The following is a 56,287-nucleotide window of genomic DNA, read 5'->3' on the forward strand; positions in this document are numbered from 1 at the left end:
AGGGCGTCGTTGTTCCCTCCTTCCCCGCCCCCCCCCTCTCCCCCCCCCCCTCCCCCCCCCCCCCCCCCCCCCCCCCCCCCCCCCCCCCCCCCCCCACCCCCTGTACCGACGAGAAGCAGCCAGGCGATGCGTCCCGAGTTTTCCTCGTGATGACGGCCACCAGGACCCAGCGGCAGGGATCACCCGACGGCGCCGAATTCAAGCGGGAGCCGCGGGCGAAGCGAACCTACCTGTCGCGAAGCCGCGTCACCTGTGACTGCGGCCGACGCGAAAGCCACTCTCGGGACATTTATGTCTCGAGAGTGGTTTTCGCGATCGTATCCGGTGATGCTCATGTCGAGGCAAGGGACACGACGCCGAGGAGGTCTCCAGGCACACCTGCGGTCGGGGATCAGGACCGCAGGTTCCGCTGCGCTTCCTGTGCGCGTCCGGTGACGTCGTCGGTGGCCGCGTGGGCTTCGTCGGTCACCGTGGACGCGGCGTCGGAGGCTTCGGACTTGACCGACTCGGCAGCTTGCTTCACCGGCTCGGCCAAGTTGTCCTTCAGCTCTTCGGCGACCTGGTGGGCCACCGGCTGGAGGTGCTCCTGGGCCAGGCCGGTCGCCTGGTCCGCCAGCCGTCGTTCCGGGTCGCTGGCGGGCAGCAAAGAAGAGACCAGCCAGCCCGCTCCGAAGGCGATCAGTCCTGCGGCCAAGGGGTTGCCTCGTGTGCCACGACTGATGGCTTGAGGGGCCTCACCGATCGATTCGGCGACCGAGCTCACGTGGTCAGCCGTGCTCTCGCGTGCCGTAGATGCCACGGAACCGGCCTTGTCGCCGACCTTCGCGGCGTATTCGGTAGTACTGCCCATCACTGTGTCCTTCGCTCGGTGTGCCGCGTCCCGGATCCGGCCGACCCGGCGTTCCATGATCCGGCCGGGAGTGACCTTTTCCGTCAAGGCGTTCACGTCGGTGCCCAAGGAGCGTTGTGTCTTCTCGATCTCCCGGCGGATCCTGTCCTGCTCGGTCATGACCGTCCGCCTTTCACCGCGTCGGGAACTTGCTGGAGGGTGTCGATGGTCTGCTCCGGTTTCGGGGAGACACGGCGGATCGCGCCGCGGCCGGTGGTGTAGAGCACGGCTCCGAGGACGGCCCACACGCCGGCCACGATGAGCGCCGCCCAGCCCTGGTCCATGACGTTGGCGAGGCCCCACCACAGCGCCAGTGACAGGAACAGCAGAACCATGTAGCCGGCGAATCCGGCGCCGCCGAGCAACCCGGCACCCTTGGCCGCTTTACCCGCTTCCGCCTTCAGTTCGGCTTTCGCGAGTTCGACCTCCTGACGGACCAGGGTGGAGAGGTCCTTCATGACGTTGGTCATGAGTTCGCCGACCGAGGAGTCCGAGACGTCGGGATGCTGTTCCGCGGGCGGTGTGGTGCCCGGGGCCGGAGTCATCGCGGCACCTGACCCGTCGCGGACGGCCGGGTGCCGAGGGGCTCGGCGGGCGGTTGTGGTGCCGAGAAACCGCCTGGTCCGGCCAACTCGTTTTGCGGCGCCGGGGTGGGCAGCGGGGGAGCGGCCGGTGCCGCCGTCGTGCCGGTCGGCTCCTGGTGGTCGTCAGCCGGCTTGCCCGCGACGGCGGCGCGGGTCAACCGGCCCGCCAGGGCACCGGCGATCGCGGCGCCGAGGAGGAACGTACCCGGGCGACGGCGGGCGAATCCCCGTACTTCTTCGAGCAGCTGACCCGGCTCGCGTTGGTCGAGCCAATCGGCCACCGCGTGCACGCGTTCGGAAGCCTGCCGGGTGAGATCCTTGGCCATACCAGGGGAATCTGTCCCTTCCGCCATGCGGTCGAGCTGGCCCGCCAGGTCGTGCAGGCCGCGGGCGGCCTGCCGTTGGCCGTTGCGTGCCTGGTCCTCCAGCTGGCCGCGTCCTTCGCGGAGAAGGTCACGAGCTTCCCGCTTGCTGTGCTCGGCGACGTGTTTCGCTTCCTCCACGGCGGTTTTCGCCACCGAACCGCCGTGCTCGACCGCGGTCCCGGCGACTTCCTTCGCCTCTTCTTTCACTGTTTGCGACTTCGACGGTGCGCCGTTCCCGTGCTCCGGTGGTGCCTGTCCGCCCGGTCCTTGCGACATGTGAACCTCCTGGAGGAGAGGAACTTCGCGTTCCTCATGAGAGCCGGCATCGGCCACCGGCTCGCGTACCCCGGGCTACCCGTGGCGTTGGGAGGTAAACAGCAGGCTTTTCACTCGGGCGTGTGGTGCGGTGCGGCCAGATCAACAGGATCGTGGATACGAGCCAGCGCCGATGAGGCGTGCGGTGCTCAAGGTCGTCACTGGGCAGGTAGCCAGGCGCGTCGGGGTCAGCGGCGACCGGGTGAACCTGGACCGGGATGACGCCCGAGACGCAGGGGCGCTGACCGTACTACGTTGATCGGCTCGTGTCGGGAGGGGAATTCAGGTCAGGATGTCGCGTGTGTGGCGGCCCCGATGAGGGCGATCAGCTGGGTGCGGAAGTGGTCGTAGTCTTCGACCACGCCGAGCAGGAGGTCGGATTCGCGCTCCTCGCGGCGAGCGGCGGCGAGCACTCGCCTGCCCGCCGCGGTGATCTTGACCGAGACGCGGCGACGGTCCCGGCGGTCCTGCGACCGTGCGATGTGCCCCGAACGTTCCAGGTGCTCGATGGTGCGGCTCATGGTCTGGTCGGTGACTCGGCACAGGGCAGCGAGTTCGCGTTGCGACCGTACGCCTTCGGTCAGATGGTGAAGGGCTATCAGCCCCGCGTGGGTGAGCCCGCGCCCGGCCAGGAAATCGTCGAAGCGCTTCTCGACGAGACGGGCCGCCGTCGAAAGCAGCCGACCGGTGGGCCAGGAGGCGACATCGGCTCGCACGTGGTCGGGGCGGCGAGCCACCGCGAGTTCGTCTCCCTTGGCCATGAGGTCATCATCCCAGATCAGCCCACTGCGCCACCGAGGGCATACCGGCCACGGGTGTGCCTGTCGCCGCCGCCATGGCCGACGCGATCGCGGCGGCCGCGGGAGGATAGGCGAGTTCTCCTAATCCGCCGATGTCCGATCCCGACGACACGAGCGACACATCGATGTCAGGCGCTTGATCGATCCTCGCCCAGGCGTAGTCGCGGAACGAGGACTCGGCCACCCTGCCGGACCGGACTGTGATCTGAGCGCCCATGACCGTTGACACCGCGTCGAGCACGCCGCCTTCCACCTGAGCCCGCACGCCGGAAGGATGCAGCGGGACGCCGACGTCGACGGCGGCGTGGACTCGGACAACCCGTTTCGACGCACCGTCGACGTGGGCGATGACCGCGATCGCGGAGCCGTAGTCGAGATGACAGGCCACACCGCGGCCCACACCCGGGGCGGGCGGGCGGGACCAGCGCGCCCGGCGGGCGGCGACGTCGAGAACACCGCGCAGGCGAGATCCCGCGGGCAGCAAGGTGCGACGGAGATCGACTTGATCCGCGCCCGCTCGCGTGCCGAGTTCGCTGAGAAAGCACTCCTCCGCGTAGCCGAACTGACCCGCGTACACGGCGCGCCAGAAACCGGTGCGCAGGGGAGCGGGGCGCACGGCGATGGTGATTTCACCGGGCACGGAGTAGGGGAAGTGGTCTCCGCCGGCACGGATGACCGCGGGATTGGTGAAGGCCGGCATCACGGTCAGCGGCCACGTGGCGACGTCGTGCGAACGCCGGATCGGAAGCCCGGCCGCATCCGTTTCGGCGCTGAGCCGATGCACCGACATGGGCCGGTACGAATCGTGCCGTGTGTCGTCGTCGCGGGTCCAGAGCACCGATACCGGCGCTCCGGCGCGTGTGGCACAGGCGACCGCCTCCAGTGCCGCGTCCGGCTCGATTCGGCGTCCGAAAGCGCCTCCGGAGAGGGTCGCCTCCACCCGGATGCCGGCCGCGGGGATCGCCAGCCGCCGTGCCAGCAGGGTTCGCAGGCCTCCGGGGTCCTGAGTCGGCGTCCGGACGGTCACCCGGTCCGCGGTGACCTCGGCGGTCGCGTTCATCGGTTCCATGGGGGCGTGAGCGAGCAAAGGCAGCCGATAGGTGCGCTGCACACCGGGAAACGCGCTTCGGGCGGGGAGTGCTGCTTCGAGGTCGGCGATCCAGGCGCGGGAGTCGGCGTCCGGTGTGCCGCCTCGCCAGGTCACGCGCAATGAGGCGCGGCCTCGGATGGCCTCGTGCGTCGACCGGGCCAGCACCGCGACGCCGCCTTGGCCGTCGCCAGGGGGATTGAGCGGGAAGACGTCGACCACGCCGGGCTGCGCCCGGGTCTCCCGATCGTCGATGGTGTCGGGCACCGCGCCCAGCCAAGGTGGTCTCAGAACGACCGCCGAGAGGGTGCGGGGAGAGCGAGCGTCGAGGCCGTACCGAGCGCGGCCGGTGACCATCTCGGCCGCGTCCACCCGGCCGGCGGTGGTCCGGCCCAGGATTCGCCATCGTTCCGGCGGGGTCAGCGTGACCGGCACGCCCGCCGGATCGATCTCGGCCGCGGCGGATACCAGCAGCCGGTAGGGGAGACGGCCGCGGCGTGGGTGCCGGACCGTGCCGTCGAGGGCGAAACACGCCTCGGCAGGGACACCCCACCGCCTGGCCGCCGCCGCGATCAGAAGACACCGCGCTGTCGCGGACGCTCGCCGGATCGGCTCGGCGAGTTGCCGGGTCGAGGTCGAGTTCGCTACTGCTTGCGAGCCGTAGCGTTCGGTGTCGCCAGGTGCCTGTTCGACTCGCACGTCGTGCACATCCAGCGCGAGTTCCTCGGCCACGAGCAAGGCCACGAGGGTGCGCACCCCTTGGCCGGTGTCGGGCCGCGGCACCGTCGCCGTGACCGTGCCCTTCGCGTCGAGCCGGACGAACACGGTCGGGGCGAGGACGTGGCCCGCCGCCAGCGCCGGAACGGGAATCCCGACAACCAGGGCTCCCGCCACGGTGCCCTGCAGGAACGAACGCCGCGAGATCATCGTCGCTCCCGCAGCAGGTGCGCCGCACGGCGGACCGCCGCCCGGATCCGCGGATAGGTTCCGCACCGGCACACGTTGTCACGCAGCGCGGAGCCGATCGCGTCGTCGTCGGGATCGGGGTCTCGCGCCAGCAGTGCCGCGGCCGCCATGATCTGGCCGGGCTGACAGTATCCGCATTGCGCGACGTCCAGTTCCCGCCATGCCCGTTGAACCGGATGATCACCGTTTCGGGACAGGCCTTCGATCGTGGTGATGCGTCCTCCGGCGCTCTCGGCGGCGGTCAGCACGCATGGTCGTCGCGGCTCGCCGTCGACATGCGAGGTGCAGGCACCGCAGGCCCCGACTCCGCATCCGTATTTCGGCCCCGTGAGCCCCAGTGATTCGCGGAGCACCCAGAGCAGGGGAGTGTCGCCGCTGACATCCACCTCACGCCGTTCACCGTTGACGAGAAAGCGATAGCGGGTCACCGATGGCCCTCCGATTTCGTTCAGTGTGCTGAACATCGTGGCAAGTGAAGCTCATCGAGGCAAGGGGTTCTTCAGCCTGCTGCTCATATGCATAATATTCAGCGTGCTTAACGATATGCGCCGCCCGATGCGTTCGGTCGTGGTCTTCGGGGTGCTGGGCAGCGCGTTGCTCACCGGCCTGGTGTGGTTACTCGGACAACGTCTGGACAGCGTCGTCCTGCTGCCGGATCAGGGTGCGTCCTGGTACTACTGGAAGCTTCCCGATCCGACGGTGTGGACCCGCGCGACGGCCTGGGTGGGATACGCGTTGCATCAGCTGGTGTCGTGGGGGTTGATCTACTACGCGCAAACGCGGGGGCGGCGCTACACCGCCGGTCTGCACCCGGTCAACGTCATCGCCCTGATCGCGAACGGCCTGTTCATCGCGTTGCACACCGCGCAGACGCATCTCTTCTACGACGGTCTCGCGCAGGACGTGTCGATCTTCAGCTCTCAAGGATCGGTCGTGCTGCTGCTCGTCGTCGTGCTGATCATGGAGAACAAACGGCGCGGCCTCGTGCTCACCTGGTCGGCGCCGATCTCGGCTGAGGTGACCCGAGTCGCCCGCAAGTACCATGGGTACCTCTTCAGCTGGGCTGCGATCTACACCTTCTGGTATCACCCGATGGAATCCACCAGTGGTCACCTCATCGGCTTCTTCTACCTGTTTCTTCTTCTGTTGCAGAGCAGCCTGATGTTCACCGCCGCACATACCGACCGATGGTGGACACTCACCCTCGAAGCCTTGGTGGCGGTGCACGGCACGCTCGTCGCGGTGATGAACTCCGGTCCTGACGGCATGTGGCCGATGTTCTTGTTCGGTTTCGTCGCCATCTTCGTCCTCACACAGATGCACGGCGTCGGACTCGGCCGAGCCGCGCGATGGTGGATCGCCGGAGTGTCGCTCGTGGCCGCCTTCGCGGTCTACCTCTGGCGAGGACTCGACCGGATTGACGAAGTGATCCGGATTCCGGCGGTCGAGTATCTGCTCGCCGCCGTACTCGCCGTGCTGGTGTGGGCGGGAGTGCGAGTCGTTCGTCTGGTGCGCCGGTGCGTCTCACGGCGCACGAAGCCTGTGCTGAAGGCCTTTGTCAGCACGTTCGGTGACCGCCGGCCGGGAGCCGAAATCTACTGCTCAACAACGCCGGAGACACTGATCACGGGACAGACCCGGCGCAGATCGATCGACTCCTCGAGAGTGGCTCGTGCGCCGGTGGCATCGAGGACTCGCAGTCCCTTGCGGTCCCTCGTTTCGCGCCGGTCGGTCAAGCCCGTGACAGGAGGACGCGTGATCGGGTCGCCGGACGAACGCCCCTGTGGTCGACGTCTCTTCCAAGAACTGCGCCATGTGTCCGACGATAGCTTCATGTATCCGGAGATCGAGCCCCGCGCGTCAGGCCACCTGGACACCGGTGACGGCAACCTCGTGTACTGGGAGGAATGCGGAAACCCCGACGGCAAGCCTGTGGTGTTCCTGCACGGTGGACCCGGCGGCGGCTGCTCACCGTCGCACCGCCGGTTGTTCGACCCGTCGGCCTATCGGATCGTCCTGTTCGACCAGCGCGGGTGCGGGCGGTCGCTGCCGCACGCTTCGGCGTCGGCTGATCTGTCATCGAACACGACCTGGCATCTCGTCGACGACATCGAACGCCTGCGAGAGTCGCTGGGCATCTCGCGGTGGCAGGTGTTCGGTGGGTCCTGGGGGTCGACGCTGGCGTTGGCGTACGCCGAGAAGCACCCGGAACGCGTGTCGGAGCTGGTACTGCGCGGGGTTTTCACGCTGCGTTCGTCCGAAGTGGACTGGTACTACCGGGGTGGCGCGGCGCACGTCTTCCCGGACTTGTGGGAAAAATTCATGGCGCCGATCGCGGGGCTCGACGGCGATCCTGTCGAGCTGTACGCCAAGCTGCTCGCCGACCCCGACCCCGAGGTGCACGGGCCGGCCGCTGTCGCGTGGAGTACCTGGGAGGGCGCGACGGTGACGCTGCTTCCCCGGCCCGAACTGGTGGCGGAATTCGCCGTGCCGGAGTACGCGCTGGCGTTCGCGCGGATCGAGAACCATTACTTCGTGAACAACGGGTGGCTCGAGGAGGGACAGCTGATCCGGAACGCGGTTGCCCTGAAGGACATTCCCGGTGTGATCGTGCAGGGGCGGTACGACGTCGCCGCGCCCGCGATTTCCGCGTGGGACCTGCACAAGGCATGGCCGGAGTCGGAACTGGTGATCGTGCCGGGTGCCGGGCACACGTACGACGAGCCCGGCGTACTGGCAGCGTTGTTGGAGGCGACGGATCGGTTCCGTGACTAGTTCGGACACGGACAAGGAGGGGTATGGGGAGAAGTGTGCCTGAGCCCGATCAGGCGTCGTAGTTGACCCTTTGCGGCGTACTGGGGTTTTTGCTCTGTCATGTATGGGTGAACGCGCTCTGTCTCGGGCGACCTCGCGACGTCCTACTGGGTCTGGAGTCAGGTGATGGCGAGCAGGGCGATTGAGGTTCCGGCTCCGATGAGTCCGGCGATCTGGAAGCGGGTCAGTCGTTCGCGGAGGGTGGTGATGCCGAGCAGGACTGGAACGGCGGGATAGAGCGATGACAGCGCGACGGCGATCACGGAGAGTTGGAGTCTGGCGGCTGCCAGGTAACACGCGAGCGCGAGGGCTGCCGCGACACCTGTCGCGGCACAGGCCAGGGTGGCCGACGGTCGCAGCCGCAACGACGCGTGGGTGGCGAAGATCAGCGGCAGCAGGGTGAGCAGTGCGGTGACCCGGCCCGACAGGACCGGCCAGAGCCCGGATTGTGGTCCCGACTGGGCCAGCGCGAGGTATTGCAGCGCGATGCCGACCCCGGCGATCAGGCCGTCGACCAGGGCTGGTGATGCCGCGAGGCGGAGTTTGTCGCCGGTGGTGGACACGAGCCAGAGAGCCGGAACGGCGACCGCGATGCCAAGCCAGGACAGAGGCGATGGTCGTTCGCCGAGCAGCAGGACGCCGACCAGGACCGGGAGCGCCAGGCCGCCCACCGCGCTGACGGGTACCACCGTGCTCATCGCCCCGCGGCTGAGCCCCCGGAACAAGAAGAGCATGCCGACGCCGGTCCCGAGGCCGGACAGTCCGCCCCAGGCAAGATCTGCCGGTGCCGGCGCGCCTGTCGAGTTGAGCGGGACAGCCACCGCCGTGGCCACGAGGGCGCCGGTCTGCCCGAGGAAGGCGACAGTCGCGAAGTGGATCCGGCGGGCCAGTAGACCTCCGCCGAAGTCGGACAGGCCGTAGCACAAGGCGGAGGCCAGTGCGAGCAGCGTCGCCATGATCAGAGCCGGTGGTCGCGCTCGGCTTGGCCGACCGGACACGTCGCGTCGGTCGTACAGGTATGGCGGTCACATAGCCGGCACAGCAGGTCTGCGCTGCCGATTCGCTCGTAGAGGCGCGGCAGCATTTTGGCCAGCAGCGCGGCGAGAGTGTCGCGTTCACGGTCGTTGAGCACTTCGAGTACGTCGGTCAGCACTTTCGTGCGAGAAGCCAGCATGTCGCGCGCCGTGCGTCGGCCCGTCGGTGTGAGCTGGACGGCGACCTCGCGGCTGGCCCCCGGGCGTCGCTCTACGAACCCGGCGGCTTGCAGCGAGTCCACCATCCGTGCCGCGGCTGATTGGCTCAGTCCGACGCGGCGGCCCAGGTCGGTCACGCTGATCTTCGGCGCGGTGGCCAGGACCACCAGGGCCGCGGCCCCACTGGCGCTGAGCCGCGCCGTTCCCGTGGTGCCGGCGAGTGTGAGGTCGGTGACCGCCAGCGCCGCGGCACCCAACAGGTTCCCAGTCCGCGAATCATGCATGACTCATGCATAACACCGAGTGCCGGTCGGGTCAATACGAACCCGAAAGACGGAGGGGGCACAACGCACTCTCATGCCGCGACGCGGTCGATACGTATCGACCAGGCTCGCGTCATGCCGAGAGGGCGTGTTCGCGGCTGACCGCTCATGCCGATGTGCGAACGGTGCTCCTCATGGCTGGATGAGAGTTGTCGCACTGGCGCACGATTTCGACTAGACCTCTACCATAGTTCAGGGATGAGAATGATCCCATGACGACCTCGATGACCGACGCGCCGACGCGGTGGATCCACCAGTACGCACATCCCCTGGTCACTCTCGATCCCGAGGGGCCGCTCACCGATCTGGCGCCACTGCGCGGCATGGTGCGTGACGCGAATCTGGTCGTGCTCGGCGCTTCGGCTCGCGACACGCACGAGCTCTCCGTCGTTTCCCAGCGGATATTGAGGTTTTCTGTCGAGGAACTGGGATTCCGTTCTCTTGTGCTCGAAGGGGACGACGTCACGAGTGTCGCGCTCGATGAGTACGTGCGAACCGGCGTCGGCGACCCTCGAGCGTTGCTGGCCGGCGCCAGGTCATTCTGGCGAACCCGGGAACTCCTTGATGTCGTCGGCTGGATGCGTCGCCACAACGAGCGAAATCCAGCCGATCCGATCCGCATCGCCAACATGGCCGGGATTTCACGGGTGGCGGCTCTACCCGGCAGTCTCGCCGACATCGAACGGTTGCTGGCCGAGAATACGATTCGGTGGCACGAACACACCGGACACAAGATCGTCTACTGGGGTGGCATGGCACATATGGTGAACGGCAGGACGCGCGCCGTTTCCACCGAACCGCCGCGGGAGATCCATCGCAGTGCGGGCAGCTACCTCAGGGAGCATTTCGGCGCCGGGCATCTTTCGGTGGGGTTGACCTTCCACCACGGGTCGGCGTCCTACGCCGTCCCCGCGCCGCCCGCCGGGTTCGCCGAGGCCACGCTGGGAAGTACCGGCATGGACGCCTATCTGCTGGATCTTCGTGTCACGCGCCCGGAGCCGGTCCAGGCATGGCTGAGTCGGCCGGCGAAGACCCGGTTGGTCGGCCCCGCCTACAATCCCGCCGACGATGAGGTGCACCACCTCTCCGGCGGTTCGCTCGCCGAGTGGTTCGACGTCATCGTCCACTCCCAAGAGGTGTCTCCGGCCTATCCACTCGACGTCTGAGACCAGCCACCGCAGGCATCCACGACAGGACTGTGCCGCCCTGGCCCGACCTGGTGTTGCGAGCTGCGCTCAATGGGGGTAGCACAAGCGTCGCCAGATCCCGTCGATCTTCCAGGCGGCGAGTGTCAACGCCGGATGACGTCCTCATGGTCCCTTTCGGGCGTAGCTGGAGTGATTGACTGGATTGTGTAATCTCGACGCCGTGTTGGACATCGCGGTGATCGGGGCAGGGTTCGCGGGGTTGTATATGCTCGACCGCCTCCGCGAGCATGGGTTTTCCTGCCACGCTTACGAATCGGCCACCGGAGTGGGCGGTACCTGGTTCTGGAATCGCTACCCCGGCGCGCGGTGCGACGTGGAGAGTCTGGACTATTCCTACCTGCACGACCGGGAGCTGTACGCGACCTGGCAGTGGTCGGAGCGGTTCGCCACCCAACCGGAGATTCTGCGCTACGCCGAGCACTTCGCCCACCGGCGAGGGTTGTGGCCGCACATCACCACCGGCACCACGATCACCGGCGCGGCTTTTGCCGATGGCGCCTGGACCTTGACCACCGACACCGATGAGCGCGTGCGCGCCCGGTTCGTGGTGACGGCCGTGGGCTGCATGTCCGCGGTCAACACTCCGGCTATTCCGGGTCTGGCACGGTTCGGTGGGACGGTGCTGCGCACCTCGCGGTGGCCGGCCGAACCGGTCGAGCTGGCCGGGCGGAGGGTCGGGGTGATCGGCACCGGGTCCTCCGGGATCCAGGTGGTGCCGGAACTGGCCAAGGCGGCCGCCGAGTTGGTGGTCTTCCAGCGTACGGCCAACTTCAGCGTCCCTGCCCGCAATCGGCCGCTCACCCAGGCCGAGCGGGACGCCGCCGTCGCCGGGTACGAGCAGAGGGTGGAGAACGCCCGCACCACCCGGTTCGGGCATCCGGTGACCGGCACCGGCAGGGCCGCCCTGGAGACCGACCCCGCGGGGCGCACCGCGGAGTTCGACAAGGGGTGGGCGCGCGGTGGCACGCACATCGTGGCGACCTTCACCGACACCGGTCGCGACCTGACCGCGAACGCGGTGCTGGCGGACTACTTCCGCGATCGCGTGCGCGAGGCAGTGCACGACCCGGAGACCGCGCGGGCACTCACGCCGACCGGTTACCCCATCGGCACCAAGCGGCTGTGCGTCGATGACGACTACTACGAGACGTTCAACCTCCCGCACGTCAGGCTCGTGGACCTGCGGGATGACCCGATCCAGGAAGTGACCGAGACCGGAATCCGGACCACCGGTGGCGACCACGAGCTGGACGTGCTCGTGCTGGCCACCGGGTTCGACGCCTTGACCGGGGCACTGACCAGGATGGGCATCGCCGGCCGCGACGGGCGGCTGCTCGCCGATACCTGGCGGGCCGGGCCGCGCAGCTATCTCGGATTGGCAATGGCCGGATTCCCCAACCTGTTCACGCTCACCGGCCCCGGCAGCACCATGGTGTTGTCCAACATGATGCGCGCGATCGAGCACCACGTCGAATGGGTGCGCGATCTGCTCGTCCACGCCCGGGAGCACGGCATCACCGAGATCGAGGCGATCGAGTCCGCCCAGGACGACTGGGTGGCCAAGGTCGCCGACCTGGCGGGTAAAACCCTGTACCCGCACACCGATTCCTACTATCTGGGCGCCAACATCGAGGGTAAGGCGCGGGTGTTCGCGCCCTTCGCCGGAGGGTTGGACGTCTACCGGCGAATCTGCGACGGGGTCGCGACCGAGGGCTACCGGGGGTTCCGGATCGCATGACCATCGTCAAGCGGCGGAAGCTGGGGTCGCTCGGGCTGGCGGTGGTGCTGCTGGCCGCGCTGCTGCCGATGATGGACTCTTTCATCGTCAACGTCGCGCTGCCCACCATCGCCGCCGACCTGAGCGCCTCCGGTGCCGACCTGGAGCTGGTGGTGGCCGGATACGGGTTGGCGTTCACCGTCTTCCTGGTACTCGGTGGCAGGCTCGGCGACGCCTACGGGCGTAGGCGAGTCCTGGTCGTGGGGCTGGTGGTGTTCACGCTCGCGTCGCTGCTGTGCGCGCTTGCCGGGACAGCTGACTGGCTGGTGGCCGCCCGCATCCTGCAGGGGGCGGCGGCCGCGCTGATCCCGCCGCAGGTGCTGGGTACGATCCAGGCCGCCGAGGACGCGGAGCGCAAACCGCGGGCGATGAGCCGGTACGCCGCGGTCAGCGGGCTCGCCGCGATCCTCGGGCTGGTGCTGGGCGGGATACTGGTGCAGGCCGATCTGTGGGGCGCCTCGTGGCGGCTGATCTTCTTGGTGAACCTGCCGCTCGGGATCACGGCGGTGGTGCTGGTCCTGCTGCTGGTGCCCGACACCCGGTCGCCGCATCCGGTCGGCGTCGATCTACGCGGCACCGCGCTGCTGGCCGCCACGATCGTGCTGCTGCTGGTCGGGCTCAACCGGGGGCTGCTGCTGGGCTGGCCGTGGTGGACCATCGCGCTGCTGGTCGGAGCGCCGTTCGCGGCGGTGGCGTTGTGGCGCACGGAGAACTGGGTCGTCAAGCAGGGGCGGATGCCGCTGTTGCCGCCATCGGTGCTGACCGAGCCACGGGTGCGCGGCGGATTGCTGCTGGTGGCGCCTTTCCTGGCGACTTGGGCGGGGTACCTGTTCGCGTTGCCGTTGACGCTGCAGAACGGATTCAAGCTCGACCCGGCACTGGCCGGGCTGGCCGTCGCGCCGATGTCGGCGGCGTTCCTGGCCGGGTCGTTCGCCGTGCCGGGGTTGCGCGCCAAGCTCGGTGACGGCGTGCTGGCCGCCGGAGCGCTGGTGCAGGCCACGGGGGTGCTGTGGTTGCTCGGCGTGCTACTGCTCGACGGCGCGGTGTGGTGGGTCCTGCCCGGGTTGGTGCTGATCGGCTGGGGGCAGGCGCTGGTGGTCGGGTCGTCGCAGATCTCGGTGCTCGCCGCCGTACCGACCGAGTACGCCGGGGTTGGCGGGGGCGTGCTGGTGACCACCCAGCAGGGCTCGATGGCGATCGGGGTGGCGGGGCTCGGGTCCGTCTACACCGGACTCGTCGGTGCCGGCCACGCCACCGCGTTCGCTGTCGTGCTGGCGGTGCAACTCGCGGTCGGGATCGCGGTGGCGATGGCCGGACGCCGGGCGGTGGCCGCACGGGACTGAGCCGGGTCCGGGCAGGCCCGGGTTCAGGTTCAGATGGCGGCCATGTCCAGCTCGGCGATCTGCTCCATCGACATGTCCAGCTGTTCGTGCAGGAAGCGGACCATCGTCCAATGGGGTAGCGCGCCCTCGTCGTATGGGCCGAACGCCGCCCGGTAGAGCGGAATCCACCGCAGCGCCTCCGCCGCGGTGCGCTCGCGCGGCGCCTCTTCGGCGTACTCGGTGTAGCTGATGCTGCGGTGCTCGATGAAGAATCCGCCCGGCAACCGGGTACAGAACTCCCGGTACTCGCGGGTCTGCAGGATCAGGTAGTGCCACACCTCGTCGATCTCCTGCTCCACCGGCAAGAACGTGCCCGCCAGCTGGTCCTGATGGGCGGAGACGAGATACAGGTAGCGCAGGCACTCCAGGACTTGGCGCTCTACGAAGTCCCTTGGGTGGTCGGTTTTGGTGGTGAAGTACACCACCACTTCGGTGTGCAGGTCCTCGCCAAGCAGGACGCGCAGATCGGCGGGGGTGACAAGCACGATGGGCTCCAGATCCGGAATCGGGGGTCAACGGGTGCGGGATGCGGGGTGCAGCCAGGCATACTTGCCGGACTTGCCGATCGGGATGTGCTCGCGGTGCACCGGCGTCACCGCGAGCTCCAGATGCTCGGCGAGCGCCGCGACCAGTGCGGCGGTATGCGTGGGCCGCCGGTCGAAAGTCGTGTACTCCAGCTCGGCTGTCGCGCCCTCGCCGACGCGCAACCGGTAGAGGAAAATCTCCGGCGCCGTCTCGCCGATCCAGCGGTCGAGGTCGCCGTGGCACAGCAGCGTGGAACCGACGCGGATCAGCTCCTTCTCCCGGCCACAGAAGCGAGCGATGCGCGCCGGGTCGGGGGAACCGTCCACGGTACGGGCGAGGTCACCGGAGCGGTAGCGGATCAGCGGCATCCACTCGTTGCGGATGCTGGACACGATCACCGCGTAGAGCGTGCTGCCCGGCTCCACCGGGAGCAACTCCACCGCCATCCTGTCCAGGTACGGGTGGTAGGTGCCCCCGCCATCGCTGTAGTACAGGTAACCCAGCTCGGTGCTGCCGAACAGGTCGACGATCGGGCAGTCGAAATGACCGCGCAGGAACCGGGACACGTTGTCCGGCGTGTACTCGTAGGCGTGCACGATGCTCGACGGCTTCGGCAGCTCCAACCCGAACTCGCGCACCTTGTCCACCAGATGCGCGAGGTGGTATCCGGAGCAGTCGAGGTGGTATTCGCCCGCGGCGTGGCCGGCGCGGGTCTGCTCGATCTCGGCCAGCATTCGCTCGACCTCGGCACGGGTCCACAACGCCGGATCCAGCTGCTGGTTGACGTACACCGTGCGTTCATCGAGCCGACGGTCGGACAACGGCGGGTGCTCGGCGGGCCGCTCACCGCGCTTGACGGCGTTGACCCGCGCGACGTGCTCGGTGGCCAGCACGGTGGTCACCGAAACCCGCGGGCAACCGGCCCGCCAGGAGTGTGAGATCGCCGGGTGTTCCGACCAGAGGCGGTAGTAGGACTTGAGCAGGAAGTAGGGCGGGCGGATCAGCTGCATCCGCGCGTGGTTGGTGCCGGTGGACAGCACGAACTCTGCCGCGCCCGTCTCCAGCGCCTCGGCCAGCGCCGGGGTCATGAAGTTGTCCGGAAACCCCTGGGCGATGACGTCCTTCTCCAGCACCGGGAACGTCCCGGCGGCCAGCGATTCCCGGTAGAGCGGGACATCCCGGACATGGTCGAGCATCTCGGCAGTCGGCTGCACCAGAATTCCAATCGGCGGTGGGCGGACAACGCGGGCGGCAGGAGGACGAGCCACCCTGCCGCCCGCGATGGTGGAATCAGCTCACCTGGAGATACAGCCCTCCTTGCGGGAGATGCAGCCCTCCTTGGCGGACAGCTGCGAGTTCGCCGCGACCCACTTGGCCCACACGTCATCACGGGCGATCTTCTCGGCCAGCTTCTCCATGTCACACCTCCGGTTCATTGAGGGAAAGCGCCTGCCCACTCCGCCGGTGCGGACATTTCGGACAAGCCCGACCGCGAAGCTATCAGACCTGACCGAAAATCTTCAGTCTTGCTTTCCCGCGACGACACCGCTTGGCCGAACAGTCGCACCACCGATCGGCCGGACCGACGAACGTGAACTTCGCGGGCTTCCCTGACGCACACCGCCCGGGCTGCCGGCCACCCGCTGCGCCGGCGCCGTAGCGCATGCGGTACTCGACCCACCGCGCCCGTCCGCCATAGGCCGTGGAGCTGCCGTGCGCCCCGTCGCGGCGTCAACGAGGTAGCGGGCGGCGCTGATGGCCCGTCGAGCACAAACGTTCCTTGAGCGCCGGAACGAGGTCAGCCGCTCAGCGCGGCCTTCACATAGTCGTATTCGCCGACCGAGGGCAAGTTCCCCGACACCGACTGGATGAAGGCCATCCGTGCCTTCGCGCCGGCCTCGTCGTGGAAAACCTCGACCGACCCGCCGCGTCCAGACCCAGGTATTCGACGTCGGACGGCTCGACCCGCGACTCACTGAAGGCGGTCTTCGAGGCGTAGCCGTTCGGGCGGCCGAGCAGGTGGTTCGGGTCGTTCTCCGGCGCGTACACGGCGAGCTACCGGCGCGATGATGGTCAACGCCGGTATGTCTCGTGGGCCCGATCATGCGTTACCGGTCACGGCCACATCGTGACCGTGGCACTGCGCAGCAGCCGTTCGGCCTCGACACGTGAAAGAAGAACCGGACGCCGAGAACATGGCCGGCATGACACTGCCGCCGCAGTAAGAAGGTCAGAAGTCCGCTCACTGGCGTAAAAATGCTCTCTTCGATGTTGTCAAATCCAAACGAGAGCTGGACACGCGCCTTGGATACCTCAGTCATAGCCCGACGGACCACAGACGTGAATGAACTCCCGCGCAGTTCCGGTAGCCGCCTTGGTTGATCCGGTGGCTGGTCGCTATCGCGATAGACGTCGGTCCAAGCCTTGCCCTTGCACGTGCTTTGGCTCCCGGCCGACGATCGTTGACGAACGATCGTCGGCCGAGAGCTCAGGTCAAGACCATCGAGGAGCTATAACGTCGCCTCCCACGCGGTCACCGCACCGCCGGTGACCTGGTTGATCCAGGTCCGATAGCCGGGAACACTGTTGTAGATTCCGGGACCATTGAGACAGTTGCTGCTGTTGTTACCGGATCGGCTGGTAGCGCCGGTCAGCTCACCACCCAAAACGGAAGGTCCTCCGGAATCGCCATAGCAGGCACTGGTTCCGGGTGCGCCCTGGAAGCAGATCTCCTTGCCTCGCTTGAAATCGGCGGTACACCTGGAGTCCGCGACGGTAGTGGTGCCCACCTCGCGAAGCTGTGGCGACGAACCACCGCAGCCAGGGGTGCCGCACGTCTGCCCGTGACCGATCAGCTTGTTGACGGTGCCGACGGCCGGGCTGGAGGCCGCGATCTTGATCGGCGTGGAAGTGGCTGCTCTCGACAGCTTCACCACGGCGATGTCGTTCGCGCCAAGGGTCGCGCTTGCCGCGGTGATGAGTTCGCCGCCGAAGCCGGTGTTGACCGCGCCGATCCGAGCGGAGAAACCGCCACCGGTGGAGCCCTGGACGCAGTGCCTTGCCGTGACAAGCCATTGCGGGGCGATCAGCGACGCCCCGCAGAAATGACGACCATTGCGTTGCAGTGACGCGAAGAACGAGTAAGGAGTGGTGACGACCTTGCCGCCGATGATGAAAGTTTCGATCGGCGGCTCAGTCGATGACCCGGCCACTGCCGCGGGTCCCGCAAAGAGTGACCCGGCAACGACGGCGGCGGCGATCATGGACATACGTCGGATCCACATGATTTTTCGGCCTCCTGCACAGAAAGAGGGAGTCCAGCATGGGACGGGATTCAGTAGTGTCAGATCGATCAACACCTGACCGTAGTGCTCTGTAAAGTATCCGGTACCCCCATTGGTACTGAATCGGACATACCATCGTTGGGCAAGGTAAAGGTGGCGTACCGGATCCCCTCGCCACCGCTCACGTCCATGCTGATCGGCCACAGGACTTTCCCGTTGACACGCAACGAAATCAGGCGCGTCCCGGCCAACTCGTCATCGAACCACCGCACGCGTCGTCGATACCCGGGGCTGGTCGGAATGGTGGCGCCGACACCAACACCGAGCCGCGACAAAGCCGATGCCAGGACGGCTCTGCTCATAGTCCTGCGCTGTATCTCGATCCTGGCGCGGCGACGGTGCTCTCATCTACGTGGACTGGAGCTCGTGCGCCGGGCCTGTGGTGGTCACCTATGGAACCGGCCAGAGCTTTGTGAGTGATGGTGCAGATCTGCCGTTCCCTCGCCCATACGTGATCGTCAGATCACGACGCGGACTAAGAACTTGTCTCGTGTGGTGAGTTTGCGCCGGACCGCGCGAGCCCGGGAGTCTGGCTTGTTCCCAAGCCGACGGTGACCGCAGTCAATGGCGGTCAGGGGTTCTCCGTGACTCCGGATCGGTGCCGGGCAACGTCGATCTCCGGACCACACCGAAATTCGGCGACGATGCCGCCGCGCCGATCAAGCAGATCGGCGCGCGGCGGCCGGTCAGCTGCCGATCCTGCCGAACAGGTGCGTGGCGGCGGCGTCCGGGTCGTCGCCGTAGAAGAACTCCGCGAGCGCTTGGTGGAACTCGGTGCGATCCAGCCCGCCTGAGCCGTCCACGTCCAACGCGTCGAAGACCGCGGCACAGTCATCGGCGGGCACATTGCCCGCGAAACCGAAGATTTCCTTGAACTCCGCTTGGTCGACCCTGTCGTCGCCGTCGAGGTCGATCAGGTCGAAATAGCAGTCGGCCACCGGTCCGACCTGCTGCGGGTACAGGGCGGGATCGGTCAGTGCTCGCCGGAACCCGTCGGTCATCTCCCGCAGATCGACCTTCCCGTCGCCGTCGCGGTCCATCGGCGCGATCACGGCGGTCCAGAACGCGTCCAATCCGTCGGTCAGGCGGCGGGCGGTCGGGGACTCCGGCGCGGCACCACGGGCCGCGATGTAGCGCTCGCCCATCAACCGGACGTCCTGACGGGTGATCACCCCGTCTCCGTCGACGTCTGCGCCTTTGAACCACTGGCGGTACTTGAGATCGCGAACTCCAGGCATGTCCGCGGAACGTAGTGGAGCTATGCCGAATGTCCAGGCGACGCGACCACCGGGGAAGTCGGATCATTCGTTCGGGTGGTGCCGCCATCGTCTGCGTGGACGGTGGCATCCGACTTCACCGACCGGGGACCGCGCTCGCCGAGCCGTGCGGAGTGGTCACCAACGATCAGATGCTGCCGGTCGTCGACGGCGAAGGTGTCGCTGCCCACCGGTTTGATCGCGTGGGTGCCGAACTGTCGTGGTGAACGTCAACCGGGCGGCACGAGGCTTGGTGGTGCGAAGGCGAGCACATCGGGAAGGGGTCCGTCGTATGACTCGACGTCGACCAGCGTACTGAGAGCACTCGGTCCTTGGGACAGGCGCGAGCACGGTCGATCCGCTGTGAGAACGTTCGGATTGCCGTGGCGGTCCAGTGTTCCGCTCAGACCCGGCTGGACCGGATCCCACCACGCTCCCGTGGACAGTTGTACGACGCCCGGCATGACAGCGTCCGACAGGACCGCGCCCGCGAGACAGCTGCCTCGATCGTTGTAGACGCGCACGATCATGCCGCTCTCGATGCCGCGCGCCGCGGCGTCCGACGGATTGATCGTCACGGGCTCACGACCGCGGATTTTCGAATCGAGGCTGTGGTCACCGTTGTCGTACTGGCTGTGCAGGCGTGAGGCGGGCTGATTCGAGACCAGGTGCAGCGGGAACCGGTCCGATAGATCAGCGTGAAGCCACTCTGCCGGCTCGAACCACTTCGGGTGCCCGGCGCAGTCGTCGTAGTCGAACGAGTCGATCTTCTCCGAGAAGATCTCGATCCGGCCCGACGGCGTCGACAGGGGGAAACGCTGCGGATCTGAACGGAGGGCCTCGAAGCTGCCGGGAAATGGTTCGGTCAGCGCCGGCAGTTCGGCGGTGGAGCTTCGCCAGAAGTCGTCGAAGCTCGGCAAGGCGGCATCGCCGCCGAGCTTGGCCCTCGTCTGTTCGTAAAGGTGCTGGACCCATTCGATCTCGGAGCGCGACTCCGTGAACTCCTGTTCGAATCCGAGCCGGGAGGCCAAGGCGGCGAAAATTCGATGATCGGTACGCGACTCGCCCGCCGGCTCGCGGACTCTCGGCATCGCGACGAGGTGGGGGTCCGAGAATCCGGCGGCGAAGTCGTCACGCTCCAAGCTGGTGGCGACGGGAAGGACGATGTCCGCGAACTTGGCCGTCGTGTTCCACCAGGCTTCGTGAACCACCACCGTGTCAGGCATCTGCCAGGCGCGGGTCAAGCGATGGAGATCCTGGTGGTGATGAAACGGATTCCCTCCGCACCAGTAGATCAGGCGAAGCTCGGGCAAGGTGAGATGCTTGCCGTCGTAGTCGATGACCTCGCCCGGATGCAGCAGGGTGTCGGCGATCCTCGCGACAGGGATGAAATCCGGAACCGGGTTGGAAACCTCCGGTATCGTCGCCACGAAGGCGCGGTCTTTGACGACGCCCGTGGCGTCCATCGTCGCGTAACCCGCGCCCCAGCCGCACCCAGGCCGCCCCATCGAGCCCGCCATGGCGGCCAGCACGACAGACATCCAGATCGGTTGTTCGCCGTGGTCTGCCCGTTGCACCGCGTAGTTGACCATGATGAGAGAACGTCGGGTGGTGAGACGGCGAGCGAGGTCGGTGATCGCGTCGCGACTGATGCCCGTGATCTTCGCCGCCCAGGCAGCGTCCTTCCGAATGCCATCGAGCTCGCCGACCAGGTATGAGGCGAAGCGGTCGAACCCGACGCAGCACCGGCGAAGGAAGTCCTCATCGTGCCACCCGTTGACCAGCATCGTGTGAGCGATGCCGAGCATCGCGGCGGTGTCGGTGTTGGGGGTGACGGGTAGCCAATCGGCGTCGAGGAAGTCGGCGACGTCGCTGCGGATGGGGCTGATGTTCACGAATCGCACCCCGGCCTCACGACACTGGCGTTGCAGGTTCTGCGTCTGGTGCTTGGCCAGCCCGCCAGGGTTGATCTGGCTGTTCTTGAGGGCCAGCCCTCCGAACGCCACCACAAGCTCGCAGTTTTCGGCGATCTCGTCCCACATCGGCATCCGGCTTTGGTAGCTCCACGGATGACCGCCGACCACATGGGGGAGGATGACCTCCAAAGCCGCGGTGCTGTAGGTGTTGCGAGAGTCGGTGTAACCCCCGCCCAGCGCCAGGAACCGGTGGAGTTGTCCCTGCGCGTGGTGGAACCTGCCCGCACTCGCCCAACCGTAGGATCCGCCGAAGACCGCGCTGTTTCCGTGTTGTGACCGAACTCGACGGAGTTCATCGCTCACCAGTGTGATCGCCTGGTCCCAGCTCACCTCCACGAAGGCATCCGTGCCTCTGGCCGCGCCGTGGGCGCGAGGCTCACCGTCCAGCCACCCCTTACGCACTGCGGGACGCAACACGCGAGCGCTGTCGTCGGCGGCAGCCACCATTCCGGGGCCGATAGGCGATGGCGCGGGGTCATCGTGCCTCGGCTCGATTCGCAACAACCGGCCGGAATCGACTACGGCGACGAAACTGCCCCAATGCGTCGCAACCGACACGCGTCGTTCCATCACGCATCAACTCCACCTCTGAAGTGCTCACTCCGTCCGACGCGCGCTACGCGGTGCAGGCTCTTGGCCGGCACCGTGGCACCTACGGTAGCCCCGGCCAAGACCAAGTAAAAGGCGATGTCGAGAAGGCCTTCAGTAGCGCCTCGCGGTCCTCGTCAGATGCGGCGCCCGGCCGCCGGCCTGAAGTACGGCCACGGCACCGCCTCCTGGTGGTGGACAGCTGTATGCCTGACGCGCTATCCAACGCACGGTCCGTATCAGCGCGGGGCTGATTGCGGATCTCGCGTAAGTCGCAAGGCTCAGTCTGCTCACGCCAGTTCCGGCGGAGGAGTCGGCCCTGTGACCATTGCGCTGCCGCTGTCGACACCCCCGACGTCGCGGGTCAGCAGTTCCCGGTGGCGGGATCGGAACCGAGCCGCGTCCAGATGTCCGGGAGTTGTCGCAGATCATCGGTCTTCAGTCGCTCGAAGAAGGACACGCGCGAATCGCTGTGATGCTGGCGCCGGGCCTGCCGCCTGACCGAGCGGACGTAGATCGGATCGCGGCGCGAGCATGAGATCGGCAGCCCTCCTCGCTGGGAGCCGATGGATATGGCGAAGACATCGGTTACACCACCGCGGTGACCGATCCCGACGGCAATACCGTCGAGTTCGCCCACAACCAGGGAATCTTCCCCCGTATCCGGGAGCTTTGGGGCTGATCGGCGCGGCCGTCTGGACACCGGCGTCCCGCCGGTCGGGCCTCGGCGATGGCGATCCAGCCGGAACTGTGTCACTGGTGCGACGCACACGCCGCAATCGCTCGCTTCGGTCGCCGCCGTGTCACTCTTGCGCACAGCCCGATCGCTCGTATGGCGTCTCATGGACGGGACGACCGCGTGGGTGTTGATCCATCCGGGGTGAATTCTCCACGCGTTCGCGGCATCGACAGATAGGCCATTCGGCCCAAGACTGCTTGAAGAACCCTGTCGCCCGGCGGAATGAGTCGACGTGTCTCGCTCAACGGTGTTGGTAGCGTTGGATCGTTCTTCGAGTGGCGCGGTGACGCGCGATCAGCTGGACCGGATCTGCGTCTGCCTGAGCGACGAGGGACATGCGGTCGCGTGGGCGGACACGGCCGAGGACGCGCTGGCACTGACGCAAAGCCGGGCGGATCTCTCGGCGGCGTTGGTGTCGTGGGACCTCGATACGCCGGAGACCGTGCTGAAGGCGCTCATGGGGAGGTTCACCAAGCTTCCGGTCTTCCTGGTGACCACGGCGGCCTCGGTCGACGATCTTCCGTTATGGGTTTCGGAGGTGGTGTCCGGCTACGTCTGGCTGCTCGAAGACACGCCCGCGTTCATCGCCGGCCGGATAGGGGTCGCCGCCCAGAGGTACCTCGACGGTGTGCTTCCGCCGTTCTTCCGCGAGCTGCTCCGGTTCGAGGACACGCACGAGTACTCATGGCACACCCCGGCGCACGCGGGTGGCGTGGCATTCCTGAAATCACCGGCCGGCCGGGCGTTCTTCGACTACTACGGCGAACGATTGTTTCGCACCGACCTGTCGATCTCCGTCGCCGAACTCGGGTCGCTGTTCGAACACACCGGCCCGATCGGCGACGCCGAGCGCAACGCCGCGCGGATCTTCGGCGCGGACTTGACGTACTTCGTGCTGCACGGTGATTCCACCGCGGACCGGATCGCGTGCCACGCCGGCATCGCCACCGACGAGCTGGTGCTCGTCGACCGCAACTGCCACAAAGCCATCTACCACGGCTTGACGCTCACCGGAGGCAGACCGGTTTACCTCGTGCCCACACGCAACGGTTACGGGCTCATGGGACCGATCCCGCCGTCGGTCATGGCAGCCGAAGCGGTGGCGGCCCAGATCCGTCGCAGCCCGTTCACCGAGGGGGCCGCCGCCGCGGAACCCGTGTACGCGGTGATCACCAACTCGACCTACGACGGGTTGTGCTACGACGCCGTCCGCGTCGCCGAGTTGCTCGGCGCGTCCGTGCCGCGGCTGCACTTGGACGAAGCGTGGTTCGCCTACGCCCGGTTCAATCCGCTTTACGCCCGCCGCTACGGCATGTCCGTCGACGCCGGCGCGCTGCCCGACGACGTGCGACCGACGGTCTTCTCCACCCAGTCGACACACAAGCTGCTCGCCGCCATGTCGCAGAGCTCGATGGTGCACGTCAAGAACTCGCCGAGATCACCGGTCGAGCACCGGCAGTTCAACGAGACGTTCATGATGCACGCCACCACCTCGCCGATGTATCCCATGATCGCCGGGCTCGACGTGGCCGCCGCCATGATGGACGGCGCGGGCGGCCGGTGGCTCACCGACGAGGCGATCACCGAGGCCATCCGGTTCCGCCAGGCGGTGGCCCGGCTCGGCGTGCGCATCCGCGAGGCCGGTGACCGGCCCGGCTGGTTCTTCGGCACCTGGCAGCCGACCGAGGTCACCGACCCCGCCACCGGGCGGCTGCACGCCTTCGCCGACGCCCCGCTCGAGCTGCTGCGCACCGTGCCCGGTTGCTGGACCCTGGCTCCCGGCGCGGACTGGCATGGCTTTGAAGGCATGGAGGACGGCTACTGCCTGCTCGATCCCATCAAGGTGTCGATCACCTGCCCGGGTGTGGACGCGCGGGGCAACGTCTCCGAGCTGGGCATCCCGGCCCGTATTCTCACGATGTACTTGGAGGCACGCGGGATCGTCGTGGAGAAGACCGACGCGTACACCTGCCTGATCCTGTTCTCGATGGGTATCACCAAAGGCAAGTGGGGCACCCTGCTCGACGCGTTGCTGGACTTCAAGAGTCTGTATGACTCGGAGGCGACCGTCGCCGACGTCCTGCCGGACCTCGTGAAAGCCCATCCAGACCGGTATCGGAACCTCACGCTGTCCGGGCTCTGCGCACAGATGCACACACAGCTCAGCAAGAGCGCGTTGACCGCGTTGCTCGACGAGGCGTTCACCCATCCGACCCCGGCCGTGCTCACCCCGGCGCAGACCTACCAGCGCCTCATTCGCGGTGGAACGGAACCGGTGCGCCTCGCCGACATCGCCGGACGTACCGTCGCGACGCAGGTCGTCACCACCCCACCGGGAATCCCGGTGCTCATGCCCGGTGAGAGTACCGGCGACGCGGACGGTCCCGTGCTGCGTTATCTGCGCGCGCTGGAAACGTTCGACCGGGAATTCCCCGGTTTCCCCAGCGAGACCCATGGCGTCAGCCGGGATCTCGAGGGAAGCTACTGGATCACCTGCCTGCGGTAACCACGCCGGTGATACCTGGTGTCGCGTAGTCCGTCTTGCCGAAACCACTGGATCCACAGCGGACGCGAGGCAACAGGATCACGCGACACCAGGCCGCTTGTTTCGCTGCGCATCGACGTCCTTCAAGGCGGAACGGCCCTTCAGGTCGAGTGCGGAGACTTCCGGTCAGGCGAAGCGAGCGCGCGCCGTCTGATGCGTGTACAGGCGATCCAAGCGCTGATCAGTCCGGCCGGAACCAGGAGCAGCTCCCACACGAGAATCTCTCCTGGGGTGGAACCGTCGCGTCTTTCCGCCATCCACCAGGCGATTCCGGCAAAGATCAGACCTGAGGCGAAGGTACTGAGCACTCGATGCTTCCCCGCCCAGGCGTCCACCTTCGCCGATCGTTCGGCATCCAGCCGTGCAGCACGCGGAGAACGAATCTTGATCGCGACTTCACGGCCGATCCAGGAACCCAACCCCATGAACCACCATTCCTTGTCGTGACAGCCGCGCCGCGGCTTGGCAACCCCCGAGTGAAAGTCATGACGTCATCTGGCTGGTACCCGCCCTGCCACTCCGTAAAACGGTGTCGCGCACACTTCCGCTCGGTGACCTGCCGTGCCTCGCCACCCCACCCTCGGACGACCCGGCAGTATCGAAATGATGCCGTCGAACTCGCGAAGCTCCGGCGCGTCCTGGATCGAGCAGGTACGACCGAGAGTGTCACAGCCAGTGATCACCATGGCCATCACAACGAGTTCGGGCTGCCCCCGGACGGCGCTAGCGCCGCGTTTCGGCGGAGGATCAGGCTGGTCCGATGTCGGAAATCCTGGAGCCTGTGGGGCTCTCCGCTCTCGAAACACTGAAGTACCAGGGTGATCCGCTCGCCGACGCCGTCGTCGCCGATCTGGTGGCCGTCGAGCGAACGGACGCGGTGAATGAGGTGTTGGCCCACTTCCGGGACAACGACCAACCCATTCCGGAGAATTTACCGGAATCGGTACGCCGGTACCTGATCGACACTGACGCCCCACCGAGCTGGGCGGATCTCGAACGAGTTGCGGGCGCGTACGAGTTCTTCGTCGACGACGGCGTGTACGTCGCCGCGGTGCTGTCGTTCGGGGCGATGGTGAATTGCTACGCGCAACCGCGGCCGTCACGCGTCCTGTCGCTGACCCACCGGCTCAACCAGCCACACCGCCGGTTGTCGGAAACCTCTCAGTTCGTGCTGAACCTGATGGGTCCCGAACCGTTCGGTTCCGGCGGCAGTTTCGTGCCCACGATCCAGAAGACCCGGCTGATCCACGCGGCCGTCCGATATTTCATCACCCGGTCCGGTGAATGGGATGTCGAGGCGGACGGCGTCCCGCTGTGTCAGCAGGACATGTTGGGAGCGCTGTTGATCTTCTCGGTGCAGGTCATCGACGGGATGCGCCGGATGGGTATCGCGGTGACCGAGCGCGAAGCCGAGGACTACTACTACGTCTGGCGGGTGACCGGGGCGATGCTCGGCATCCCGGCCGAGGCGATTCCTGAAACGCTGCGAGCGGCTCAGGAACTGAACACCGAACTCGTCGAGGCGAGTTATGCCTCCTCGGCCGAAGGTATCGAGCTGACCCGTAACCTCCTGCGTCTGTATGAGGGCATGGTGCCCGGCAAGGCGTTCGACGGCGTGGTCGCCGCGATGGTCCGACAGGTCGTCACCGAGGACGTCGCCGACTTGCTCGAGGTACCGCGCTCACGTGGCTGGGACCGCGCGGTCGATGCAGGCGTACAGGCCATGCGACTGCTGGAGCGGTCGGAGGACCGCAGCCGGGCGGCAACGGCGGTGCTCGACAAGGCGAGCAGTCTTCTGCTCGGCGGCAGCGTCCGCACCCTCACCAACGGCCAGTCGACCGCCTTGACCATCCCGGCCGACCTGCGGGAGAAGTGGCTCGCCGCGGGCGTCTGCCCGGCCACACCGCAGCGGACATGACACCAGGCGCGGAAACGCCGCGCTCAAGATGAACGAACAGAGCCGAGCGGCGATTCCCACGGTCGTGTCACGGAAGTCGTCGCTCCGGCTGTCTTGTGGTCACTGGTTCGAGTGTATTGTGCGTGCGCGTATTGACGGGGGCGCCCGAGTAATAAACGCCGAGTCGCCGCTGGTCAGTCCCAAGTCGGTCGTCATGGCTGGATGTCCACATTGCCGGCCGGAGTTTCATGGGGGAGGGGTGTGTGGCAGTGACCATAAGACGAGGTTATGGTTTGTTTCGTGTGTCGGTCACGTTGCACGATGCGCTGACGTCAATCGTGGCAGGCTCGATGGGCGATCGGAGTTGAACGCTGGGACGGATGTGGGAAGCCGGGCGACTGACCCGATGCTTGTCGGTCGTCTTCTGGCTTGTATGCTCGTTCGCGGGCGATAAGGTAAGACGCGAATAATCGTGACGCGCCAACGCTTCTCCCTTGACGGCAACGTCCCCGTCGGGTGCGGGTTCCGCCCTGGAAGTGGGCCATCCTTTCGTTGCAGGTTTCTTCTTATCGCTGAACTTGCCATTTCTGACAATTGTTCGAAAATTGTTCCGGCAGTTTTCACTCCATCGAGTCAAAAAGTGAAAGTTTAGCCTGTCAGGGGTATAAACGCAGTCTGTGGGCATCTGCTGCTGTGTCGTGACGACGGCAGGGTGCGAAGATCGAATAGGAGGCAATGCCAGCGTGACCGTCGCAGAAGAGATCGCCATCCTCTTGACCCGAAAATTCGGGGTGGAACCCGCCGAAGTTCGTTCCGGAGCTTCACTGCACCAATTGGGCATGGACTCCCTCGCCTTGGAAGAGTTGCGTGTGCTCCTCGAGGAGAACCTGAGCATCGACCTCGAAGACGTCCAGTTGACCTCCCGGGAGACCGTGGAACAGCTGGCCGCGGTCGTCGACGAGAAGCTCGCCGCATGACGGCACCGCGTCTCAGCGCCGCGGTGACGGGGCTGGGGCTGGTCACCGCGGCGGGAATCGGAGCCGAGACCGCTTGGCGTGGTGTGACACAACCCGGCGGCGTCAAGGGGGTGCGACACCAGGACGAACTTCGCGGTCTGTCGTGCGACTTCATGTACACCGTCGACGACCTCGACACCGTGAGCCTGCTGGGCGTACCGGCGTTGCGGATGATGGACCGGTTCTCGCAGCTCGCGGTGATCGCGGCGCGGGAAGCCGTGGCGGACGCGGGTCTCGACACCTCGGTTTGGGAGACGGATCGGATCGCGGTGGTCATCGGCTCGGCCCACGGGGGCCTCCCCTTCTACGACCAGCAAAGTACCGTCCTCGCCGAAAAAGGCGCACGACGTGTCTCGCCGAAGCTCGCGCCGATGACCACGGTGAACAGCGCCGCCAGCAGTGTCTGCATGGACCTCGGCGCGCGCGGACCGAGCTTGAGTGTCTCCACCGCATGCTCCTCGGGCACGGTCGCGATCGGCACCGCCCTGCAGCTGCTGCGCTCGGGTGCGTGCGACATCGTCATCGCCGGTGGCGCCGAATCCGTGTGCTCCCGCTTGCTGATCGCCAGTGCCTGCCAGATGAGGGCGGTGTCCACGCGCCGGGACGATCCGTCGACGGCGTGCCGTCCGTTCGATGCCGACCGCGACGGTTTCGTGGTCGGCGAGGGTGCCGGTCTGGTCGTCTTGGAGCGACCCGATCACGCCGTCGCTCGCGGAGCGCGTGTACGGGCGGGTATCGCGGGCTACGGCGCCTCCAGCGACGCCTACGCGGCGGTGGCACCGGAACCCGACGGCAAGGGAATCGAGCGTGCGCTGCGGACCGCGCTGGACGACGCGGGCGTGGCGCCGGCCGACGTGGGCCATGTCAATGCCCACGGGACGTCCACCGTGATGAACGACCTCATCGAGGCCACCATGCTGCGCCGGGTCCTCGGCGAGGAGCCGCTGGTGACCTCGACCAAGCCGATGACCGGGCACACTCTCGGCGCGGCGGGGGGCATCGAGACCGCGTTGACCGTGCTGGCCCTGGAGCGGCAATTGGTGCCGCCCACGGCGAACTTCCAGACCAGGGACATCCGCATACCGATCGACGTGGTGACCAAGGAAGCCCGGACCGCCGAGTTCGAGTGCGCGGTCAAGATCTCGATGGGCTTCGGCGGCCACAACGCCGCCCTCGTCCTCACAAAAGGCTGCTGAGCCCTGGCTCGACACCGTATTCGGAGCAGAAAGTAGAGCATGCACGAGGAAGTTGTCCGTCCGCTGGCGATCGGTCGGACACAGTTCAGTTACCGGTTGCTCCGGCAGTCCGACCCGCGGACCGAGCCGGTGATCGTGATCGGCGGCGGGCTCCAGGGCAGTAACGGCTGGCCGCATATGGAGGATCGGATCACCCCGATCGCGTGCCTGGTGACGGCGGACCTCCCCGGAATGGGGACGTCGGACCCGTTGCCTCCCGGGGCAGGCACCGACTTCATGTGCGCCGCGCTCGACCGGATCATCGACGATCTCGGCGTACCGCGGGTCAACCTGTTCGGGTATTCCTACGGCGCGGAACTCGCCTTCGGCTGCGCTCAGCGCAGCCCTCACCGCATCGCGCGGCTGATCCTCGGTGGAGTGGTCTCGCATACCGACGCGGCACAGAGGGAATCGTTGCGCGAGGCGGCCGACCACCTCGCGAGCGGGGAGACCGAGGAGTTCGCCACGGTGGCCGCGAGAATGCAGCTGTGCCTCGATGAGAATCGCCGCATCCCGCGACGTTCCCTCGTGTATCGGTACGTGCGGCGGTCGATGCTTCACGTCGCCGTCCACGTTCCGCACGTGATGGATTACCTGCGTCGTTCCCTGATCAGCGGCCCGTCCTTCGACGGTGGCCTGTCCGGGGTACCGGCACTGGTGTTCACCGGCGAACACGACTCCATTACCGCTCCCGAACGGCAGCGCGAGTTCGCGGCCACCATATCCGGCAGCCGGTTCCTCACGATCAAGGATTCCGACCACTGGGTCGTCCTGGAGCGTGCGGCCGACGTCGCCGATTTGACGGTCCGCTTTTTCACCGACCGCCCCTTGGAATCCGCGCCGTATGTGACCGTCATGGACCCCCTCGGGTCGAGTCGTTGATTCACCGTCAGTTGTCAGGGTGCGGATAAGCCGAGCCCGAAGGTTGATTTGGTGGTGTTGTCCGGCGTGGAGCGGCGATCATGCCCACCACGCCGCGGCGGCCGGAAGGGACAGGCCGGGGCCGAGGCGGCGGAACAGCCGTGCCTGCTGCTGTGGGAGTCGCCGGTAGGACCAGTCGAACACCGCGCGAACGGCGGCCCGCTCATCGCCGAATTCGCTGAGGACGTCGGCGACGGTCGAATGGGATGGGCGGCGGCGCGGCTGGCCGCGACCCGTGGCGCCGACGGCAAAAGTGCGCACTGCCGGCCCTTTGGCGCGGCTGAACGCTCACAGATCGTCGGCTACAGGGGTGCGGCCTCAGTGAACCCTGGCAATTCATCGCGTCCAGCATGGTTCGGGTCTCCTGCCTGAGTAGGAACCACAAACTCAGCCGTCCCCGTTCGCCGGCGTGCTCACCCGGTCCAACACCGCGCGCGTGTAGCCGGCGGTATTCGAGGTCCCGCCGAGGTCCGCGGTGCTGATGCCGTCGGCCAGCGCACCGAACGCGGCGGCGAGCAGTTCCTCGCTCGCTTCGGGATGCCCCAGGTGGTCAAGCATCAGTGCCGCCGACCACATGGCGCCCAGCGGGTTGGCCTTGTCCTGCCCGGCGATGTCGGGAGCGGAGCCGTGCACCGGCTCGAACATCGACGGGAATGCGCGTTCCGGGTTGAGGTTGGCCGCGGGGGCGACGCCGATGCTCCCGGCCACCGCGGCGGCCAGGTCACTGAGGATGTCACCGAAGAGGTTGGAGCCGACGATCACGTCGAACCGCTCCGGTGCCAGGACGAGCTTGGCGGCGAGGGCGTCGATGTGCTCCTTGTCGGTGCGCACGTGCGGGTGCCGTTGCGCCACTTCTTCCACCAGTTCGTCCCAGAACGGCATCGTGTGGACGATCCCGTTGCTCTTCGTCGCCGAGGTCACGTAGTGCGCGCGGTTCCCTGCCAGTGCGTAGGCGTACTCGACGACGCGGGTGACTCCCTTGCGGGTGAACACCGCCTCCTGCACGGCGAGTTCGTCCTCGGTGCCTCGGCCGAGCCGCCCGCCGATCTCGGAGTATTCGCCCTCGACGTTTTCCCGGACCACGACGAGGTCCACGTCTCCGGCGCCGGCGTTGCGCAGTGGACTGGGCACCCCGTCGAGCACTTTGATCGGACGCAGGTTGACGTACTGCTGAAAGCCGCGTCGGATGGGAATCAACAATCCCCACAACGACACGTGGTCCGGCACCCCGGGCCAGCCGACCGCGCCCAGCAGTACCGCGTCGTGCCGTCGGATCCGGTCCAGGCCGTCGGCGGGCATCATCGCGCCCTCGGCCAGGTAGCGCTCATAGGACCAGTCGAAAGAGTCGTAGGCGAATCGGATCCCGTGCCGTCTGCCGACGGCGGCGAGTACCGCCTGAGCGGGGGGCAGCACCTCGGTGCCGATGCCGTCACCGGGGATGAGTGCGATGCGGTAGCTGGTCATGGGATCAGTGGACGACGAGGGGGGCTGGTGCGTCCAAGACCCAGTTCTTGCCACACTGAATGGCTGCACCTATCAGCCGGATATCGCGAGTCCGGATTCCGCCAGGTCGCGAAATGCCGCGGCGGCCGGGCTCTGCCGCCCTGGCCGGGCCAGCAGCGAGACCTCCAGCGAATCGGAGCAGTCCAGTGCACGGACGGCGGCGCCCGCGGACTTGGCCAGCGCGCGCCAGGAATCGCTGACCACCGCGATGCCCACTCCGGCGAGAACGAGCGGCAGCACGGCTTCCCGGTGTTCCACCTCGACCGCGAACCGGCTGCCCGGAGCCTGGCGGCGCACGGCGTCGGCCACACTCCGCATTCCCGTGCCCTGCTGGCCGACGATGAGCGCGGCTCCGGCGAGATCGGCGGGCCGTACCGGATCCATCGGGGGCAGCGCCGCCTCATCGCGGCCCAGCACGGCGAAGTGCTGGGTCTCCAGCTGCAGAGCCTCCAACCCGGGCAAGGCCGCGGCCGTCGGCGAGGTCGCTACCACGCCGAGCTCGGCGTCACCGGTCGTGAGCATCCTCCCCACGTCGGCGGGTGTGCTCGCCGCGCGGACCGAAATCTGCACCGACGGGTGCAGGCCGGCGAACGCGGCGATCAGGCCTGCGAGCGGACTGACCGACTGCGACGGCATCGAAGCGACGACCAATTCCCCGCCGACGAGACCGTCCACGGCCTCCACCGTGGCCCGGGCGAGGTCCAGCCCACGGATGACCTCACGCGCGGGAGCCACCAGAGCGTGCCCGGCGGCGGTCAACACCAGACGACGACCTGTCCGGTGAAACAGCAGACTGCCCAAATCCCGCTCGAGCGTGCGCACTGCCTGAGATACCGACGGTTGCGCGACGTAAAGCCGTTCCGCGGCCCGGTGGACACTTCCGGCGTCGACGACAGCCAGGAAGTACTGCAGCTGACGAGCATCCACTCCGAACCTCCTCTTCGGCCGATAGCCGGGGCCTATCACTTTGCCAGCAACCCGGTCTTGGACCGGCACCCCACGGTCGGGGCTTACTGAGTCGCTGTGAAGGGGCGGCACCGGCGCCGTCCACTCCGCGAGTCCAGAGGAGGCACCGTGTCCGATGCCTGGCTCCTTGCCCACACCGGCATCGCCATCGTGGGCATGGTCGTGCTGATCACTTGGATCAAGACCCCGCCGATCTTCGGCTTGTTGATCGGTGCCACTTACCTGGGGCTGGCCACCGGCCTCGGGGCCGCCGGCACAACCGAAGCCCTGGCCACCGGGTTCGGTGACGTGATGGCCGAGATCGGCATACTCGTCACCTTCGGAGTCGTCATCGGCTCACTGCTCGCCGCCACGAACACCCTGCATCGCGTCCTGGAACGGTTGCTGGGTGTGGTCGGGGAGAAGCGCGTCCCGATGGTGTTCGCCGTATCTCTCTCGACCGTGTTCACCTCCATCTACTCCGACGTGGTCCTGATGCTCACCGCGCCACTGGCTCGGCGGCTGGGCACTCGTCTGGGCAACGGGGGCGTCGCTCTCATGGGCGGTGCGCTGACCGCTGGGATCGAGGTCGGCTTGGTCTTCGTGGTCCCCGGTGTGGCCGCCCTCGCCGTTGCGGGGTTACTCGGTGTGCCGCTCGGTGAGATGTTCCTGTTCGGGCTCGCCGTCGGCCTGCCCGCCGCCGTGCTCACCATGCTGGCCTTCACCGCACTGCTGCGCCGGCTGTTGCCCTGGAATCCTGCCACGGACGAACTCGAGGCAGAGGCTGGCGGCGACAGCGGGCCTGCCCGCACCAGCAGCTCCACCGCACTCACGACCACCACGGTCACGCGGCCGCCGGACGAGGAGGTGCGTCAGCTGCCTTTGCCGCTATCGGTCTCTCCCGTGCTGGTGGCCCTGTCGCTGATCGCCCTGGGCGCGCTTGCCAACGCCTTCCACTTCCGGCTGGGGCCCGTCGCGTTGTTGAGCGACCCGGTGATCGCGATGGCGATCGGCGCCGGCCTGGCACATCTGCTTGCCCGGCGCGTCCTGCCCCGGCAGCAGGTCAATGCCGCTGTGGGCAAGGCGCTGGCGATGGCAGGCCCCATCCTCGCGCTGTCCGGGCTCTCCGGCTCGGTCGCCGAAGTGATCGGCCAGTCGGGACTGCGAGACGTCCTTGCCGGATCGTTCAGCGCCGGCTTCCTCCCGCCGCTCATACTCGTTTGGCTGGTGGCCGCCATCCTGCACATCGCGATGGGATCCATCTCCATCTCCGCGATCACCGCGGCCGGCATCCTCGCACCGATAGCGGGCACGCTGGGCGTCCCAGTCGTGCTCGTCGCCCTCGCCGCCTGCTCGGGCTCGCTGTTCCTCCCTCACGTCAGCAGCAATTTCTTTTGGATGTTCCAATCGCTGCTGGGACTGAGCACCCGAGGCACATTCAAAACCCACACCGTCGCCATGTCGCTGGCCTCGGTGATCTCACTCCCGATAGTGTTGCTGCTCGACATCGCTGTCTGACGACGTTCGGAAAGGACGTCATTCGGTGGCCCCTGGCCGGGAGCCGAAACCTGCTGATCGGCAACGCCGGAAACACCGATCACGGGAGAGGCGCGGCGACTGCTGTTTCCTCTCGCATCCATATTGGAGTTTCGAGGTGGGTGACGAGTCGAACTGCCCCCCTCGGGTCAGCGCTGCCCTCAATGGCGGTCCGCCTTCGGCTTGAACGAGTAAACCGATGTGGTTGCGCCTTCAAGCAACGATACCGTGACGTAGATCACATGACCGCGTCCGACTGCTTGTGAAAATTTCCGTTACCACTTGCTCGGCGCGTCGTTGAAGTCGGTGATCGACCGGCGCGACGTTGCGGCAGGTCGATGGGCGAGTGACGGAACTTCTCGCCGCTGGCCTGGAATCGGTATCGTGGAAAGGAATTCGACTAGTGAAACGAATGATCACCGCGGTGCTGGCCGCGACAGTGGGGTTCACCGGTGTCGCGGCAGGCACGGCGGACGCCGCATATTCCGCTCAGCAGCCGCCATCGGTGAGCGACCACAACATCCCGCTGCCGAAAGACGATCCCTTCTATGTGCCGCCCGTCGGGTATGAGTCCAGTCCTAACGGAACGGTGCTGCGGTCGCGACAGATCACTGCCGTCTATCTCGTAGTGCCGGTACCGGTCAAGGCCTATCAGGTCCTGTACAAGTCAGTGGACAGTCACAACCGGCCGGTCGCGGAAGCCGCTACGATCGCGGTTTCCGGCTCGCCCTGGACCGGCAAGGGGCCGCGACCGCTGGTCTCCTACCAACTCGCCGAGGACTCCCTGTCCACCCGATGCCAACCGTCCTACACATTGCGGGTGGGAATCAAGGAGCCCACACCTGCCTCCACCTACGAGGTGGCCGCGTCGGTGACGGCGTTGCTGAAAGGGTATGCGGTCGTCTACTCCGACTATCAAGGCCCGAACTCGGACTTCCTGGCGGGCGCCCAGTCCGCGCACGGGGTGCTGGACGGGATTCGCGCCGCGCAGCAGTTCCCGCCGATGGGACTCTCCCCGCGGACACCGGTCGGGCTGTGGGGTTACTCCGGCGGCGGAATCGCCACGACCTGGGCAGCCGAACAAGCCGCGTCCTACGCGCCCGAGTTGAACATCGTGGGCGCCGCGGCGGGCGGAGTACCCTCCGACTTCAAAGAGATGTTCAAATACAACAACGGCGGCCTCGGCTCAGGCTTGCTCCTGCTCGGCTTCATCGGCCTCTCCCGCACCTTCCCGGAGGCGGGCGTCGAGGCCGTCCTCAACGACAAGGGCAAAAAGTTCTTCGCCGACAACGACGACGCCTGCACACTCGACATCGCGTTGTTCCATCCCTTCGATCGCATCGAGAACTACACCACCATTCGCGATGTGATCGGTTCACCGCAGGCGGAATACCTGTTCAACGCCAACAGTGCCGGTCAAAAGACTCCCCGCATGCCGTTCTACAACTACCAAGGACTCGCCGACGAATTCGTTCCGGTCGCCCCGGTCGATCACTTGCTCCAGAATTACTGCCGCGACGGTGCCACCGTGCAGAAATCGCGGATGCCGGTCACCGGGCACATCGTCGGTGAAATCCTCGGCGCCGACGGCGCGCTGAAGTTTCTCACCGACCGATTCGACGGAAAACCAGTGGCCAACGACTGCGGCCGCACCATCTGACCACCCGGCCGAACAGCATTGTTTCCCGTCTGAGCGGGCCCGGCGCGAAAGCGCTGGGCCCGCCCAGACGGTTCGGCTCGGCCGCCCGCCCTGCCGCACGGATGTGCGCTCGTGCTGGCGGTTTCACAGTGCAGAACCGGCGTCGTGTCAGGTGGCGAAGCACCCCTTCCTTACCTTCAGGGCGGGTAAGGAAGCTGTGGCAGCCAAAAGAAGACCCTCGCGGGTGGATGAGAATTGGCGCGGTGGGGCGGGTTGTCGTGAGCGATGACGTGACGCGTGGCGAGCGGGGGTGACGGTTGATCATTCCTTCGCTGATGCGCGTCGGAACTGGCTGGACCCCATCACCCCTTCCAAGGGCGGAATCGCCAAGCTGCCATAAGGGCCACCCCGTCTCCGATCGGGCTCCGTTGCCGACGTAGAGCCCGATACACCCGCCCTGATGCCGGGCTACAGCAGCATTTCGTTTCTGTCGGACCGGCATTCAACGGCTGCCTTTGAACAGCTCGATCGGCTCTTGCGCGGAGCAGCTCGGCTGTGCTGGTCTCGGCAGAGCCCGCACTGAGGTCTGTTTCGAGGCGTGCAGTGGGCGTGTAGACAGAATTCGCCTCTCGCACGAGCCTTCACCAGATGCGCTGGTCGGAGGGAGAGGGATGTCCGGAGTGTGGCTGTTGGTGACCTTGGTGCCGGCTGCGTCCACCTGTGCCCTTGCGCTGATCGCGTTGCGGCGGGCGTCGTCGCGGCGACGCGGCCTCGAAAAGATCGCGGCGCGCCTCCCGTCAGGGAGCCGGGTGGTCGAGAGGGACGTTGACGGTGCGGTGCTGGAGATCGTGATCGGACACGAGCAGGCCGGATCATTGCCGATTCGTCCCGTCCGCGGTGGTGAGCTGCCAAGATGAGGCCGGTGTATCCCGGTGGTCCCTACGACGGTCTCGGCGCCTACTCCGCATTCTACGAACAAACGTATACCCGCTCTCTCCATGTCGTCTGCCGTATGACGGCGGGCGATCGCGACCTGGCGATGGATGCCCTGCACGACGCTTATTTAGTGATGTTGGATAACTGGGCCGGGCGACGGCACCGATCGATCGAGGACAACCGACGCTATCTGGTCGCGATCGCGGCGAACAAGGTCCGCGATCATTACCGGCTCGCCGGACGGCTCGTCGAGTACGAGGACAATTATGACCCGGCCGCGGAGGATGCCCGGCTTGGCGCGGTGCTCGACGGGATGTCCCCGGTTCGGGCGATCTTGGAGTTGATCGCGGTGCAGCCGGGGCGGCGTAGGGCCGTGGCGGTGCTGCACTTCATCGAGGGCTTCACCTATCGCGAGATCGCGCAGGTGCTCGGGATCGCGGAGTCGACGGTCCGCACCCACGTCGAGCGCATGCGAGCCGCGCTCCGGCGGTGTGTCGTTGAACAGTCAAATTGGTCAGGAAGGGGTGACGATGACCGATCCACATGACGACGCCCTGCGCGACCTGGTGCGGCACGCACACGAGAGTGACCAGGAGCCCGTCGATGTCGATGTGGCGGCCGGTCTTCGGAAGGTGCTGGCCCAGGCGGGGCAAGTTTTGCGCATGCCGGACTTCACTGCTCGCCTGCGCGCTGCGGCGGAACTGGACGAGGAGTTCGCCGAAGCAGTGGCGCGGGAGTTCCTTACCTGCCCCACTCGGGCGTTGCCACCTGAGCGCGGGGTGGATGTGCGCACGGTGCTGCTCGCTGCCGCCACCGCAAGGATCAGGCACCGGATCAGGGATGCCGTGCTGCTGGCCTTGGTTGTCCTGGCCGTGATCGTCGCGCCGTGGCCGCTGGTGGCGGGGTGGACGGTGCTCGGTGCCGGTGTCATGGCAGCGACCACAACTTCGCGCCCTCTGTGGCGCTATGCCGCCGCCGCTGCTGCTGTCGCGGGCGTCGCGTTGGTCCTTTCGACCTACCACCGGTTCACGACCGCCGACGGCCTGATGGCAGTGCCTCTGGCAGCGATCGTGGTAGTCCTGTGCCTCGACGCGGTCGTCGCGTCAAGACGCGCGGGGAGGCCGCCGCGGGAGGGACTCGTCCGCGCGCCGGTGTCGAGGAAAGTGCCCGATCGTGATACTTCGCCAGGCGATTACGGCTGTGCGGCGGTGATCGTCGCCCGGGGGCCTGGGCTGTTCCCAGGGTCTGGCACGCCGAGGGATTCGTGGTCATTCGCAATCCCGTTGCAACGGTCACCGGACGCCGACCAGAATGCCGGACTCACCACTGCGTCACTTTATGCCAACGTGCAGGATCGCCTTATAGGGCTTCGGACCGCGACAGGGCTGGAACACCTGTCGGCCGCCGAGGTCGTGATCGTCGCTGCCGACGGGCTGGTGGCGCACCTGGCCGAGCCAGCGACCCGCGACTTCCTGACCTCGCCCGAGGCCGCACCGGCCGAATGGCTGCCGCCTGACCGCGCGCGCGAGATCCGGGAGCACCCGACCGACTGGGCGAAATACCACCTCCGGGTAGAGGTGACGACGGGTGACTGTGTGGTGTCCGCGTACGTGCACCTGACCGTCGATGACTTGTTCGTGCAGGCCGACTGGCGCACCTTCATGCTGCCGGCGGTCCGGCACATCGAACCGGCAGCGATGCCCGCCGTCGGACGTGGACTGCTGGATGCGGTCACGCTGCCCGTGACCTGGCCCAGGCGTCTCGTTCGCCTGCTGCCACAGGCACGACCACTGTCGAGCGGACACAGACTCGACCCCGCCAGGTACGGCGCCGGACCGAGCCTGCGTGAGCTGGCGGTGGCAGACACGCTCAACGACTTGCAGACGGCCGATCAGGAGCGGCACCTGCAGATGCTCCAGAGCCAGTTCGCGACAGCCCTCACGGACGCGATTCGGGAAGCGGGCTACAAGGACGACGCAGCGCGCGATGTCGTAGCACGCCACACGGCGGACCTCGAGCGTGCGCGAACGCAACGACACGGGTCGCCGTACTACGCGGGAAAGCAGGCGGATTTGCCTGAGCTGCGGTGATCGACCAGGGTTGGAACGCGAAGTTCCTGCGCCGGCCAGGCGATCTTGGCAAACCGGCAATCCGCGCGTGGGCGCCGAAGAACGGGTTCACCGTGTCTGATCGCGGACGGATCCGATTCCGGTCCTCTGTGCAGGGGCGATTTCGCGGGCCTGGGGTCGGCTAGGTGTCAGGATGCCATGGCGATGGCTGTGGCTCCTGGTCGTGCCGGTGGGCCGGACCGATGGTGTCTTTGGCGAACACAGCACCGTCGGTCCTGATGAACGCGAAACGCCCTGTAGGGCTCACTTCGACGTAGGTGGCGGTGTAGCAGTCGCTCTGCTGGATCCAGCCAGCGTTGTCGAGGTTGTTCTTGGCGTGGACTGCGCCGCGGTTCGGCGAAGTGGACTGAACGCACCTCCTGGATTGATGGAAGCCCTTACCGGGTATCAGAAGGCCATGAAAGCCGACACATCCAAGGACGTCGACAGCCGGTCGCCCTTCACTTGGAGGGCAACGACAACGGCGTTGATGGCCCTCATGTCAGTGGTAGCGGGCATCGGCATCGTCGCCTCCAGTGGCCAGGGAATCGGGTGGTTCTTCCTGGTGCTCGGACTGGTCACTGCTCTGATCGCCGCCGGGCTCTTCCACCTCGCCCGGAAGTCCCGCCAGCCGCAGGACTGAGCCGACCGGCTCTAGCGGTCCGCGCTGGAAATCCGCCGTCTGCCTCGGCGGCCAAGAGGGTGATCGAGCTGTCGGAATGCCGGTAAGGCTTTGGGTACGTCAGTTGCAACTTGGCTTCCCCTATCTCGAGGTGGGGAAGGAGGCCTTCACGGACCGCGCCGGATCAGGAAGCTGCCGGGCTGAACCGATGAACCGCCTGCAGCGACACCAGTACGACCGGACACGTCGCGTGCCGGACGCAGGCGGTGGACAACACTGCCCAAGACGAGCCTCCTGGCGCCGGATCGCCGGGAATCGACCACCATCGGCGGTCCGTCCTCGAAGCCGATCTGGCCGGAGTGGATGATCGTGACGTCGTCGCCCGTCACGCCGAGCGTGAACGCGTTCAGCGGAGCCTCGCCGAGATTGCCGGGAAACAGGCGTCGATCCTCAAGCAAGCGCAGCAGGGTGACCCGGAGGATCCGTTCACCACGGCACTACGAGGCAGTTACAACGAGCTGGCCGCCGACGATAAGGAGCTTCGGGCAAAACTGGAGGAGCTGGACAAAGCGGACGAGGCGACGCCGCAGTCGATGAGCATCGACACCCTGCAACTCATTGACGCGCTTCCTTGCCTGGCGTTGAACTTGGCGAAGGCTCCGCGGCACTGCCTATGGGCGTTGTTCGAGGCCGTCCAGTTCGCGATCGTGGTTCACGACGACGGCGAGCATGCGGCAGTGACGATCAAGCTCCCAGCAGACCAGCTGTCCCACATCGGTCAGGCAGCGGAGAGGATCGCCAAGACCATGGAACCCCTGGACACCCCGGCGCAGCGCGCCGGTTCTGTTCGTGAGGTTCCTGTTGGTGCCCCCGGTGAGATTCGAACTCACACTGGACGGGTTTTGAATCCGTTGCCTCTGCCAGTTGGGCTACGGGGGCGGTGCCCGATGAACTTTACGGGATCACGGGAGCGCGCCGTTCGCCGGGCCCGGGAGTGTGACGACCGTCTGACGTGGTGAACGCCATCTAGCCGTCTGGATCGTTCCCGGTAGGCTTCAGGTTCGCGGACAGCCCGCGAGCCGAACTGCCCGACGACCTTCAGGAGGACCCCGGTGACCGAGCAGGCTGCCGAGGCCAATGGTGCCGTCGCCGCACCCCAGCGGCGGGTGCTCGTGGCCGAAGACGAGGCCCTCATCCGCCTGGACCTCGTCGAGATGCTGCGCGAAGAGGGTTACGAGGTGGTCGGCGAGGCCGGAGATGGCGAGCAGGCCATCAACCTTGCCACCGAGCTGAAGCCCGATCTGGTGATTCTCGACGTCAAGATGCCCAAGCTCGACGGTATCGAGGCCGCCTCCAAGATCACCGGTGACCGGATCGCGCCGGTCGTCATCCTGACCGCGTTCAGTCAGCGTGACCTCGTCGAGCGGGCGAGGGACGCGGGCACGATGGCGTACTTGGTCAAACCGTTCGCGAAGCGCGACCTGGTGCCCGCGATCGAGTTGGCCGTGAGCCGGTTCGCCGAACTCCAGGCCCTCGAGTCCGAGGTCGCGGGTCTGACGGACAGGCTCGAGACGCGCAAGGTCATCGACCGGGCCAAGGGACTGCTGATGAGCCGTCAGGGGCTTACCGAGCCGGACGCGTTCCGGTGGATACAGCGCACCGCGATGGACCGCCGGACCACGATGAAGGCGGTGGCCGAGGCCGTCGTCGAGAGTATCGGCTGACGTCAGCTCTCGGTCGTGACGTACAGGCGCACTGTTCCGCCGCGGTGTGCGCGGAAATAGTCCTGGAGCTTTGCGCTGCTCGCGATGCAACCGGCACTGGTGAAATCGTCGCCCGCCGTCCTGGGCAACGCGACGGAACACTGCGCGAGATAGTTGAATTTGTCCGGCCGCAGCACGAAGAAGGTCGCGCTTCCGGATCCCGTTCCGCCCTTGTTGCGGAAAACGGCGCTCATCGAGCAGGCGTTGTCGTTGCACGGCCCGTTCCACTGCGAAGAGCGCACCTGAAACTCGGGCCGCGCCGGCGGAGTCGTCCGGACGGCCCGGGTGGTGGTCACATCCGCCGCCGCGGTGCTCGACACCGGTTCCCGGGTCTCTTTCGGCTCAGTGGTCCTGGTCGTTCGCGGCGCGCTCGTGGCCCCCGCGAGCGGTCGTGAAACCGACGGCGTGCTGGTGGGGGAGCGGTCGAGATCATCGAATGGATTGAACCCGGTCAGTGTATTGACGGCCACGAAAATGGCCAGAACCCCGCTGACCGCCCCGATCATGACGGCCCACTTATTGTATTCGGGCTCGTCATCGGTCTTCCTCGGCTCATCCCCCGACATAGGCTCATCGTACGGGTCAGAGCCCCTGTTTCATTCCGGCGTTCTCATGTTCGCCGTCGGACTGTCCGGTTGATGACGACGGAGTCCAACGCGACTCGGATCGTGATAGGGCGGCCGAGAATTCGACGTAAGGGTCGAATTCCGCGCTGGAAAATGCCGCGAAGTGCGGTATCGGACAATGAAACGGCAGTGGGAACGGGAATGCGCAATCGCTGTTGTCACGGCGGTGGTGATCGGCCCCGTGACCGAGCGCAGGCTCAATGACGACTGGGGCCGCGTGATTTCCTACGCAAACCGCATGAAGGGCGCGGACGACGCCTGGGACGGGGAATGGCACGCGGCTGCGGTGCGGCGATCGCTCCAGGGGCGGAACCGTCGGACCGCGGCGACGGCTCGATGCGATCGTCGGGAAACCGAAGGTGCGGTCGAGTAGTCCTCCGTCGTCCGGGAAACCGCTCGCGCCACTCGTTCTTGTGAACGGTTCGCGGTCGAAGATCACGTAGAGAGCGCTTGAAGCCGCCATCCGAATGATCCGTCCGGACCGGCCGCAACCCGCGCGCGTGAAGTTCCGCCGAGCGGCACGTTCTACGCGGAGTGACTGTTAGCGTGCGGAGAGAAGTCGTGATCTTGGATGTGGAGGCATTCGATGAACCGTCTTGTCATCGCCGCGTTGAGCGCGGCGTCCGCGGGCGCCTTGCTGATCGTGCCGAGTCCGCCCGCCGAGGCGGCGGCGGGCAACGTGGTGGTCTTTTCCACCGAACTCCAGCGGCTGGACACCTTCAGAAATCCCGAAGGGTGCAACAAACTTCCTGTCGCCGCACACGTCTTGGCGAACCTGAGCTCGTCGGAAGTGGTCGTTCACGGAGATCCGCTCTGCCTGACGCCCGGCGTCCCGGTCAGTCCGGGGTACGGCTCTCACGTCGCGGCGGGCAGCGGCTCCTTCTCGGTCAGTCGCTGATCGCTTCGTGTGACAAAGCGACCGAAGAGGAGTCATGTGTCTGTCGACGTTGTCGTTGTGGGAGTCGGCTACGTCGGACTACCGCTGGCGGAAGCCGTCGACGCGGCGGGGCTGTCGGTCGTCGGGTACGACACCTCGCCGCGGGTGGCGGACGCGGTAGCGGCGGGCCGCTCGCATGTGCCCGACGTGTCCGCGAGCCGGTTGCGGTCCATGCGGGCGGGCGGTTTCACGGTGACGACCGATCCCGAGGTACTCGTCGAGGCGGAGACGATCGTGGTCTGTGTGCCGACCGGTCTGGATTCGGCGGGCGGGCCCGATCTCGCGGCCGTGCGAGCCGCAGCGGCGACGATCGCCGAACAGGTGACGCCGGGCACGCTGGTAGTGATCGAGTCGACGAGCTTTCCGGGCACCACCGACGAGATCGTCCGGCCCATCCTGGAGAAACACGGTCTGACCGCGGGAAAAGACTTCTCGCTCGCTTATTCACCCGAGCGGGTCGACCCCGGAAACCGCCGCTTCGGCATCCGTAACACCCCGAAGGTGATCAGCGGGCAAACCCCGGCGTGCGCCAAGCGCTGCGCGGAGTTCTACGGGCGGTTCGTCGACACGGTGGTGGTGGCGCGCGGCACCAGGGAAGCGGAAATGGCCAAGCTGCTGGAGAACACCTACCGCTACGTGAACATCGCGCTGGTCAACGAGATCGCGGTCTTCTGCGACCGGATCGGCGTCGACGTGTGGGACGTGCTGCACTGCGCGGCGACCAAGCCGTTCGGCTTCACGCCGTTCGTGCCGGGGCCGGGCGTCGGCGGGCACTGCATCCCGGTCGACCCCAAATACCTGCTGGACAAGGCCGAGCGGGAAGGAGCCGTGCTCGGTGTGGTGCACGCCGCTCGCCTCGTGGACGACCAAATGCCGGAGCATGTGGTCGAACGGGTGACACGGTTGCTCGCCGAACAGGGAAAACCGTTGCGGGGCGCGAAAGTTCTCCTCCTCGGTGTCGCGTACAAGGCCGACGTGCCGGACACCCGCGAGTCCGCCGCCATCCGGATCGCCGTCCGGTTGCGCGCGCTCGGGGCCGACCTGTCCTACCACGATCCGGTGGCCGACACGGTGCCCGAACTGGGGCCACCGGTGGCCGATCTCGACGAGGTGCTCCGTACCGCGGACGTCGCCGTCCTGCTGGTGGCGCACCGCGCCTATGACCACGGCCACCTGGCCTCGACGGCCAGGTTGCTGTTCGACGTGACGGGACAGGTTCCCGGAAAGGAGGTCGTCCGTCTCTGAAAGTTCCGCCCGGTCGAGTGCCTGGCGGACGCCGGTACCGCAAGTTCTTCCGAAGCTTCCGCGAAAAGGAGAGTGCACGAATGACCACAGCGGTCAAGAACGACAGGCTCAAGAAGCGTTTCGAGAAGTGGGACGTCAACGGCAACGGCAGAATCGAAAAGTCCGACTTCGAGGCCGAGGCCACCCGGATCATCAACGCGTTCGGCGAGGACCCGGCGGCGCCCCAGGCCCGCGCGGTGAAGGACTCGTTCCTGACGATGTACGAGTACCTGGCGGACAAGGCGGGTGTCGGCCCGAACGGCTCGTTGAACGAGAAGCAGTTCACCGAGGTGATCGAGTCGCAGATCTTCCAGGAGGGCGACGCGGGATTCTCCAGGGTGGTCCGCCCGACCATCGCGGCGATCGTCGGGCTGTGCGACACCGACGGCGACGGCGAGGTCAATCAGAGGGAGTTCGCCAAGTGGCTGAACGCCATCGGTGTCGAAGCCTCGGCCGTGGCCCCCGCGTTCCAGGCCATCGACGTCAACGGCAACGGCAAGTTGACCGTCGACGAACTCGTGCACGCGGTCCGTGACTACCATCTCGGCAAGAGCGACGTGCCACTGCTGGGCAAATGACGGTGACCTGACGGCGTGGGGGGGGGGGGGGGGGGGGGGGGGGGGGACCCCCCCCCCCCCCCCCAACAAAAACCCCCCCCCCCCCCCCCCCCCCCCCCCCCCCCCCCCGGCCGCGGAAGCAGACTTCCCGCTCCGGCTTCAGGCCGATTTCCTCGCCGGTGACGGGCAGCGCGGTGTGGATGAGAATGTTGTAGTGGTTGGGAAAATGACAGCCGTCGAAGCCGAGTACGGTACCGACGAGTTCGCCGCCGATCCACACCTCGTCGCCCCGGTCGATCACGCCGGCCCGCACTATTTCGGCGAAGCCGAGGAAACCGACGTGGTCGATGCGTGCCCCCGGCGCCGTGTCGTCGTGGCTGGTCGTGACGAGCTCGTGTACCTCGCCGACGCGGACGCACCGGCTGGCGAACGGTTCGAGACTCATTCCCCGGTCGTCACGGTGATGTACGAGCACCTTCACCACCGTGCCGGTGATCTCCCGTTTCGGCCCGTCTTCCCGCATCGTTCTCCCTCCGGTAGCACACGTCCACTATGGACAGTGCGTCGAGACCGCTGTCGCGCCAAGCCCCGCCCTTGCGTACGGCCTCCGCGAATTCGCGCAGCAGCCCGGCGTACTCGTGCCACAGCGATTCCTTGAACTCCGGATAGCCGGCGAGCAGGTCGGCGCGCAGGACGGTGCCGTCGGTCAGCCGGACCTCGACATCCTTGACCTCGCCGGGAAACGACCAGTCGAGTTCCACGACCGCGCCCTCGAGCACGAGCGTCGCCCGCCTGTCGACACCGTCCGCGTCACGGTCGATCCGGACGTCCCGCAGTACCATCGAGCCGAGGAACAACTGGACGAGGTCGAGCGCGTTCGGCCCGTTGTCCGCCACGCAGCCACCACCGCAGCGCGTCGCGTCGAGGTACCAGCGATCACCGCCGACGTGTTCTTCGATCCGCTCCAAATAGCGCACCTTCAGCGAAGCGATCGGTGGCCCGCCGACGAGCCGCTCGCGAAGGGCGAGCACGTTGTCGTTGTACCTACGGTGGAAAGCGGTGAACAGCGCGACGTCCCGCCGCGCCGCTCTCGCCACGAGATCCTCGCCGTCGGCGAGCCTGATGGCGATCGGCTTCTCCACGCACACCGGCAGGCCGGCGTCCAGCACGTCCCGGCACACGCCGGCGTGGACGTCGTTGGGCGCGGTCACGATCACCGCGTCGAGCCCACCGGCGGCGAGCATTTCCCGATGGTCGCGGAAGCCGGGCACGTCGCATTTCGAGAGTTTGGCAGGGTCGAGATCGCAGACCGCGGCGAGTGCGAAGTCCGATGACCGCTCCAGCGCGGCGAGGTAGAACTTCGAGATGACACCGAGTCCGACGACTCCTGCCCGGATCATCCGGCAGTCCTCTCCAGTGCCGCGCGGAGTTCCTCGTAGACCGCGTCGGGCACCGGCACACCGTGTTCGCGGAACCGGGCCGCGCGCTCGCCCTCGTGCCAGCCGGGATAGGCGACGGGGACGGCGGGATCCCGGGCGGGCCAGCCACGCACCGCGGTGAAGAGCGCGGACGCGTCGGAGGCGAATCCGGAACGCAAGACCCCCGGGGCGATCGCCAGCGTCAGGACCCCGATGTCGTCGTCGCGGTCCGCGTCGGCGGATGTCGCGCCGAGTGTGGCTCCGGGAACCAGCGCGCCGAGCACCTCGACGAGCAGACCGAGCCCGAATCCTTTGTAAGCGCCCGTTTCGGGAGCTCCACCCAGCCATTGCAGATGAGCCTCGCCCCGGTCGAACGCGGCCGGATCGGTCACCGGTGAACCGTCGTCGGCGGCGAGCCAGCCCGGCGGGATCTCCCTGCCTTCACGCGCCGCGGCCCGGATCCGGCCGGTCGGGACGACGGTGGTGCTCATGTCGAGGACGAACGGATGCGCGCCGCCGGCGGGACAGGCCAGCGCGAGCGGATTCGTGCCGAGCATCGCGGCCGCGCCGCCCGGTGGCGGGGCGATGCGCTGCCCGCCGCAGTTCGACGCGATGAGGCCGATCATGCCGTGCGTGACGGCGCGCGCGGCGTGGTGACCGGCGCAGCCGATATGCGTGGCCCCGCGCAGCGACACCATGCCGATGCCGTGCCGTGAAGCCCTGGCGCACGCCAGTTCCATCGCCTGCGACGCCGACCACAACCCGAGTGTGCGGCGGGCGTCGGCGAGGACACACGCGCCGAGATCGGTCTCGACGACCATGTCGGCCTTCGGTTCCGCCCGTCCTTGGTCGAGCAGGGGAAGGTACAGCCGGGCCAGATTGACCAGGCCGTGCGAGGTCACGCCGGTCAGGTCGCCGTGGCACAACGCGGTGGCGGCGACCGCCGCCCGGTCCTCGGGAACCCCGCGATCCACGAAGATCGTGGTGACCTGGGAAAGCAAAGCCGGATAGGGCACCAGCACGGTCATGCTCCTCCGTTCCGGCTGAACCGCACGACGATGTCGCGAACGAGTTCACTGAACCGGTCGAGTTCTTCGACATCGGCGTATTCCCCACGCGAATGCGCGTTGTTGGCGCCCAGCGAACCGGGGCCGAGAACGGCCGTCCGGGTGCCGGGGACACCGGCGAGCCACAAGGCGTCGCAGGTGAACCCGGGCTCATCGTCCGGCCACCGCGGAACTAACGCGTCCAGCAGCGGAATGTCCTGCACGGGCAACGCGGGCAGGTCGCGTTTCAGCCACCGCAGGCCGGTGATCGCCGCGGCGTCCGTCGCGGTACGGGCGAAGGCCGGCGACTCCCGGAACCGGGAAACGAACCCGGCGATGCCGGTGCGCAGCCCGTCCTCCAGCGCCGAAGTCATCTTCGCCGCTACTTCTTCGCAGTCGTAGGGAATGTTGAGCAGAAGCTCTCCGCTGCCGTACACCCTGTTGTGCAGGCGCCCGGTGTGCAGCCCGGCGACACAGACCTGACCGTGCTTCACCAGGTCGTCCGCGAGGTGCTGGGCGAGAAAGCCCAGCAGAACCGTCGCGTTGTGCCCTCGGTGCGGCTCGTCGTCGATGGCGTCGTCGCCGTCCACCCGCACGCACGCGGTCATCGACGCCGAGCATCGCGGCAGGTACCGCAACCCGGTCGGCTCGCAGAAGATGTTGAGGACCCCGTGGAATCCCGCTTCGACGAGCGGCCGCGTACCGAAGGTGCCCATCGCGCCGCCTTCCTCGCCGGACACGGCCTGGATGAGGACACCGGCATCCCGGCCGACCGCCGGATCCACCGCGAGGGCGGCCCGGACACCGGCCAGCAACGCCACGGCGGGTCCTTTCGCGTCGATCGCGCCGCGGCCGGAGAACCTGGTTCCGTCGAAAGCCGCCGGTTCGAACGGCGCCACCGTGTCGAGGTGCACGTTGAACATCACGGCGGGAGCGGCCGGGCCGATCCGCAGCGCGAGGCTCGGCTGGCAGGCGAGGAACCCGGGCCCGGCGTCGCGGACCGCGAGGGGGACACCGGGGCGGTCCAGCACCGACGGGTCCGGGGCGGCGAAACTCAGGACGTCGAAACCGATTTCGGTCGCGGCGTCGGCGTAGGCGCGCATCGCGTCCCACAGCCGGACTTCGCCGGTGGTCTCGAGCGGACCGGCCGTCGGCAGGGCGAGCAGCCGCAACAGCAGTTCCCGATCCGCAGGGATCACTGGACCAGCCCGGCCATCGCGCGGCCCGCGGCGACGAACGAGGACATCGCGTCGGGTGCCAGCACATCCTGTTCGTGCGGTTTGATCGCCAGATGCGGTTCCAACGACCACGCGCCCTGGTAGCCATTGGCTTGCAGGAGTTTCACGCAGTCGGCGACCCGCGCGGCACCCTGACCGGGAAGAGTGAAACCGCGCTCGTCGGCGTCTTTGATGTGCACGTGTTCGACGTGACAGGCGATGTCGGCGAGCAGATCGAACCCGTCGTACCCGTGGGCGACCCCGTTTCCGGTATCGAACAACAACTTCAACGCCGGGTTCGCGACCTCGTCCAGCAGTTCGAGCATGCGCTCGGCCTTCGTTCCCGCCCAGCCCGAGCAGTTCTCGTGCAGCAGCGTCACCCCCTGCGTTTCGGCGCGTTCGGCGAGGACGGTGATCCGCGCGACGACCTGAGCGCGCCACCGGTGATCGCTCAGTCCGTCGTTGGGATAGGACATGATCCGGAGGTAGCGGGTGCCGATCGCCCTGGCTCGCCCGGCGAGCACGTCGAGTTCGGTGAGGTCGCGCCGGAAATCGGTGCCGATCGGCCGGGCCCAGCCACCGATCCGGGACGCCAGGCAGACCACGCGCACCCCCTTGTCCGACAAGGTGGTCGCGACGGCGTCGAACCGTTCGTCGGTGAGGTCGGCGATGGCGTCGTTGTCGACGCTGCGCAGTTCGATCGCCTTCCATCCCAGGGCATCGAGCACCGAGAGCTGGCCGTCGAGGTCGGCCGCCGCCTCGTCCGTGATGCCGGCGAGCACCGGGTCATCCGGCATGGATGGCCACCGCGTCGGGTTCGGGACGGGTGGGCCGGGAGACCGGTTCCGCGCAGATGTTCTTGGCCACCGAAAGCAGCCGCACCACTTCGGTGGCGAAGGTGAACCCCTGGGTCTGCTCCCCGGCCAACCGGAATTTCCGGTAGGCCTCGAACATCCACTCGGTCATCGCGTCGTCCCGCAGCACGACGTGCTCGGACCGGCCGTTCGAAGACAGCGTCAGCTGGGAGTGGTGGTCGTCACCGCTCACCGCGAAGTGCCCGACAGCGGTGCCCTGCTCGAATTCGACCGTGACCCGCCGCTCCCGCACCGGGGAAGTGAGGTCCGAACGGATCTCCGTGTGGACACCCGAATTATGCCGGAGTCCGACGGTGGCGCCACCCATTCGGGGACCGATGTTCCCCTCGACTTCGAGATCGGTCCCGGACGCGTGGGTGACCCGCGCGGCGCCCGCGAGCCGCAGCGCGAGTGCGACCCCGTGCGGTAGTTCGACGTCGAAGGCGGTCGGATGCCCCGGCCGTACGAGTGAACGGCGGAATCTCGGCTTGTTCTGGACGATGTCGACCGACTTCGCGGCGCCGAACCGGCCGTCGCGGAGCAGCTCGACCAACCGTGCCGTGAGTGTGCTGGCGAGCCAAGGCTCGACGACCTCGATATGCAGCTTGTACTTGCGGCGCAGGCGGACGATGCGGGCGAGGTCGTCGATGTCGGCGGCGAGCGGTTTCTCCACGATCACCTTGCGGAAGCCCAGTGTGGCGAGCTCGGTGAGCACCGTGAGACGTTCGGTCGGCGGTGTGCAGACGTGGGCGACGGTGCCGCCGGGGTCGAGCCCCGCGGCCGCGGCGTCGATGGTCGGCGCGACCACGAGACCTGGCCGGGAGGCGACGTTCTGTCGCGGCTCGCACGCCGTGACCGGGCCGTCGTCGAAGAGCTGAGGGGTTCGTTCGCGGAGTTTGGCCAAGACCGGGAGATGCAGACCCGCGCCGGCGCGGCCGAGTCCCACAACGAATGAGCGCACTGGTGAGTCTGCTCCTCGAGTTTCGCTATTCGAAAATCCATTCCAAAAGTGACATCGCAAAGATCGACTGTCAATGCTTCGGTCCCGGGTTGACCAGGAAGTGCGAATCTGCCGGGTGGCCGGATTGCCTGATCTACGCTCGGCAACGGTTCCTACGCCATCGGAGGTGGGTACGCTGTCGTTGTCTTTCCACAACCAATCGGCCACATTCGAGCGAACCTGGACCAGTACCAGGCGACATATTCTCGACGTGATCGAGAATGGCAAGTATTCGCACGGCCGCAAGGTGGCCGAGCTCGAAGCCGCGCTGGCCGCTTACACGGGCGCGAAGTTCGTCATCGGGGTGAACAGCGGGACGGACGCGCTCGTCCTCCTGCTGCGGGCGGCGGGTCTCCGGTCCGGTGAGGAAGTGGTCGTCCCCGCCTTCTCCTTCGGTGCGACGGCGACCTCGGTCGTGCTCGCGGGCGGCACTCCGGTCTTCGCCGACATCGAACCGGACGGGTACGGGATCGACCCCGCCGCGGTGGCCGACGCCGCCGGAGACCGCACCCGGTTCGTCATGCCGACGCATCTGTTCTCGCAGCTCGCGGACATCGATGGGGTCCTAGGCGTCGCGCGCCGCCTCGGGCTCACGGTGGTCGAGGACAGCGCGGAAGCCATCGGCATGCGTCACCACGGCACCCACGCGGGACTGTTCGGCGCCGGTGGTGTGCTGTCGTTCTTCCCGACGAAGACGCTGGGCGCGCTCGGTGACGCGGGTGCGGTCCTCACCGACGACCCGCGGATCGCGGGGACCGTCGACGCGCTTCGCCATCACGGCCGGTTCGGCGCCACGATCGCCGATTTCCCCGCGATTTCGACGGAGACCGGACTGCCGGGGGTGAACAGCAAGATGGACGACATCCAGGCGGCCGTCCTCCTCGCGAAGCTCGCCGGACTCGACGCCGACATCGCCCGACGGGCGGAATTGGCTTCCCGGTACACCGAAGCGCTCTCGGACGTGGCGGGAGTGCGCAAGCTGCCGGTGGCACGGCCGGAGAGCGTGTTCTACGTCTACGTGGTCGAGGCCGATTCGCGGGACGACCTGGCGGCGCATCTGGCGGCGAAAGGCGTGCAGACCGAGGTGTACTACCCGACGCCGCTTCATCTGCAACCCTGCTTCGCCGGACTCGGTTATCGGAAGGGTGATTTCCCGAACGCCGAGAATGCCTGCCGTCATACTCTCGCGTTACCGCTGTATCCGGATATGTCGACCGCCGACTGCGACCGGGTCTGCGACTCGATCCGCGATTTCTCTCCGGGGCGGCGCGGATGACGCTGCCGTTCTTCCCGGCGGATCTCTTCGACGACGACCGCGAAGAACTGCTGGACATCGTCAGGCGGGTCGGTCTCGCGCCGGACCAGAAATTCATTCTCGGAGTGCATACGGCCCGGTTCGAGCAGGTCATTCGTGATTCGGTCGGTGCCGCGGACGCGATCGCCTGCGGCAGCGGAACCTCGGCCCTGATGTTGGTGCTGCGCGCGATGGACGTCGGCGCCGGGGACGAGGTGATCGTGCCCGCGTTCGGTTGCGCACCGCTCGCGGCCGCGCCCGCGCTGCTCGGCGCGACGCCGGTGTTCGCCGACATCGACCCGTGGACCATGGTCGTCGATCCCGGCGCGGTCGCCCGGCTGATCACCCCGCGTACCAAGGTGATCATGCCGGCGCACATGTTCTCGGTCATGGCGGACATGCCGGCCTTGCGCCGGATCGCCACCGACGCCGGCGTACGGCTGCTGGAGGATTCCGCCGTCGCACAGGGCGGGACGCTCGCGGGTACCCCGGCCGGGAGATGGGGTGACGCGGGGGTGTACTCGTTCGTGCAGGTCAAGACGTTCGGCATGCCGGGTGAGGGCGGCATGGTCGTCACCGGTGATCCCGCGCTCGGCTCGGTGGTGCGGATGCTGCGCAACCACGGCCAGGACGGCGAGAACCGGTTCCTTTACCACCGCATCGGGTACAACAGCCGGTTCGACGAGATCATGGCGGCGTTCCAGCTGTACCGGTTCCCGACCCTGCCCGCCCGGCTCGAACGCCGGGCACGGATCGGCGAGTACTACACCGGACGTTTCGCCGAACTGGCCGGTTGTGGTGTGCTCGCGCCGCCTCCGGCCCGCGACGGACGGTGTTACTACGTCTATTCGCTCCTGAGTGATCGCCGGGACGAACTCCGGGATCACTTGGCGGCGCAGGGGATCGGCTCGCATGTGTACTACCCGGCGCCGTTGCCGCGGCAACCCGCTTTCGCCCGCTACACCCGGCCGGGTGACGCCTGGCCCTCGGCGGAATCGGCCGCGCGGCGCACGCTGGCCATCCCGATCTACCCGCACCTGACCGACGAACAGGTGGAACGCATCGCGGACGCGGTGTGCCGATTCGCGAAGGAGTCGTGATGCAACAGGTAACCCGGACCCCCGCACCGAGTGAGGTCGCCGACGAGTGGCGCAGACGCGCGGAGCGTCCTGGGCTGGCCCGGGTCATGCGTGCCTCTCAGCCCGCCGAACTCGCGGCCGAAACGACCGCGCGCACCATCCGGCTCGTCACCGACCTGCTGCGTTCAGTCGGCGGGGTGAGGGCCGCGCTGGAGATCGGCTGCGGGATGGGCAGGCTCACCCCGGCGATCGCGGCGCAGGCCCGTACGGTGACCGCGATCGACATGACGCCGCGCATGCTCGCGCTGGCAAAGGCGAACTGCGCACATCTGTCCACTGTGGACTTCGTGCGCACCACCGTCCAGCGGCTTCCCTGGCAGGACCGGCGATTCGACGCCGCCGTCTGCGTATGGGTGCTGATGCACGTACTGGACGACGACGAGATCGCCGAAGCGTGCCGGGCGATCGCCGCGGCGGCACGCCATCTCGTCCTGGTGGAGTACGAGGAGGCCGACATCCCGGTCGGCAGGTTCTCGAGGTTGCGGACCGTGGAGGAGTACTTGGCCCTGCTCCCCGGCGCCCGCCTGCTCGAACGGCGCGAACTGCGTTATGGCGGCGACCGGTCTTTCGCCGCGTTGATCGCGCTGGACGACCCGCGATGACCACCCTTGCCGTCACTCGCGGCAAAGCGTACTTCCGGCTCGCGAAGCTCGACATCGTCGACTACTACCTCGGCGTGGTCCTGGTGTGGACGCTGCTCGCGCCGGTGTCGAGGTTCGACGCGGGCGTCTTGGCTTCGGTCGGGGTGTTCCTGCTCGGCGAGGTGTTCGTGATCGCGGCGATGGTCGCGCTGGACGATCTCACCGGTTACCGGGACGGCAGCGACATCACGAACTACTCGCCCGACGACGTCCGGCGCAAGCGGTACCGCAAACCACTGGTGGCGGGAACGCTGAACGAGGAGCAGGTGCTGCGGTTCGCGTGGGCGACCGGCGTCGTCGGTGCGGCGCTGTGGCTCACGGCCATCGCGATCGCACCGCACCGTCCTGTGTGGACTGTGGTGCTGATCGTGGTGACCTATGTCTTCTCGTTGCAGTACTCGTGGGGGGTGAAGCTCAGCTACCACGGCTTCCAGGAGTTCTTCATCGCGGCGCTCGGCTGGGCGCTGGTGCTGGCGCCGTACGGTCTCGCCTCCGGTGAGTTCACCGGATTCGCGCTCGCCCAGGCGTTGCTCTTCGGGCTGGGGCCGCTGCTGTTCGGCGTCTACTCCAACACCAACGACGTCGACGGCGACCGGCGGGTCGGCAGGCCGACGGTCGCGGCCCTGACCTCCCCGCGGGGCAACATGTTCTTCGTGAGCGCCGTCTCGGCGGCCGAGTTCGCGCTGATCCTCGCCGTACCCGCGCTCGGCGGTCCCTGGTGGTTCCCGCTCGCGCTGTCGCCCACGATCGTGGCGCGAATCCGGCAGCTGTGGCTCGGGTTCGCGCTGGGTGACATCCTGCGGGCGCGGATGCTCGGCATCCGGATCCACCGGCTCACCGTGCTGACCCTGGTCGTGGTGAACCTGGTGGTGATCACGTGACCGACGTCGACGTGGCGGTGATCGGGGCGGGCGTCGCCGGGCTCACCACCGCGTACCGGCTCGGCCGGTCGGGGCGGGAAGCGAGGGTCTTCGAAGCGGCCGACGTGGTCGGCGGCCGGATGACGACGCTGCGCGAGGACGGCTACCTGATCGACACCTGTGCCGAGCAGCTGGCCGAGCGGGGTTACGAGGCGACCTGGCGGCTGCTGGCGGAACTGGGCATCGACACCGCCGCGGCGCCCCGGATCGGCCGTGGCATCGCGATGTGGCGCGGCCGGGCGCGGTCCGGCGTCGCGCAGCCGCGAGGGTTGCTCACCGGAGCGGGGCTCTCCCTCCGGGCGCGGCTGGACGCGGCACGCCTGATCCGGGGGAGCTTCGACACCGAACACCCGGAGACCTCCCGGCTGGGCGAGGCCACCGTCGCGGAGTTCGCCGCACCGCATCATCCGGATCTGCTGGACTACCTGCTGCAGCCGGTCGTCTCCGGCTTCTTCGGCTGGGATCCGGCGCGTTCGGCGGCCGCGCCCCTGCTCGCCCTGCTGACCGCGGTGGGCCCGCCGCCGACGTGGCGGGCGTACCGCGACGGCATGGACACCTTCGCCCGCGCTCTCGCCGCGAGAACGGACGTCAGCACAGGGTTCCCTGTCGATCAGGTCGTCGACGACGGTTCCTCGGCGCGGATCCTGAGCGGCACGCGCGAGATCAGGGCGCGAGCGGTCGTGCTGGCCGTGCCCGCCCCGGTGGCGGTCCGGCTGCACCCGCGGCACGGCTCGGACTTCCTCGACGCGTGCTCGTTCACCCCGTTCGTCAAAGCACATCTGCTGCTCGATCGTCCGCTCGGCGGCCCTGACTACGCCGTGATCGTGCCGACCGCGGAGAACGGCACGGTGTCGACGATCATCTTCGACCATCTGAAACACCCCGGTCGCGCGCCGGAAGGCCGCGGACTGGTCACGCTCATGGCCCATCCGGCCGTGGTACCGGATCTGCTCGACGCCTCCGACGAGGACGTGGCGAGCCGGTTGGCCGGCGCCGCCGAACCTCTCGTTCCCGGCCTGAATTCGGTGACCCACCGCTCGATCGTCCGGCGGGTGCGGCACGCGGCACCCGAAGCGACGCCTCGGGCACTCGCCTTGCGAGCCTCGTTCGAGGCGGGTCTCGGCCGTGGCGTCGTCGACTACGCGGGGGACTGGGTGTTCCTGAGCCCGTGCAGCGAGGCGGCCGTCCGCTCCGGTTTGCGGGCCGCTCGACGGCTGGCCACTCGCCCGGCGGAGGAAAGGGCCCGATGAAACCGCACGACATGGGAACGCTGTTCGACGAGTGCGCGCACACCCGGACGAGGGTGCACCTCGACCGGCCGTTCGACATCGCGCCGGCGCGCGGCACCGACTACACGGTCGCCGAACTCGCCGGGCTGGTGCGGGACGCGGCGGGGTGGTTGTCCGAAGCCGGTGTGGGGCCGGGGGACCGGGTGGCCATCGTCAAGCGCAACCACTGGGACTACGACCTGCTCGCCTGCGCCGCGGTGCGGATCGGGGCGGTCCCGGCGAAGCTGTCCGGCCTGCTGCCGGACGACACGGTGGAACTCCTGCTGAAACGCCTCGGGCCCTCGGTGCTCGTCACCGACCGGACGGCCCCGGGCGCGGACCGGGTCCTGCGGATCGAGGTTTTCGCCGCCGCGCCGCCACCCGCGCCGCACCGGAGGCACGACGACGAACCGTTGCTCATCTGCCACACGTCGGGAACGACCGGAACACCGAAACTGGTCGTCCACACGACACGGACGATCATCGACCGGCTGGCGCGTCCGGAGTCGGTCCGCTGGCCCGTCCTCGGTCTCCGGCGTGACGATGTGCTGGGCAACGCCAGCGCGTACGCGCACGGCCGCACTTTCTGCTGGACGGCGTCGGCGCTGTGCCTCGCGCCGAAGGAGATCGTGATCCTGAGCGATTCCTCCTCGGCGGCAAAGGTGTTCGGCCACCATCGGCCGACCGTCATCGAGGCTCTCCCGTCGGCGTTCGTGCGCTGGCGGCCACTCGCGGACACGCCGGAGAACCCGTTCCACCGGGTACGGAGGTTCGTCAGCACCTACGACGCCGTGCATCCTCCGGTGATCAGGACGATGCTCCACGCGACCCGCCGAAAGCGTCCACTGTGGATGCAGGGCTGGGGTCAATCGGAGACGGGACCGCTCTCGTTCCGGTTCTTCACCAGACGTTCCGCGCATACGACGCGCGACCTCGGCAGGCCGCTGCCCGGCCTCGCCCGGCTGCGGGTCGTCGACCAGGAGACCGCCGAACCGGTGCCGCGGGGCACCGCCGGACTGGTGCTGGCCCGCACTCGCGCCCGATGCGTGGCGTACGTGGGTGAACAGGACCGATGGGAGGCCAAAGCCCATGGCGCGTGGTGGAACACCGGCGACCTCGGTGTGGTGAGCCGGACCGGCGCGGTGACGCTGCTGGATCGCGAGGTCGACGGCGTTCCCGGGATGAGCTGTCTCGCGGTGGAGGACCAGATCGAGGACCGCCTTCCGTCCATCGCCGAATGCGTGCTGCTTTCCGCGGCGGGCCGGGCCCCGATCCCGGTCGTCGTGACC

General features: G+C 67.3%; 53 protein-coding genes and 1 tRNA gene (1 of these 54 running past the window's edge). 26 read left to right on the top strand and 28 right to left on the bottom strand.

The window, feature by feature from the left end; all coding sequences use genetic code 11:
• Positions 1-391 precede the first annotated feature (391 nt).
• From ACZ6DT_RS13005 to ACZ6DT_RS13030, 6 genes are all read right to left on the bottom strand, one after another.
• Positions 392-1,009 (bottom strand): DUF3618 domain-containing protein, encoded by a 618-nt coding sequence (locus tag ACZ6DT_RS13005; RefSeq protein ID WP_465593157.1) that lies wholly within the window; start codon positions 1,007-1,009, stop codon positions 392-394.
• A complete protein-coding gene (locus ACZ6DT_RS13010; RefSeq protein ID WP_465593160.1) occupies positions 1,006-1,434 on the bottom strand; it encodes a phage holin family protein in 429 nt (142 codons plus the stop codon). The genes ACZ6DT_RS13005 and ACZ6DT_RS13010 overlap by 4 nt, the downstream gene beginning before the upstream one ends.
• Positions 1,431-2,114 carry a hypothetical protein gene (locus ACZ6DT_RS13015; protein ID WP_465593163.1) on the bottom strand — a complete coding sequence of 228 codons (684 nt, stop codon included), beginning with the start codon at positions 2,112-2,114 and terminating at the stop codon, positions 1,431-1,433. The genes ACZ6DT_RS13010 and ACZ6DT_RS13015 overlap by 4 nt, the downstream gene beginning before the upstream one ends.
• Positions 2,115-2,440: 326 nt before the next feature.
• On the bottom strand, positions 2,441-2,914 hold the full coding sequence (locus ACZ6DT_RS13020; protein ID WP_465593166.1) for a MarR family winged helix-turn-helix transcriptional regulator: 474 nt from the start codon (positions 2,912-2,914) through the stop codon (positions 2,441-2,443).
• Positions 2,915-2,921: 7 nt separating this feature from the next.
• Positions 2,922-4,967 carry a xanthine dehydrogenase family protein molybdopterin-binding subunit gene (locus tag ACZ6DT_RS13025; RefSeq protein WP_465593169.1) on the bottom strand — a complete coding sequence of 682 codons (2,046 nt, stop codon included), beginning with the start codon at positions 4,965-4,967 and terminating at the stop codon, positions 2,922-2,924.
• Positions 4,964-5,434: a (2Fe-2S)-binding protein gene (locus ACZ6DT_RS13030; RefSeq protein ID WP_465593967.1), complete on the bottom strand. Its 471-nt coding sequence runs from the start codon at positions 5,432-5,434 to the stop codon at positions 4,964-4,966. The genes ACZ6DT_RS13025 and ACZ6DT_RS13030 overlap by 4 nt, the downstream gene beginning before the upstream one ends.
• A 25-nt stretch (positions 5,435-5,459) precedes the next feature.
• Here ACZ6DT_RS13030 and pip point away from each other — a divergent pair, with 25 nt between their 5' ends.
• Positions 5,460-7,781: a prolyl aminopeptidase gene (gene pip, locus ACZ6DT_RS13035; RefSeq protein ID WP_465593172.1), complete on the top strand. Its 2,322-nt coding sequence runs from the start codon at positions 5,460-5,462 to the stop codon at positions 7,779-7,781.
• A 158-nt stretch (positions 7,782-7,939) separates the two neighbouring features.
• Here pip and ACZ6DT_RS13040 read toward each other — a convergent pair whose 3' ends face one another.
• Complete coding sequence (locus tag ACZ6DT_RS13040; protein ID WP_465593175.1) at positions 7,940-8,776, bottom strand: EamA family transporter; 837 nt, start codon at positions 8,774-8,776, stop codon at positions 7,940-7,942.
• 2 nt (positions 8,777-8,778) lie between these two features.
• Positions 8,779-9,297 carry a MarR family winged helix-turn-helix transcriptional regulator gene (locus ACZ6DT_RS13045; protein WP_465593178.1) on the bottom strand — a complete coding sequence of 173 codons (519 nt, stop codon included), beginning with the start codon at positions 9,295-9,297 and terminating at the stop codon, positions 8,779-8,781.
• 251 nt (positions 9,298-9,548) lie between these two features.
• Between ACZ6DT_RS13045 and ACZ6DT_RS13050 the strand changes: the two genes are divergently transcribed.
• The 3 genes from ACZ6DT_RS13050 (at position 9,549) to ACZ6DT_RS13060 (ending at position 13,664) form a co-directional block, all read left to right on the top strand.
• A complete protein-coding gene (locus tag ACZ6DT_RS13050) occupies positions 9,549-10,502 on the top strand; it encodes an erythromycin esterase family protein (protein WP_465593181.1) in 954 nt (317 codons plus the stop codon).
• Positions 10,503-10,704: 202 nt separating this feature from the next.
• A complete protein-coding gene (locus ACZ6DT_RS13055) occupies positions 10,705-12,282 on the top strand; it encodes a flavin-containing monooxygenase (protein ID WP_465593184.1) in 1,578 nt (525 codons plus the stop codon).
• Complete coding sequence (locus tag ACZ6DT_RS13060; protein ID WP_465593187.1) at positions 12,279-13,664, top strand: MFS transporter; 1,386 nt, start codon at positions 12,279-12,281, stop codon at positions 13,662-13,664. The genes ACZ6DT_RS13055 and ACZ6DT_RS13060 overlap by 4 nt, the downstream gene beginning before the upstream one ends.
• Before the next feature lie 29 nt (positions 13,665-13,693).
• Here the strand turns inward: ACZ6DT_RS13060 and ACZ6DT_RS13065 are convergent, their stop codons facing one another.
• The 7 genes from ACZ6DT_RS13065 to ACZ6DT_RS13095 all read right to left on the bottom strand — a co-directional run bounded on the left by ACZ6DT_RS13065 (position 13,694) and on the right by ACZ6DT_RS13095 (position 22,032).
• Complete coding sequence (locus tag ACZ6DT_RS13065; protein WP_465593190.1) at positions 13,694-14,188, bottom strand: glycine-rich domain-containing protein; 495 nt, start codon at positions 14,186-14,188, stop codon at positions 13,694-13,696.
• Positions 14,189-14,215: 27 nt separating this feature from the next.
• Complete coding sequence (locus ACZ6DT_RS13070) at positions 14,216-15,442, bottom strand: phenylacetate--CoA ligase family protein (RefSeq protein WP_465593193.1); 1,227 nt, start codon at positions 15,440-15,442, stop codon at positions 14,216-14,218.
• 81 nt (positions 15,443-15,523) lie between these two features.
• On the bottom strand, positions 15,524-15,646 hold the full coding sequence (locus ACZ6DT_RS13075; RefSeq protein WP_465593196.1) for a hypothetical protein: 123 nt from the start codon (positions 15,644-15,646) through the stop codon (positions 15,524-15,526).
• Between the two features lie 1,092 nt (positions 15,647-16,738).
• Positions 16,739-17,497 (bottom strand): S1 family peptidase, encoded by a 759-nt coding sequence (locus ACZ6DT_RS13080; protein WP_465593199.1) that lies wholly within the window; start codon positions 17,495-17,497, stop codon positions 16,739-16,741.
• 761 nt (positions 17,498-18,258) lie between these two features.
• On the bottom strand, positions 18,259-18,810 hold the full coding sequence (locus ACZ6DT_RS13085) for an EF-hand domain-containing protein (protein WP_465593201.1): 552 nt from the start codon (positions 18,808-18,810) through the stop codon (positions 18,259-18,261).
• A 248-nt stretch (positions 18,811-19,058) separates the two neighbouring features.
• Positions 19,059-21,374, bottom strand: coding sequence for a molybdopterin-dependent oxidoreductase (locus tag ACZ6DT_RS13090; RefSeq protein WP_465593970.1), 2,316 nt, complete (start codon positions 21,372-21,374; stop codon positions 19,059-19,061).
• Positions 21,375-21,756: 382 nt separating this feature from the next.
• Positions 21,757-22,032, bottom strand: coding sequence for a hypothetical protein (locus ACZ6DT_RS13095; RefSeq protein WP_465593204.1), 276 nt, complete (start codon positions 22,030-22,032; stop codon positions 21,757-21,759).
• A 382-nt stretch (positions 22,033-22,414) separates the two neighbouring features.
• On the opposite strand from ACZ6DT_RS13095, the gene ACZ6DT_RS13100 reads away from it, so the two are divergent.
• Positions 22,415-24,637 carry an Orn/Lys/Arg family decarboxylase gene (locus ACZ6DT_RS13100; RefSeq protein ID WP_465593207.1) on the top strand — a complete coding sequence of 741 codons (2,223 nt, stop codon included), beginning with the start codon at positions 22,415-22,417 and terminating at the stop codon, positions 24,635-24,637.
• A 140-nt stretch (positions 24,638-24,777) separates the two neighbouring features.
• Here the strand turns inward: ACZ6DT_RS13100 and ACZ6DT_RS13105 are convergent, their stop codons facing one another.
• Complete coding sequence (locus ACZ6DT_RS13105) at positions 24,778-25,101, bottom strand: hypothetical protein (RefSeq protein ID WP_465593210.1); 324 nt, start codon at positions 25,099-25,101, stop codon at positions 24,778-24,780.
• A 335-nt stretch (positions 25,102-25,436) separates the two neighbouring features.
• On the opposite strand from ACZ6DT_RS13105, the gene ACZ6DT_RS13110 reads away from it, so the two are divergent.
• From ACZ6DT_RS13110 to ACZ6DT_RS13125, 4 genes are all read left to right on the top strand, one after another.
• A complete protein-coding gene (locus tag ACZ6DT_RS13110) occupies positions 25,437-26,594 on the top strand; it encodes an oxygenase MpaB family protein (protein ID WP_465593213.1) in 1,158 nt (385 codons plus the stop codon).
• Positions 26,595-27,316: 722 nt separating this feature from the next.
• The gene (locus tag ACZ6DT_RS13115) at positions 27,317-27,550 is read left to right on the top strand and encodes a phosphopantetheine-binding protein (protein WP_465593216.1); all 234 of its coding nucleotides are present in this window, start codon (positions 27,317-27,319) and stop codon (positions 27,548-27,550) included.
• A complete protein-coding gene (locus tag ACZ6DT_RS13120) occupies positions 27,547-28,785 on the top strand; it encodes a beta-ketoacyl-[acyl-carrier-protein] synthase family protein (protein ID WP_465593219.1) in 1,239 nt (412 codons plus the stop codon). The genes ACZ6DT_RS13115 and ACZ6DT_RS13120 overlap by 4 nt, the downstream gene beginning before the upstream one ends.
• A gap of 39 nt (positions 28,786-28,824) precedes the next feature.
• Positions 28,825-29,706, top strand: a complete 882-nt coding sequence (locus ACZ6DT_RS13125; RefSeq protein ID WP_465593222.1) for an alpha/beta fold hydrolase — start codon at positions 28,825-28,827, stop codon at positions 29,704-29,706.
• A gap of 78 nt (positions 29,707-29,784) precedes the next feature.
• Here ACZ6DT_RS13125 and ACZ6DT_RS13130 read toward each other — a convergent pair whose 3' ends face one another.
• The 3 genes from ACZ6DT_RS13130 to ACZ6DT_RS13140 all read right to left on the bottom strand — a co-directional run bounded on the left by ACZ6DT_RS13130 (position 29,785) and on the right by ACZ6DT_RS13140 (position 32,175).
• Positions 29,785-30,006 carry a hypothetical protein gene (locus tag ACZ6DT_RS13130; RefSeq protein ID WP_465593225.1) on the bottom strand — a complete coding sequence of 74 codons (222 nt, stop codon included), beginning with the start codon at positions 30,004-30,006 and terminating at the stop codon, positions 29,785-29,787.
• A gap of 126 nt (positions 30,007-30,132) precedes the next feature.
• A complete protein-coding gene (locus ACZ6DT_RS13135; RefSeq protein WP_465593228.1) occupies positions 30,133-31,209 on the bottom strand; it encodes a tartrate dehydrogenase in 1,077 nt (358 codons plus the stop codon).
• Positions 31,210-31,281: 72 nt separating this feature from the next.
• Positions 31,282-32,175: a LysR family transcriptional regulator gene (locus tag ACZ6DT_RS13140; RefSeq protein WP_465593231.1), complete on the bottom strand. Its 894-nt coding sequence runs from the start codon at positions 32,173-32,175 to the stop codon at positions 31,282-31,284.
• Between the two features lie 147 nt (positions 32,176-32,322).
• Between ACZ6DT_RS13140 and ACZ6DT_RS13145 the strand changes: the two genes are divergently transcribed.
• From ACZ6DT_RS13145 to ACZ6DT_RS13170, 6 genes are all read left to right on the top strand, one after another.
• Positions 32,323-33,711, top strand: a complete 1,389-nt coding sequence (locus ACZ6DT_RS13145) for a GntP family permease (protein ID WP_465593234.1) — start codon at positions 32,323-32,325, stop codon at positions 33,709-33,711.
• Positions 33,712-34,141: 430 nt separating this feature from the next.
• Positions 34,142-35,389, top strand: a complete 1,248-nt coding sequence (locus tag ACZ6DT_RS13150) for a lipase family protein (protein ID WP_465593973.1) — start codon at positions 34,142-34,144, stop codon at positions 35,387-35,389.
• An 892-nt stretch (positions 35,390-36,281) separates the two neighbouring features.
• The gene (locus tag ACZ6DT_RS13155) at positions 36,282-36,851 is read left to right on the top strand and encodes an RNA polymerase sigma factor (protein ID WP_465593237.1); all 570 of its coding nucleotides are present in this window, start codon (positions 36,282-36,284) and stop codon (positions 36,849-36,851) included.
• Entirely contained in the window at positions 36,835-38,394 is a 1,560-nt protein-coding gene (locus tag ACZ6DT_RS13160) for a hypothetical protein (protein WP_465593240.1), read from the top strand. The genes ACZ6DT_RS13155 and ACZ6DT_RS13160 overlap by 17 nt, the downstream gene beginning before the upstream one ends.
• Complete coding sequence (locus ACZ6DT_RS13165) at positions 38,391-38,558, top strand: Lsr2 family DNA-binding protein (protein ID WP_465593243.1); 168 nt, start codon at positions 38,391-38,393, stop codon at positions 38,556-38,558. Before ACZ6DT_RS13160 ends, ACZ6DT_RS13165 begins: the two co-directional genes overlap by 4 nt.
• Positions 38,559-38,566: 8 nt before the next feature.
• Complete coding sequence (locus tag ACZ6DT_RS13170; RefSeq protein WP_465593246.1) at positions 38,567-39,055, top strand: hypothetical protein; 489 nt, start codon at positions 38,567-38,569, stop codon at positions 39,053-39,055.
• A gap of 146 nt (positions 39,056-39,201) precedes the next feature.
• Here the strand turns inward: ACZ6DT_RS13170 and ACZ6DT_RS13175 are convergent, their stop codons facing one another.
• Entirely contained in the window at positions 39,202-39,492 is a 291-nt protein-coding gene (locus ACZ6DT_RS13175) for a hypothetical protein (RefSeq protein WP_465593249.1), read from the bottom strand.
• A 404-nt stretch (positions 39,493-39,896) separates the two neighbouring features.
• Positions 39,897-39,973 (bottom strand) — tRNA-Leu (locus ACZ6DT_RS13180).
• A 173-nt stretch (positions 39,974-40,146) separates the two neighbouring features.
• On the opposite strand from ACZ6DT_RS13180, the gene ACZ6DT_RS13185 reads away from it, so the two are divergent.
• The gene (locus tag ACZ6DT_RS13185; RefSeq protein ID WP_005157321.1) at positions 40,147-40,758 is read left to right on the top strand and encodes an ANTAR domain-containing response regulator; all 612 of its coding nucleotides are present in this window, start codon (positions 40,147-40,149) and stop codon (positions 40,756-40,758) included.
• 2 nt (positions 40,759-40,760) lie between these two features.
• Here the strand turns inward: ACZ6DT_RS13185 and ACZ6DT_RS13190 are convergent, their stop codons facing one another.
• Positions 40,761-41,363 (bottom strand): hypothetical protein, encoded by a 603-nt coding sequence (locus ACZ6DT_RS13190; protein WP_465593252.1) that lies wholly within the window; start codon positions 41,361-41,363, stop codon positions 40,761-40,763.
• Positions 41,364-41,541: 178 nt separating this feature from the next.
• Here ACZ6DT_RS13190 and ACZ6DT_RS13195 point away from each other — a divergent pair, with 178 nt between their 5' ends.
• The 4 genes from ACZ6DT_RS13195 (at position 41,542) to ACZ6DT_RS13210 (ending at position 44,222) form a co-directional block, all read left to right on the top strand.
• Positions 41,542-41,796 carry a hypothetical protein gene (locus tag ACZ6DT_RS13195; protein WP_465593255.1) on the top strand — a complete coding sequence of 85 codons (255 nt, stop codon included), beginning with the start codon at positions 41,542-41,544 and terminating at the stop codon, positions 41,794-41,796.
• A 213-nt stretch (positions 41,797-42,009) separates the two neighbouring features.
• On the top strand, positions 42,010-42,321 hold the full coding sequence (locus ACZ6DT_RS13200; RefSeq protein ID WP_465593258.1) for a hypothetical protein: 312 nt from the start codon (positions 42,010-42,012) through the stop codon (positions 42,319-42,321).
• Positions 42,322-42,357: 36 nt separating this feature from the next.
• Positions 42,358-43,605 (top strand): nucleotide sugar dehydrogenase, encoded by a 1,248-nt coding sequence (locus tag ACZ6DT_RS13205; RefSeq protein ID WP_465593261.1) that lies wholly within the window; start codon positions 42,358-42,360, stop codon positions 43,603-43,605.
• Between the two features lie 80 nt (positions 43,606-43,685).
• Positions 43,686-44,222, top strand: coding sequence for an EF-hand domain-containing protein (locus ACZ6DT_RS13210; RefSeq protein WP_465593264.1), 537 nt, complete (start codon positions 43,686-43,688; stop codon positions 44,220-44,222).
• Here the strand turns inward: ACZ6DT_RS13210 and ACZ6DT_RS13215 are convergent.
• From ACZ6DT_RS13215 to ACZ6DT_RS13240, 6 genes are read right to left on the bottom strand one after another with little or no spacing between them, the layout of a single operon-like run.
• Positions 44,128-44,724, bottom strand: a complete 597-nt coding sequence (locus tag ACZ6DT_RS13215; protein WP_465593267.1) for a DUF6917 domain-containing protein — start codon at positions 44,722-44,724, stop codon at positions 44,128-44,130. The genes ACZ6DT_RS13210 and ACZ6DT_RS13215 overlap by 95 nt on opposite strands.
• Positions 44,657-45,601 carry a Gfo/Idh/MocA family protein gene (locus ACZ6DT_RS13220; RefSeq protein WP_465593270.1) on the bottom strand — a complete coding sequence of 315 codons (945 nt, stop codon included), beginning with the start codon at positions 45,599-45,601 and terminating at the stop codon, positions 44,657-44,659. The genes ACZ6DT_RS13215 and ACZ6DT_RS13220 overlap by 68 nt, the downstream gene beginning before the upstream one ends.
• The gene (locus tag ACZ6DT_RS13225; protein ID WP_465593273.1) at positions 45,598-46,647 is read right to left on the bottom strand and encodes an Ldh family oxidoreductase; all 1,050 of its coding nucleotides are present in this window, start codon (positions 46,645-46,647) and stop codon (positions 45,598-45,600) included. The genes ACZ6DT_RS13220 and ACZ6DT_RS13225 overlap by 4 nt, the downstream gene beginning before the upstream one ends.
• On the bottom strand, positions 46,644-47,864 hold the full coding sequence (locus tag ACZ6DT_RS13230) for a M20/M25/M40 family metallo-hydrolase (RefSeq protein WP_465593276.1): 1,221 nt from the start codon (positions 47,862-47,864) through the stop codon (positions 46,644-46,646). The genes ACZ6DT_RS13225 and ACZ6DT_RS13230 overlap by 4 nt, the downstream gene beginning before the upstream one ends.
• Complete coding sequence (locus ACZ6DT_RS13235; RefSeq protein ID WP_465593279.1) at positions 47,861-48,679, bottom strand: sugar phosphate isomerase/epimerase family protein; 819 nt, start codon at positions 48,677-48,679, stop codon at positions 47,861-47,863. Before ACZ6DT_RS13235 ends, ACZ6DT_RS13230 begins: the two co-directional genes overlap by 4 nt.
• Positions 48,669-49,697: a Gfo/Idh/MocA family oxidoreductase gene (locus tag ACZ6DT_RS13240; protein ID WP_465593282.1), complete on the bottom strand. Its 1,029-nt coding sequence runs from the start codon at positions 49,695-49,697 to the stop codon at positions 48,669-48,671. Before ACZ6DT_RS13240 ends, ACZ6DT_RS13235 begins: the two co-directional genes overlap by 11 nt.
• A 250-nt stretch (positions 49,698-49,947) precedes the next feature.
• Between ACZ6DT_RS13240 and ACZ6DT_RS13245 the strand changes: the two genes are divergently transcribed.
• The 6 genes in view from ACZ6DT_RS13245 to ACZ6DT_RS13270 are tightly spaced (each overlapping or abutting the next) and all read left to right on the top strand, a layout consistent with a single transcriptional unit that may run on beyond the window.
• Positions 49,948-51,012: a DegT/DnrJ/EryC1/StrS family aminotransferase gene (locus ACZ6DT_RS13245; protein ID WP_465593285.1), complete on the top strand. Its 1,065-nt coding sequence runs from the start codon at positions 49,948-49,950 to the stop codon at positions 51,010-51,012.
• Positions 51,009-52,130, top strand: coding sequence for a DegT/DnrJ/EryC1/StrS family aminotransferase (locus ACZ6DT_RS13250; protein WP_465593288.1), 1,122 nt, complete (start codon positions 51,009-51,011; stop codon positions 52,128-52,130). The genes ACZ6DT_RS13245 and ACZ6DT_RS13250 overlap by 4 nt, the downstream gene beginning before the upstream one ends.
• Positions 52,130-52,771, top strand: a complete 642-nt coding sequence (locus ACZ6DT_RS13255) for a class I SAM-dependent methyltransferase (RefSeq protein ID WP_465593291.1) — start codon at positions 52,130-52,132, stop codon at positions 52,769-52,771. Before ACZ6DT_RS13250 ends, ACZ6DT_RS13255 begins: the two co-directional genes overlap by 1 nt.
• A complete protein-coding gene (locus tag ACZ6DT_RS13260; RefSeq protein ID WP_465593294.1) occupies positions 52,768-53,691 on the top strand; it encodes a UbiA family prenyltransferase in 924 nt (307 codons plus the stop codon). Before ACZ6DT_RS13255 ends, ACZ6DT_RS13260 begins: the two co-directional genes overlap by 4 nt.
• Positions 53,688-54,980: a protoporphyrinogen/coproporphyrinogen oxidase gene (locus tag ACZ6DT_RS13265; RefSeq protein WP_465593297.1), complete on the top strand. Its 1,293-nt coding sequence runs from the start codon at positions 53,688-53,690 to the stop codon at positions 54,978-54,980. The genes ACZ6DT_RS13260 and ACZ6DT_RS13265 overlap by 4 nt, the downstream gene beginning before the upstream one ends.
• Positions 54,977-56,287: the 5' portion of a class I adenylate-forming enzyme family protein gene (locus ACZ6DT_RS13270; RefSeq protein WP_465593299.1), read on the top strand. Its footprint extends 183 nt past the window's final position; the window shows 1,311 of its 1,494 coding nt (coding positions 1-1,311); it begins with the start codon at positions 54,977-54,979; its stop codon lies off the right edge, out of view. Before ACZ6DT_RS13265 ends, ACZ6DT_RS13270 begins: the two co-directional genes overlap by 4 nt.

It is taken from the genome of Amycolatopsis sp. NPDC041971 (genome assembly GCF_055588925.1).

Coding starts and splice junctions, on each gene's coding strand:
- ACZ6DT_RS13005 (WP_465593157.1), bottom strand. CDS start 1,009: ATGACCGAGCAGGACAGGATCCGCCGGGAGATCGAGAAGACACAACGC.
- ACZ6DT_RS13010 (WP_465593160.1), bottom strand. CDS start 1,434: ATGACTCCGGCCCCGGGCACCACACCGCCCGCGGAACAGCATCCCGAC.
- ACZ6DT_RS13015 (WP_465593163.1), bottom strand. CDS start 2,114: ATGTCGCAAGGACCGGGCGGACAGGCACCACCGGAGCACGGGAACGGC.
- ACZ6DT_RS13020 (WP_465593166.1), bottom strand. CDS start 2,914: ATGGCCAAGGGAGACGAACTCGCGGTGGCTCGCCGCCCCGACCACGTG.
- ACZ6DT_RS13025 (WP_465593169.1), bottom strand. CDS start 4,967: ATGATCTCGCGGCGTTCGTTCCTGCAGGGCACCGTGGCGGGAGCCCTG.
- ACZ6DT_RS13040 (WP_465593175.1), bottom strand. CDS start 8,776: ATGGCGACGCTGCTCGCACTGGCCTCCGCCTTGTGCTACGGCCTGTCC.
- ACZ6DT_RS13045 (WP_465593178.1), bottom strand. CDS start 9,297: ATGCATGATTCGCGGACTGGGAACCTGTTGGGTGCCGCGGCGCTGGCG.
- ACZ6DT_RS13050 (WP_465593181.1), top strand. CDS start 9,549: ATGACGACCTCGATGACCGACGCGCCGACGCGGTGGATCCACCAGTAC.
- ACZ6DT_RS13060 (WP_465593187.1), top strand. CDS start 12,279: ATGACCATCGTCAAGCGGCGGAAGCTGGGGTCGCTCGGGCTGGCGGTG.
- ACZ6DT_RS13075 (WP_465593196.1), bottom strand. CDS start 15,646: ATGGAGAAGCTGGCCGAGAAGATCGCCCGTGATGACGTGTGGGCCAAG.
- ACZ6DT_RS13080 (WP_465593199.1), bottom strand. CDS start 17,497: ATGTCCATGATCGCCGCCGCCGTCGTTGCCGGGTCACTCTTTGCGGGA.
- ACZ6DT_RS13085 (WP_465593201.1), bottom strand. CDS start 18,810: ATGCCTGGAGTTCGCGATCTCAAGTACCGCCAGTGGTTCAAAGGCGCA.
- ACZ6DT_RS13090 (WP_465593970.1), bottom strand. CDS start 21,374: ATGGAACGACGCGTGTCGGTTGCGACGCATTGGGGCAGTTTCGTCGCC.
- ACZ6DT_RS13105 (WP_465593210.1), bottom strand. CDS start 25,101: ATGGGGTTGGGTTCCTGGATCGGCCGTGAAGTCGCGATCAAGATTCGT.
- ACZ6DT_RS13110 (WP_465593213.1), top strand. CDS start 25,437: ATGTCGGAAATCCTGGAGCCTGTGGGGCTCTCCGCTCTCGAAACACTG.
- ACZ6DT_RS13120 (WP_465593219.1), top strand. CDS start 27,547: ATGACGGCACCGCGTCTCAGCGCCGCGGTGACGGGGCTGGGGCTGGTC.
- ACZ6DT_RS13125 (WP_465593222.1), top strand. CDS start 28,825: ATGCACGAGGAAGTTGTCCGTCCGCTGGCGATCGGTCGGACACAGTTC.
- ACZ6DT_RS13135 (WP_465593228.1), bottom strand. CDS start 31,209: ATGACCAGCTACCGCATCGCACTCATCCCCGGTGACGGCATCGGCACC.
- ACZ6DT_RS13150 (WP_465593973.1), top strand. CDS start 34,142: ATGATCACCGCGGTGCTGGCCGCGACAGTGGGGTTCACCGGTGTCGCG.
- ACZ6DT_RS13155 (WP_465593237.1), top strand. CDS start 36,282: ATGAGGCCGGTGTATCCCGGTGGTCCCTACGACGGTCTCGGCGCCTAC.
- ACZ6DT_RS13160 (WP_465593240.1), top strand. CDS start 36,835: ATGACCGATCCACATGACGACGCCCTGCGCGACCTGGTGCGGCACGCA.
- ACZ6DT_RS13170 (WP_465593246.1), top strand. CDS start 38,567: ATGCCATGGCGATGGCTGTGGCTCCTGGTCGTGCCGGTGGGCCGGACC.
- ACZ6DT_RS13190 (WP_465593252.1), bottom strand. CDS start 41,363: ATGTCGGGGGATGAGCCGAGGAAGACCGATGACGAGCCCGAATACAAT.
- ACZ6DT_RS13195 (WP_465593255.1), top strand. CDS start 41,542: ATGAAACGGCAGTGGGAACGGGAATGCGCAATCGCTGTTGTCACGGCG.
- ACZ6DT_RS13200 (WP_465593258.1), top strand. CDS start 42,010: ATGAACCGTCTTGTCATCGCCGCGTTGAGCGCGGCGTCCGCGGGCGCC.
- ACZ6DT_RS13210 (WP_465593264.1), top strand. CDS start 43,686: ATGACCACAGCGGTCAAGAACGACAGGCTCAAGAAGCGTTTCGAGAAG.
- ACZ6DT_RS13215 (WP_465593267.1), bottom strand. CDS start 44,724: ATGCGGGAAGACGGGCCGAAACGGGAGATCACCGGCACGGTGGTGAAG.
- ACZ6DT_RS13220 (WP_465593270.1), bottom strand. CDS start 45,601: ATGATCCGGGCAGGAGTCGTCGGACTCGGTGTCATCTCGAAGTTCTAC.
- ACZ6DT_RS13225 (WP_465593273.1), bottom strand. CDS start 46,647: ATGACCGTGCTGGTGCCCTATCCGGCTTTGCTTTCCCAGGTCACCACG.
- ACZ6DT_RS13235 (WP_465593279.1), bottom strand. CDS start 48,679: ATGCCGGATGACCCGGTGCTCGCCGGCATCACGGACGAGGCGGCGGCC.
- ACZ6DT_RS13250 (WP_465593288.1), top strand. CDS start 51,009: ATGACGCTGCCGTTCTTCCCGGCGGATCTCTTCGACGACGACCGCGAA.
- ACZ6DT_RS13255 (WP_465593291.1), top strand. CDS start 52,130: ATGCAACAGGTAACCCGGACCCCCGCACCGAGTGAGGTCGCCGACGAG.
- ACZ6DT_RS13260 (WP_465593294.1), top strand. CDS start 52,768: ATGACCACCCTTGCCGTCACTCGCGGCAAAGCGTACTTCCGGCTCGCG.